This window comes from Methylobacterium sp. J-067 (assembly GCF_022829465.1).
Classification (GTDB): domain Bacteria; phylum Pseudomonadota; class Alphaproteobacteria; order Rhizobiales; family Beijerinckiaceae; genus Methylobacterium; species Methylobacterium litchii.
The window spans coordinates 329,197-384,719 of the sequence record NZ_JAKSXZ010000146.1; the positions used below are offsets into that span (position 1 = coordinate 329,197).

54 protein-coding genes and 1 pseudogene (2 of these 55 only partly in view) are annotated in these 55,523 nt (G+C 71.2%); 21 read left to right on the forward strand and 34 right to left on the reverse strand.

The features are described 5' to 3' along the window. The 3 genes from MKK52_RS25000 to MKK52_RS25010 all read right to left on the reverse strand — a co-directional run. Nucleotides 1-626: the 5' end (the start) of an MFS transporter gene (locus tag MKK52_RS25000; protein WP_243959091.1), read on the reverse strand. The gene continues 757 nt to the left of window position 1, outside the view; 626 of the gene's 1,383 nt are visible here — the first part of the coding sequence; the start codon lies at nt 624-626; its stop codon lies off the left edge, out of view. Between the two features lie 123 nt (nt 627-749). Beyond that, on the reverse strand, nt 750-1,475 hold the full coding sequence (locus tag MKK52_RS25005) for a peptidase inhibitor family I36 protein (protein WP_243959093.1): 726 nt from the start codon (nt 1,473-1,475) through the stop codon (nt 750-752). Between the two features lie 10 nt (nt 1,476-1,485). Further along, nucleotides 1,486-2,118, reverse strand: coding sequence for a 2OG-Fe(II) oxygenase (locus MKK52_RS25010; protein WP_243959095.1), 633 nt, complete (start codon nt 2,116-2,118; stop codon nt 1,486-1,488). A gap of 257 nt (nt 2,119-2,375) precedes the next feature. Here MKK52_RS25010 and MKK52_RS25015 point away from each other — a divergent pair, with 257 nt between their 5' ends. The 3 genes from MKK52_RS25015 (at nt 2,376) to MKK52_RS25025 (ending at nt 4,457) form a co-directional block, all read left to right on the forward strand. Then, nucleotides 2,376-2,696 (forward strand): hypothetical protein, encoded by a 321-nt coding sequence (locus MKK52_RS25015; protein WP_243959097.1) that lies wholly within the window; start codon nt 2,376-2,378, stop codon nt 2,694-2,696. Between the two features lie 108 nt (nt 2,697-2,804). After that, nucleotides 2,805-4,073, forward strand: a complete 1,269-nt coding sequence (locus MKK52_RS25020) for a PQQ-dependent sugar dehydrogenase (RefSeq protein ID WP_243959099.1) — start codon at nt 2,805-2,807, stop codon at nt 4,071-4,073. Between the two features lie 66 nt (nt 4,074-4,139). Further along, nucleotides 4,140-4,457, forward strand: a complete 318-nt coding sequence (locus MKK52_RS25025) for a c-type cytochrome (protein ID WP_243959101.1) — start codon at nt 4,140-4,142, stop codon at nt 4,455-4,457. 6 nt (nt 4,458-4,463) lie between these two features. Here MKK52_RS25025 and lepA read toward each other — a convergent pair whose 3' ends face one another. The 3 genes from lepA to MKK52_RS25040 all read right to left on the reverse strand — a co-directional run bounded on the left by lepA (nt 4,464) and on the right by MKK52_RS25040 (nt 7,523). Then, the gene (lepA, locus tag MKK52_RS25030) at nt 4,464-6,266 is read right to left on the reverse strand and encodes a translation elongation factor 4 (protein ID WP_243959104.1); all 1,803 of its coding nucleotides are present in this window, start codon (nt 6,264-6,266) and stop codon (nt 4,464-4,466) included. 204 nt (nt 6,267-6,470) lie between these two features. Then, nucleotides 6,471-6,671 (reverse strand): hypothetical protein, encoded by a 201-nt coding sequence (locus tag MKK52_RS25035; RefSeq protein WP_238201181.1) that lies wholly within the window; start codon nt 6,669-6,671, stop codon nt 6,471-6,473. 54 nt (nt 6,672-6,725) lie between these two features. Beyond that, the gene (locus tag MKK52_RS25040; protein WP_243959106.1) at nt 6,726-7,523 is read right to left on the reverse strand and encodes a HugZ family protein; all 798 of its coding nucleotides are present in this window, start codon (nt 7,521-7,523) and stop codon (nt 6,726-6,728) included. A 226-nt stretch (nt 7,524-7,749) separates the two neighbouring features. On the opposite strand from MKK52_RS25040, the gene MKK52_RS25045 reads away from it, so the two are divergent. The 4 genes from MKK52_RS25045 to MKK52_RS25060 all read left to right on the forward strand — a co-directional run bounded on the left by MKK52_RS25045 (nt 7,750) and on the right by MKK52_RS25060 (nt 11,319). Beyond that, nucleotides 7,750-8,460, forward strand: a complete 711-nt coding sequence (locus MKK52_RS25045; protein ID WP_238252065.1) for a response regulator transcription factor — start codon at nt 7,750-7,752, stop codon at nt 8,458-8,460. 11 nt (nt 8,461-8,471) lie between these two features. Further along, nucleotides 8,472-10,304 (forward strand): stimulus-sensing domain-containing protein, encoded by a 1,833-nt coding sequence (locus MKK52_RS25050; protein ID WP_409564739.1) that lies wholly within the window; start codon nt 8,472-8,474, stop codon nt 10,302-10,304. Further along, the gene (locus MKK52_RS25055) at nt 10,304-10,744 is read left to right on the forward strand and encodes an HPr kinase/phosphorylase (RefSeq protein WP_243959108.1); all 441 of its coding nucleotides are present in this window, start codon (nt 10,304-10,306) and stop codon (nt 10,742-10,744) included. The genes MKK52_RS25050 and MKK52_RS25055 overlap by 1 nt, the downstream gene beginning before the upstream one ends. A gap of 173 nt (nt 10,745-10,917) precedes the next feature. Further along, nucleotides 10,918-11,319: a PTS sugar transporter subunit IIA gene (locus MKK52_RS25060; protein WP_243929963.1), complete on the forward strand. Its 402-nt coding sequence runs from the start codon at nt 10,918-10,920 to the stop codon at nt 11,317-11,319. Here MKK52_RS25060 and MKK52_RS25065 read toward each other — a convergent pair. Genes MKK52_RS25065 through MKK52_RS25080 form a run of 4 tightly spaced genes read right to left on the reverse strand, consistent with a single transcriptional unit; the run spans nt 11,285 to nt 14,841 of the window. Continuing rightward, on the reverse strand, nt 11,285-12,127 hold the full coding sequence (locus tag MKK52_RS25065) for an EamA family transporter (RefSeq protein ID WP_243959750.1): 843 nt from the start codon (nt 12,125-12,127) through the stop codon (nt 11,285-11,287). The genes MKK52_RS25060 and MKK52_RS25065 overlap by 35 nt on opposite strands. Before the next feature lie 47 nt (nt 12,128-12,174). Next, the gene (gene rpe, locus MKK52_RS25070; protein ID WP_243959110.1) at nt 12,175-12,861 is read right to left on the reverse strand and encodes a ribulose-phosphate 3-epimerase; all 687 of its coding nucleotides are present in this window, start codon (nt 12,859-12,861) and stop codon (nt 12,175-12,177) included. Nucleotides 12,862-12,905: 44 nt separating this feature from the next. Continuing rightward, nucleotides 12,906-13,766 carry a phosphoribulokinase gene (locus MKK52_RS25075; protein ID WP_243959112.1) on the reverse strand — a complete coding sequence of 287 codons (861 nt, stop codon included), beginning with the start codon at nt 13,764-13,766 and terminating at the stop codon, nt 12,906-12,908. Nucleotides 13,767-13,791: 25 nt separating this feature from the next. Continuing rightward, on the reverse strand, nt 13,792-14,841 hold the full coding sequence (locus MKK52_RS25080) for a class 1 fructose-bisphosphatase (RefSeq protein ID WP_243959114.1): 1,050 nt from the start codon (nt 14,839-14,841) through the stop codon (nt 13,792-13,794). A 168-nt stretch (nt 14,842-15,009) separates the two neighbouring features. Between MKK52_RS25080 and MKK52_RS25085 the strand changes: the two genes are divergently transcribed. Both MKK52_RS25085 and MKK52_RS25090 read left to right on the forward strand, forming a co-directional pair. Continuing rightward, a complete protein-coding gene (locus MKK52_RS25085) occupies nt 15,010-15,957 on the forward strand; it encodes a LysR family transcriptional regulator (protein WP_243959118.1) in 948 nt (315 codons plus the stop codon). 2 nt (nt 15,958-15,959) lie between these two features. Beyond that, complete coding sequence (locus MKK52_RS25090; protein ID WP_243959120.1) at nt 15,960-17,198, forward strand: NAD(P)/FAD-dependent oxidoreductase; 1,239 nt, start codon at nt 15,960-15,962, stop codon at nt 17,196-17,198. Here the strand turns inward: MKK52_RS25090 and MKK52_RS25095 are convergent. Both MKK52_RS25095 and MKK52_RS25100 read right to left on the reverse strand, forming a co-directional pair. Continuing rightward, nucleotides 17,170-18,381, reverse strand: coding sequence for an MFS transporter (locus MKK52_RS25095; RefSeq protein WP_243959122.1), 1,212 nt, complete (start codon nt 18,379-18,381; stop codon nt 17,170-17,172). The two genes, MKK52_RS25090 and MKK52_RS25095, sit on opposite strands and share 29 nt — an antisense overlap. A gap of 88 nt (nt 18,382-18,469) precedes the next feature. Then, on the reverse strand, nt 18,470-19,384 hold the full coding sequence (locus MKK52_RS25100; RefSeq protein ID WP_243959124.1) for a LysR family transcriptional regulator: 915 nt from the start codon (nt 19,382-19,384) through the stop codon (nt 18,470-18,472). A 94-nt stretch (nt 19,385-19,478) separates the two neighbouring features. Here MKK52_RS25100 and MKK52_RS25105 point away from each other — a divergent pair, with 94 nt between their 5' ends. From MKK52_RS25105 to MKK52_RS25130, 6 genes and pseudogenes are all read left to right on the forward strand, one after another. After that, a complete protein-coding gene (locus MKK52_RS25105; protein ID WP_409564740.1) occupies nt 19,479-19,697 on the forward strand; it encodes a glutathione S-transferase N-terminal domain-containing protein in 219 nt (72 codons plus the stop codon). A gap of 5 nt (nt 19,698-19,702) precedes the next feature. Next, on the forward strand, nt 19,703-20,629 hold the full coding sequence (locus MKK52_RS25110; RefSeq protein ID WP_243959126.1) for a pyridoxamine 5'-phosphate oxidase family protein: 927 nt from the start codon (nt 19,703-19,705) through the stop codon (nt 20,627-20,629). Between the two features lie 133 nt (nt 20,630-20,762). Next, nucleotides 20,763-21,143, forward strand: a complete 381-nt coding sequence (locus MKK52_RS25115; protein WP_243959128.1) for a response regulator — start codon at nt 20,763-20,765, stop codon at nt 21,141-21,143. A gap of 44 nt (nt 21,144-21,187) precedes the next feature. Then, nucleotides 21,188-23,149: an AI-2E family transporter gene (locus MKK52_RS25120; RefSeq protein ID WP_243959130.1), complete on the forward strand. Its 1,962-nt coding sequence runs from the start codon at nt 21,188-21,190 to the stop codon at nt 23,147-23,149. Nucleotides 23,150-23,268: 119 nt separating this feature from the next. Beyond that, nucleotides 23,269-24,870 (forward strand): hybrid sensor histidine kinase/response regulator, encoded by a 1,602-nt coding sequence (locus MKK52_RS25125; RefSeq protein WP_243959133.1) that lies wholly within the window; start codon nt 23,269-23,271, stop codon nt 24,868-24,870. 29 nt (nt 24,871-24,899) lie between these two features. Then, nucleotides 24,900-25,076 (forward strand): annotated as a pseudogene (locus MKK52_RS25130) (plasmid stabilization protein); the annotation flags it as partial. 27 nt (nt 25,077-25,103) lie between these two features. On the opposite strand, the gene MKK52_RS25135 reads toward MKK52_RS25130, so the two are convergent. Together MKK52_RS25135 and MKK52_RS25140 are read right to left on the reverse strand one after the other, a co-directional pair. Next, a complete protein-coding gene (locus tag MKK52_RS25135; protein ID WP_313898777.1) occupies nt 25,104-26,000 on the reverse strand; it encodes a ketopantoate reductase family protein in 897 nt (298 codons plus the stop codon). Next, complete coding sequence (locus MKK52_RS25140) at nt 25,997-29,047, reverse strand: FAD-binding and (Fe-S)-binding domain-containing protein (protein WP_243959135.1); 3,051 nt, start codon at nt 29,045-29,047, stop codon at nt 25,997-25,999. Before MKK52_RS25140 ends, MKK52_RS25135 begins: the two co-directional genes overlap by 4 nt. Before the next feature lie 96 nt (nt 29,048-29,143). Between MKK52_RS25140 and MKK52_RS25145 the strand changes: the two genes are divergently transcribed. The 6 genes from MKK52_RS25145 to rpmG all read left to right on the forward strand — a co-directional run bounded on the left by MKK52_RS25145 (nt 29,144) and on the right by rpmG (nt 34,597). Beyond that, on the forward strand, nt 29,144-29,482 hold the full coding sequence (locus tag MKK52_RS25145) for a DUF29 domain-containing protein (protein ID WP_243959137.1): 339 nt from the start codon (nt 29,144-29,146) through the stop codon (nt 29,480-29,482). Between the two features lie 145 nt (nt 29,483-29,627). After that, nucleotides 29,628-31,937, forward strand: coding sequence for a ribonuclease R (gene rnr / locus MKK52_RS25150; RefSeq protein ID WP_243959139.1), 2,310 nt, complete (start codon nt 29,628-29,630; stop codon nt 31,935-31,937). Between the two features lie 20 nt (nt 31,938-31,957). Further along, entirely contained in the window at nt 31,958-32,419 is a 462-nt protein-coding gene (locus tag MKK52_RS25155; RefSeq protein ID WP_243959141.1) for a DUF983 domain-containing protein, read from the forward strand. Then, on the forward strand, nt 32,379-33,119 hold the full coding sequence (locus MKK52_RS25160) for an NUDIX hydrolase (protein WP_243959143.1): 741 nt from the start codon (nt 32,379-32,381) through the stop codon (nt 33,117-33,119). The genes MKK52_RS25155 and MKK52_RS25160 overlap by 41 nt, the downstream gene beginning before the upstream one ends. A 53-nt stretch (nt 33,120-33,172) precedes the next feature. Next, nucleotides 33,173-34,321, forward strand: a complete 1,149-nt coding sequence (locus MKK52_RS25165; RefSeq protein WP_243959754.1) for an MFS transporter — start codon at nt 33,173-33,175, stop codon at nt 34,319-34,321. A 108-nt stretch (nt 34,322-34,429) separates the two neighbouring features. Further along, nucleotides 34,430-34,597, forward strand: coding sequence for a 50S ribosomal protein L33 (gene rpmG / locus MKK52_RS25170; protein WP_243959144.1), 168 nt, complete (start codon nt 34,430-34,432; stop codon nt 34,595-34,597). A 60-nt stretch (nt 34,598-34,657) separates the two neighbouring features. Here the strand turns inward: rpmG and MKK52_RS25175 are convergent, their stop codons facing one another. The 20 genes from MKK52_RS25175 to MKK52_RS25270 all read right to left on the reverse strand — a co-directional run. Further along, the gene (locus MKK52_RS25175) at nt 34,658-35,563 is read right to left on the reverse strand and encodes a LysR family transcriptional regulator (RefSeq protein WP_243959146.1); all 906 of its coding nucleotides are present in this window, start codon (nt 35,561-35,563) and stop codon (nt 34,658-34,660) included. A 78-nt stretch (nt 35,564-35,641) separates the two neighbouring features. Continuing rightward, entirely contained in the window at nt 35,642-37,303 is a 1,662-nt protein-coding gene (locus tag MKK52_RS25180; protein WP_243959148.1) for an OFA family MFS transporter, read from the reverse strand. 165 nt (nt 37,304-37,468) lie between these two features. Beyond that, nucleotides 37,469-37,762: a formate dehydrogenase subunit delta gene (locus MKK52_RS25185; protein WP_243959150.1), complete on the reverse strand. Its 294-nt coding sequence runs from the start codon at nt 37,760-37,762 to the stop codon at nt 37,469-37,471. A gap of 5 nt (nt 37,763-37,767) precedes the next feature. Then, a complete protein-coding gene (gene fdhF / locus MKK52_RS25190; RefSeq protein WP_243959153.1) occupies nt 37,768-40,623 on the reverse strand; it encodes a formate dehydrogenase subunit alpha in 2,856 nt (951 codons plus the stop codon). Nucleotides 40,624-40,633: 10 nt separating this feature from the next. Next, a complete protein-coding gene (locus MKK52_RS25195; RefSeq protein ID WP_243959155.1) occupies nt 40,634-42,193 on the reverse strand; it encodes a formate dehydrogenase beta subunit in 1,560 nt (519 codons plus the stop codon). Continuing rightward, a complete protein-coding gene (locus MKK52_RS25200; protein WP_243959157.1) occupies nt 42,190-42,666 on the reverse strand; it encodes a formate dehydrogenase subunit gamma in 477 nt (158 codons plus the stop codon). The genes MKK52_RS25195 and MKK52_RS25200 overlap by 4 nt, the downstream gene beginning before the upstream one ends. A 260-nt stretch (nt 42,667-42,926) precedes the next feature. Further along, complete coding sequence (locus tag MKK52_RS25205; protein WP_243959159.1) at nt 42,927-43,583, reverse strand: glutathione S-transferase family protein; 657 nt, start codon at nt 43,581-43,583, stop codon at nt 42,927-42,929. A 90-nt stretch (nt 43,584-43,673) separates the two neighbouring features. After that, nucleotides 43,674-44,135, reverse strand: a complete 462-nt coding sequence (locus MKK52_RS25210; protein ID WP_243959161.1) for a cytochrome c-type biogenesis protein — start codon at nt 44,133-44,135, stop codon at nt 43,674-43,676. Then, nucleotides 44,132-46,135 carry a heme lyase CcmF/NrfE family subunit gene (locus tag MKK52_RS25215; protein WP_243959163.1) on the reverse strand — a complete coding sequence of 668 codons (2,004 nt, stop codon included), beginning with the start codon at nt 46,133-46,135 and terminating at the stop codon, nt 44,132-44,134. Before MKK52_RS25215 ends, MKK52_RS25210 begins: the two co-directional genes overlap by 4 nt. Before the next feature lie 7 nt (nt 46,136-46,142). Further along, a complete protein-coding gene (ccmE, locus tag MKK52_RS25220; protein WP_243959165.1) occupies nt 46,143-46,646 on the reverse strand; it encodes a cytochrome c maturation protein CcmE in 504 nt (167 codons plus the stop codon). Between the two features lie 81 nt (nt 46,647-46,727). Then, nucleotides 46,728-48,218, reverse strand: a complete 1,491-nt coding sequence (gene ccmI / locus MKK52_RS25225; RefSeq protein WP_243959167.1) for a c-type cytochrome biogenesis protein CcmI — start codon at nt 48,216-48,218, stop codon at nt 46,728-46,730. A gap of 132 nt (nt 48,219-48,350) precedes the next feature. Then, nucleotides 48,351-49,769 (reverse strand): sensor histidine kinase, encoded by a 1,419-nt coding sequence (locus MKK52_RS25230; RefSeq protein ID WP_243959169.1) that lies wholly within the window; start codon nt 49,767-49,769, stop codon nt 48,351-48,353. 88 nt (nt 49,770-49,857) lie between these two features. Next, nucleotides 49,858-50,535 (reverse strand): response regulator transcription factor, encoded by a 678-nt coding sequence (locus tag MKK52_RS25235; protein WP_243959171.1) that lies wholly within the window; start codon nt 50,533-50,535, stop codon nt 49,858-49,860. 42 nt (nt 50,536-50,577) lie between these two features. Beyond that, nucleotides 50,578-50,949, reverse strand: coding sequence for a PepSY domain-containing protein (locus tag MKK52_RS25240; RefSeq protein WP_243959173.1), 372 nt, complete (start codon nt 50,947-50,949; stop codon nt 50,578-50,580). 64 nt (nt 50,950-51,013) lie between these two features. Beyond that, nucleotides 51,014-51,223 (reverse strand): hypothetical protein, encoded by a 210-nt coding sequence (locus tag MKK52_RS25245; protein WP_243959175.1) that lies wholly within the window; start codon nt 51,221-51,223, stop codon nt 51,014-51,016. Next, nucleotides 51,223-51,504, reverse strand: a complete 282-nt coding sequence (locus tag MKK52_RS25250) for a hypothetical protein (protein ID WP_243959177.1) — start codon at nt 51,502-51,504, stop codon at nt 51,223-51,225. The genes MKK52_RS25245 and MKK52_RS25250 overlap by 1 nt, the downstream gene beginning before the upstream one ends. 45 nt (nt 51,505-51,549) lie before the next feature. After that, nucleotides 51,550-52,047 carry a hypothetical protein gene (locus tag MKK52_RS25255; protein ID WP_243959179.1) on the reverse strand — a complete coding sequence of 166 codons (498 nt, stop codon included), beginning with the start codon at nt 52,045-52,047 and terminating at the stop codon, nt 51,550-51,552. Continuing rightward, nucleotides 51,956-52,549, reverse strand: coding sequence for a phage tail tip lysozyme (locus MKK52_RS25260; RefSeq protein ID WP_243959181.1), 594 nt, complete (start codon nt 52,547-52,549; stop codon nt 51,956-51,958). Before MKK52_RS25260 ends, MKK52_RS25255 begins: the two co-directional genes overlap by 92 nt. 2 nt (nt 52,550-52,551) lie before the next feature. Beyond that, a complete protein-coding gene (locus MKK52_RS25265; protein WP_243959183.1) occupies nt 52,552-54,036 on the reverse strand; it encodes a DUF2793 domain-containing protein in 1,485 nt (494 codons plus the stop codon). Nucleotides 54,037-54,052: 16 nt separating this feature from the next. Continuing rightward, nucleotides 54,053-55,523, reverse strand: partial view of a glycoside hydrolase TIM-barrel-like domain-containing protein gene (locus MKK52_RS25270; protein WP_243959185.1) — the 3' portion only. Its footprint extends 2,411 nt past the window's final position; only the last 1,471 of its 3,882 coding nucleotides appear in the window; its start codon lies beyond the right edge, outside the window; its stop codon occupies nt 54,053-54,055.

Sequence of the window (55,523 nt, forward strand, 5' to 3'; positions counted from 1 at the left end):
CTCAAGCCGTCGAAGGGCCGGCGGCTCTCGGGCGTCGCGGGCAGGGTGCGGGTGGCGACGGCGAGCGCCAGCAGCCCCACCGGCACGTTCACGAGGAACAGCCACGGCCAGGTCGCCACGGAGAGGATCGCGGCGGCGACGGTCGGCCCCGCCGCCGAGGCCACCGCCACGACCAGCGCGACGTTCGCCACCCCCGCCCCGATGATCTTGTGCGGGTAGATGAAGCGCACGAAGCCGATGTTGACGCTCATGATCGCGGCGGCGCCCAGCCCCTGCACGATCCGCGCGGCGACGAGCAGGCCGAGGCTCGGCGCCAGGGCGCAGGCCAGCGAGGCGGCGACGAACACCGCGAGCCCCGGCAGGTAGACGCGCCGGAAGCCGAAGATGTCGCCGAGGGCGGCGAAGGGCAGGAGGCTCGCCGTGACGGCGACCTGATACGAGTTGACCACGAAGATCGCGTCGGCCGGCTTCACCGCGAGGTCCTTGGCCAGGACCGGCAGCGCCACGTTGACGATGGCCCCGTCGAGCACGGCCATGGTCATGGCGAGCGCGATGGCGGCCATGGCGAGCCGACGCTCGCGCAGCGGCAACCCGTCCTGCGGTTGCGGCGCGGCGGTCTCGGCCATGCTGGGCGCTCCTGCGGCGCCGCAAGGCGTCCGTGTCGGGGAAGGTGCCTGTCGTCTCGCGCAGGCGCGCGGCAGCGTCGAGGGGTCTCGCGTGTCCTACGTCACCCGGCGGCCGCGATGGGCTCAGCCGGCGCGGCGCCCGCACCGGACATAGGTCGAGGTGCCCTTGCTACTGGTCCAGGTCAGACGGTCGCCCTCCACGAGGAGGCGGACCTGGGACGACCAGCGGCGGCCACGGTCGCTGCACTCGGCCGCCATCACCCACGCGCCGCCGGCGCGGTGGCCGTCATGGAAGCTGCAGAGGGTCTTGCCGGCCCGCGCCTTCTCCATCGAGATCGTCGCCGGCAGGTAGCCGCGCCGCCGCGAGGGGCTGAGGCAGGCGGCCGGGGTCGGCCCCCAGGTGCCGACGAACTCGGCCACCGGCAATCCGGGGCGCTTCGGGGCGACGGCCTGGATCGCGGCCGGGGCGGGCATGGCGGCGGCGACGGCCGGAACCTCTGCAGGCGGCTGCGCGACCGCCGGCATCGCCTCCGGCGGCAGTTCGGGCAGCACAGTGACGCGCTTGGGCGGCTCGTCGGCCCGGCGGGACGCCTCGGCGGAGGGCAGGGGTCGGAAGGGCAGATCCTCGCGCAGGTAGGTGGCGCAATAGGCGAACAGCCCGCCCCAGCCCACGACGAGCAGGGCCGGGATCGCGTAGCGCGCCCCGCCCTTTCGGGCGGCGGCGTCCGGTTCGGGTGGAGGCGGCGGCACGACCAGGGCGTTCATCCCCGGCTCGCTGAGGGCGAGCGGCGTGGGGAAGGCGGCGGCGGTCACGGTGTCGTCCCGCCACTGGGCCCTGTCGAGCGTCATCTCCATGGCATCACCGCCCGAAGATGCCCTTCAGGAACTGGGCGGTGCGGTTGCGCTTGCGCTTGCGCTCCAGTTCCGAGGCGTCCTTGATCCAGGCCACCTGCACCACCCGGCGCTCGCCCTCGAAGGGCTCGTGGCCGTGCCAGGAATTGTCGGCGCGCAGGAAGGCGAACATCGTGCCCATGGTCGGCGGCACCTCGACGGCGAAGGGCTCGAAGTTCTTGCCGTCGTAGAGCACCCGCAGCCGGCCGGCGGCCGGGGCGTCCCAGGCGTCGTTCATGTAGACGAGGAGCGTCAGCACCTTCGACGGGCCATCCGTGTGGATGGCGCCGTACTTGAGCTGGCTGCGCTTCATGATGGTGGTGAGGCGCGGGCAGGAGACGAGATCGATTCCGAACTTCTCGCCGAGGATGCGGGAGAACTCGTCGCTCTCCAGTTCGTCGATCAGTGCCTTGAACCGGCCCTGGAGGGAGACCTCGTCCACGGTGAGGTAGCCGGGCTTGCCGATTTCGGGGAAGTCGCGCCGGATCTCCTCGATCGAGTCGCGGTTCAGGACGTTCGTGCCGAGGGTGTACGGATAGGGCTCCCGCGAGAGCGGCGCGGCGCGAATCGCCTGAACGTCGAGGATCGAGAGAGCCGTCATCGCTGAGTGTCCCTGGGTGTCGCGCTGTGGGGAACGGGAATCACGCAGTGCACGTCCTCGCAAGCGGATCACGTTCACAAATTGTTAGGGCCGCTGTGCCCGCGCCGGCTATTTAGGCGGCGGAATGCGGCGGTCAGACGGCGAAAGCGGTGGGGTGGCGCATTCCGGTGACAGTCGCCGGGCACCCGCCCGTGCAGGATAACCAGACCCGCGACCCTTCGCGGGGCGTGCGTAACCCGGATCCGGTACGACCTGCGATGAGGCCGTTGGTCCTCACCCTGCTTTTGGCCCCCCTCGCCGCGTTCGCGACCGGGCTCTCGGCCCGCGCCGAGCCCCCGCGCACGCCCCGGGGCTCCGTGACGGCCCGGATGACCTGTGCCGAGGCGATGGCGCTGGTGCAGCGCGAGGGCGACATCATGATCGCCGCCGGCGCCGCACCGGAACGCCTCGTCCGCGACCGCAACCAGTGCGAATTGTCGGACATCGCGGAACTGCGATTCGTGCCGACGCGGGACAACCCGCAATGCCCGATCGGCTACCGCTGCCGCGAGCCCGGCTTCGAAGAATGGAACTGGTAGGGATCACGAAGCGCACATCCCGTCACGCAACTCCCTTGTGCCCGATATACGGCGATCTATCCTTTATGCAGCCGCCCGCGTGACAGGGCGGATCGGGAGAGACCGCCCATGCGAACGCTGATCCTCGCCGCGCTGCTGACGGGCGTGGCGATTCCCGCCCTGGCTCAGGGGGCCGCGCCCGCCGAGACCAAGGCCAAGACCGACGACCTCGAGAAGCTGGAGAGCTTCCACAGCACCTCGACGCAGCCCGCGCCGGAGATCCCGCAGACCGGCCGCAAGGCCGACGCGATCGCCAAGAACCTCGCCAAGGTGAAGCTGCCGGACGGGTTCAAGATCGCCCTCTACGCCATCGTGCCGGATGCCCGCGCCCTGGCGGTGGGGCCGAATGCCGGCGTGCTGTTCGTCGGCACCCGCAAGTCGAAGGTCTACACGGTAACCGACCGCGACAAGGACCGTGTCGCCGACGAGGTCCGCGCCTTCGCGCCGGGCATCGACTTCAAGATCCCCAACGGCGTCTGCTTCTCGCGGGACGGCGTGCTGACGGTGGTGGAGCAGAACCGCGTGCTCGCCTTCCCGGCGGCCGAGTTCTTCTACGAGAACCCGGATGTGGCCGCCGGCGTGCTGGTGAAGCAGGGCGAGCTGATCCCCACCTCCGAGGAGAGCTTCAACCACACGGCCCGCGTCTGCCGCGTCGGGCCGGACGGCAAGACCTACATCGCGCTCGGCCAGCCCTACAACGTGCCGCCCGCCGCCAAGATGGACCTGTACCGGAAGCAGGGCATCGGCGGGATCATCCGCATGGATGCCGACGGCAAGAACCGCGAGGTCTACGCCACCGGCATCCGCAACTCGGTGGGCATGGACTTCGCCACCGACAAGAGCCTGTGGTTCACGGACAATCAGGTCGACGGCATGGGCGACGACAAGCCGCCGGGCGAGTTGAACCGCGCCACCAAGGCCGGGGAGAACTTCGGCTTCCCGTGGTTCGGCGGCGGCGCGGTGCGCACCGTCGAGTACAAGGACGAGACCCCGCCCGCCGACGCAGTGCCGCCGATGGCCGAACTGCCGCCCCATGCGGCCGATCTCGGCATGACCTTCTACAACGGGAAGTCGTTTCCCGATTCGTACAAGGGCGGCATCTTCATCGCCGAGCACGGTTCGTGGAACCGCACCCAGCCGATCGGCGCGCGGGTGATGTTCGCCAAGCTCGGCGCTGACGGGAAGGTCGAATCGGTGAAGCCCTTCGCGGAGGGCTGGCTGACCGGCGACGGCGAGTATCTCGGCCGCCCCGTGGACGTGGCGGTGATGCTCGACGGCTCGCTGCTCGTCTCCGACGATTCCGCCGGGGCGGTGTATCGGATCTCCTACGAGAAGTAGGTATTTGGAGTGTCGCTCCCCTCCCTCGCGGAGGGGAGCCGCGTCGCGTCAAACGAGCCGGAACCGATGACCCGCCTGATCCTCATCCTCGCCGCCACGCTGGTGCCGCTGGGCGCGCAGGCGGGCGACGCCGCCCTCGGCAAGAAGCGCGCGACCGCCTGCCAGACCTGCCACGGCATGGACGGCCTCTCGAAGCTGCCGGAGGCGCCGAACCTTGCCGGTCAGGTCGAGCCCTATCTGGTGAAGGCGCTCACCGAGTACCGCGAGGGCAAGCGCCAGAACGAGATCATGAACGTCGTCGCGAAGGAGCTGTCCGACGCGGATATCGCGAACCTCGCGGCGTATTACGCGGGCATCCAGATCGACGTGCTGCCGCCGGGATAGACGACCTCAATCGTCCATCTTCAGGGCGGCGATGAACGCCTCCTGCGGGATCTCCACACGGCCGAACTGGCGCATCTTCTTCTTGCCCTCCTTCTGCTTGTCGAGGAGCTTGCGCTTGCGCGAGATGTCGCCGCCGTAGCACTTGGCGGTCACGTCCTTGGAGAGCGCCCGGATGGTCTCGCGGGCGATGATCTTGCCGCCGATCGCCGCCTGGACGGGGATCTGGAACAGGTGGCGGGGGATCAGGTCCTTCAGCTTCTCGCACATGGCCCGGCCGCGGCTCTCGGCGCGGGTGCGGTGGACCAGCATCGACAGGGCGTCCACCGGCTCGGCGTTGACCAGCAGCGACATCTTCACGAGGTCGCCCTCGCGGTAGTCGGACACATGGTAGTCGAACGAGGCGTAGCCCTTCGAGATCGACTTCAGCCGGTCGTAGAAGTCGAACACCACCTCGTTCAGCGGCAGGTCGTAGATGACCATGGCGCGCTTGCCGACGTAGTTGAGGTCGATCTGGATGCCGCGCCGGTCCTGGCAGAGCTTGAGCACGCCGCCGAGATATTCGTCGGGCGTGAGGATCGTGGCGCGGATCCACGGCTCCTCGATGATCTCGATCTTCATCACGTCCGGCATGTCGGCCGGGTTGTGCAGCTCCTTGGTGGTCCCGTCGCGCATCTGCAGGCGGTAGACCACGGACGGGGCCGTCGAGATCAGGTCGAGGTTGAACTCACGCTCCAGCCGCTCCTGGATGATCTCCAGGTGTAGCAGGCCGAGGAAGCCGCAGCGGAAGCCGAAGCCCAGAGCCGCCGAACTCTCCATCTCGTAGGAGAACGAGGCATCGTTCAGCCGGAGCTTGCCCATCGCCGAGCGCAGGTTCTCGAACTCGGCTGCGTCCACCGGGAACAGGCCGCAGAACACCACCGCCTGGACTTCCTTGAAGCCCGGCAGCATGCCGCTGGTCTGGCGCTTGTCCTCGGTGATCGTGTCGCCGACGCGGGTGTCGGCCACCTCCTTGATCGAGCCGGTGAAGAACCCAACCTCGCCCGGGCCCAGCGCCTCGATCTCGGACATCTTCGGGCGGAACACGCCGATCCGGTCCACGCCGTAGACCGCGTCGGCGCCCATCATGCGGATGGTCATGCCCTTCTTGAGCACGCCGTCCACGATGCGCACCAGCACCACGACGCCGAGATAGGCGTCGTACCAGCTATCCACGAGGAGCGCCTTGAGGGGCGCGGCCGGGTCGCCCTTCGGCGCCGGCAGCTTGGTGACGATGGCTTCCAGCACCGCCTCGATGTTGAGGCCGGTCTTGGCCGAGATCGGCACCGCCTCCGAGGCGTCGAGGCCGATCACCTCCTCGATCTGCTCCTTCACCCGGTCCGGCTCGGCGGCGGGGAGATCGACCTTGTTGAGGACGGGCACGATCTCGTGATTGGCGTCAAGCGCCTGGTAAACGTTCGCCAGCGTCTGCGCCTCGACGCCCTGCGAGGCATCGACCACCAGCAGCGAGCCCTCGCAGGCGGCGAGCGAGCGCGAGACCTCGTAGGCGAAGTCCACGTGGCCGGGCGTGTCCATCAGGTTGAGGATGTAGGTCCGGCCATCCTTGGCCGGGTATTCCAGGCGCACGGTCTGCGCCTTGATGGTGATGCCGCGCTCCTTCTCGATGTCCATCGAGTCGAGCATCTGCTCGCTCATGTCGCGGAGCGCGACGGTGCCGGTGGCCTGGATCAGGCGGTCGGCGAGCGTCGATTTCCCGTGGTCGATATGGGCGACGATCGAGAAGTTGCGGATGGTGTCGATCGGGGCGGTCATCGATGTTCCGTTCGGGCGCACGGCCAAGGCGGGCGCATGCCGGCAAATCGCGATGGTCGGGCCAGGGGCCGACCGGGCGCCTGCGAGATAGCAGCGCCGGGCCACAGCGTCGAGCGCGAGGGAATCGCGGGACTTCCGACCACGCAAACGAAACCGCCCGAAGCGGGCGGCTCCGGGCGGTTTGCGTTTCGTTCGGGTCGAGCGTTACCGGCCGCGGTCGCGGATCAGTCGCTCGATCTCGGCCTCGCCGTGGGAGCGGGCCTTGGCCTCGGTCGGGTGCTTCCGGTCCGACCGCTGGTGAAGCTTGCCGTGCTTGCGGATGCTCCACTGGTAGAGCGCGCCGCTCTCGCCGACCGGATGAACCTCGAGGCTGAAGGGAAAGGTGTCGGAGTGCGTATCGTTCATGCTGCCCATATGGGGCGGATCGCCACCTTTTGCCATCCCGGCAACGCATTCCTCTCACGCGCCGGTTGAACCCTCCGCAGGACTGCCCGACCGTGCGCGCGCGGCCATGGCGACGAGACTCTTGCGCAACCCCCCCATGTCCGAGACCGGCTCGGGGTAGAGAACCCGCGCCGTCCGGTCGCCGGCCATCAGGTCCATGCCCTCGGGATCGAGCCCGCTGAGCCGCCAGGACGCCTCCGTCTCGCCCGCCGCCGTCGCGTAGAGGGCGAGGGCATCCGCGTGGTCGGCGTTCATGTGGGCGACGGCGCCGCCCTCCCCCGCCACGATGGCCTCCCGGCCGGTCAGGTCGAGGAGGAGCTCGGCGGGCGTCAGCGTCGCAGCCTTGGCGAAGCCGCCGTTGAGGTGGCCCGCCTCCGGGGCCAGGGCAAAGAAGGCGAAGTCCGGGAAGTCCGCGTAGAGCTTCGCCTTCGGGTGGCGGGCCAGGAAGCGCTCGCGAGCGCGGGGCTCGGCACTCTGCATCGCGCGGCCGTTCACCGTTAGGCGGGGATGGGCGAGCGGGTCGCCCTTTCCGCCCTGGCTGAACAGCAGCGAGCAGCGCGGATCGGCCAGGAGGTTGCGGGTGTGGGCCGAAAGGCGCGACAACAGCATCAGCGGCGTGCCGTCCACGTCGGTGGCCATCGTGACGAGGGAGGCGAAGGGCATGCCCTCCCCGTCGATGGTCGCCAGAGCCCCCGAGCGGATGGTGCGCAGGAGCATCCGCGCGAGGCCGATCGCGTCGAAGGGCGCCTCCGCCGCCGGCAGGGGCCGGGCGGGGCCTCGCGGTCCCTCGGATACGCCGCCAGTCTCAGCCATGCACACGCCTCCGTGACCCGAGCGATCCAGAAGATTACGGCCAAGCTATGACCGCCGCTCGCTTTTTCCCAGGGAACATATTAAAGCACCCGTCCCCCTCGGCGCGAGCCGGAACCGCTTCCCGCGGCGGAATGCCCTCGCGCCTACAGCCAGCCCCGATGGGGCCGGGATGCGACGCGGCCGTTTGCGCGGCCGCGCCCGACCCCGTTCAGCCAGGGATCCGCGCATGCCGACCATTGCCCTCGTCGACGACGACCGGAACATCCTGACCTCCGTGTCGATCGCCCTGGAGACCGAAGGCTACCGGATCCAGACCTACACCGACGGGGCCTCGGCCCTGGACGGTCTGCGCCACTCGCCCCCCGACCTCGCGATCTTCGACATCAAGATGCCGCGCATGGACGGGATGGAGCTGCTGCGGCGGCTGCGCCAGAAATCGGACCTGCCGGTCATCTTCCTCACCTCGAAGGACGAGGAGATCGACGAACTGTTCGGCCTGAAGATGGGCGCGGACGACTTCATCCATAAGCCGTTCTCGCAGCGGCTTCTGGTGGAGCGGGTGAAGGCGGTGCTGCGCCGCTTCGCGAAGGAAGCCCCCGGCGCCCCGCCGCGCGGCGAGGCCGAGGCCGCCGCCCGCTCCCTGGAGCGCGGCGCCCTGATGATGGACCCCGAGCGGCACACCTGCACCTGGAAGGGCGAGGCGGTGACGCTGACCGTCACCGAATTCCTGATCCTCCAGGCGCTGGCCCACCGGCCCGGCGTCGTGAAGAGCCGCAACGCCCTCATGGACGCGGCCTACGACGATCAGGTCTATGTCGATGACCGCACCATCGACAGCCACATCAAGCGCCTGCGCAAGAAGTTCAAGGCGACCGACCAGAGCTTCGACATGATTGAGACGCTCTACGGCGTCGGCTACCGGTTCAAGGAGGCGTAGGCCGGGCCAGGATGGATCGCTCACCCGTGTCGCCACCGCACGCCTCCCAGGCTCACGACGTTGCCGCCGACGATGTCCCCTCCCGCCCCTGGACGCGCCACGCCCTGTCCTACCCGCTGCGCCTGCCGCGGGCCCTGTGGGACGGGGTGGGGCAGCGCGCCTCGTCGAGCCTCACGCGGCGCATCGTCGTCCTCAACCTCGTCGGGCTGATCGCCCTCCTCGTCGGCTTCCTCTACCTGAACCAGTTCCGGCAGGGCCTGATCCAGGCCCGCGTCCAGAGCCTCGCCATCCAGGGCGAGATCATCGCGGGCGCCATCGCCGCCTCGGCCTCGGTGGACCCGGATACGATCCGCATCGACCCCGACAAGCTGCTCCAGCAGCAGGCCGGCGAGGGCGACGAGGAAGCCCAGTCCCTCGCCTTCTCCCTGAACCCGGAACGGGTGGCGCCGCTGCTCGCACGCCTCGTGACGCCCACCGGCAACCGCGCCCGCGTCTACGATCAGGAAGGCGGGCTGCTGTTCGACACCCGCACCCTGTTCAAGCGCGGCGATGCCGCCCGCTCCGAGCCGGCGGCGGGCCGCCCGCACAAGGCGGGGCTGCTCGAATCGGCCTTCGACACGGTCCACGCCAAGCTCACCGGCCTGTTCGGGCGCGCGACGCCGCAGGAGGAAGCGGGCCCCGTCAACGGCCATTCCCTGCGCGAGGTCCAGGCCGCCCTGAACGGGGCGCGCGGCAGCCTCGTGCGGCGCAACGCCCTCAGCGAGACCACCGTCTCGGTGGCGGTGCCGATCCACAAGGCCGGCGCGGTGCGCGGCGCGCTGCTCATCTCCACGCAAGGCGACGCCATCGACCGGGTGATCGCCTCCGAGCGATTCGGCCTGTTCCAGGTGTTCCTGATCGCCGCCGTGGTGATGGTGGTGCTCTCCTTCCTGCTGGCGGGCGCCATCGCCGGGCCGGTGCGGCGCCTCGCGGAGGCCGCCGAGAAGGTGCGCATGGGCATCAAGACCCGCGAGGAGATCCCCGACTTCACCGAGCGCACCGACGAGATCGGCCACCTCTCCGGTGCCCTGCGGGACATGACCCAGGCGCTCTACCGGCGCATCGACGCCATCGAGAACTTCGCCGCCGACGTCAGCCACGAGTTGAAGAACCCGCTGACCTCGCTGCGCAGCGCCGTCGAGACCCTGCCTCTCGCCAAGACCGAGGATTCGCGCGGGCGGCTGATGGCGATCATCCAGCACGACGTGAAGCGCCTCGACCGGCTGATCAGCGACATCGCGGACGCCTCGCGCCTTGATGCCGAGCTCGCCCGCGCCGAGGCGCGGCGGGTCGATCTCAAGAAGCTCCTCTCCACCGTCGTCTCGGTGGCGAACGAGCGGCGGCGGCCGAAGGATTGCCTGATCCAGCTCGATCTCGACCCCAACGACCCTGAGGGCGCCTACGCGATCATCGGCCACGACAGCCGGCTCGGGCAGGTGGTGAACAACCTCCTCGACAATGCCCGCTCGTTCTCGCCCTCGGACGCGAAGGTGCGCGTCGCCCTGCGCCGGGTGCGCAACGAGATCGAGCTGGTCTGCGAGGACGAGGGGCCGGGCATCCCCGAACACGCCCTGGAGCGAATCTTCGAGCGCTTCTACACCGACCGGCCCGAGCAGGGCTTCGGACAGAATTCCGGCCTCGGCCTCTCGATCTCCCGCCAGATCGTCCAGGCGCATCGCGGCACGATCCGCGCCGAGAACCGGCCCGGCGCCCCCAACGAGGAGGGCGAGCCCACCGTGCGCGGCGCCCGCTTCATTGTCCGCCTGCCGGCCGCATCCAGGCAATTGTCGCAGCACGCGGCCTGATGGAAAGCCTGCACGCCGCCTGCATCGTACTGGGCGAGGCGGGCGTGCTGATTCTCGGGCCCTCGGGGGCGGGCAAGTCGACGCTTGCCCTCATGCTCGCCGATTCGCCCGGCGGGGCGCTGGTGGCCGACGACCGGGTGCGGATCCTGTCGCGGGAGGGGCGCCTCGTCGCCTGTCCCCACCCCGCCGAGGCCGGGCGGGTGGAGATCCGGGGCCAGGGCCTCCTCACCGCCGAGGCGCTCGGCCTCGCGCGCCGGACGGAGGCGGTCCTGAGCCTCGCCATCGACCTCGTGGAGACGCAGCCGCGCCTGCCCGAGCCGCCGGAGGCGTCGCGAATCCTGGGGATAGGCCTGCCCCGCCTGATCCTCGACCGGGGCGCCCGGACGGCAGGGCTCGCGCCGATGCTGGTGAGGGCCGCCCTGCGCGGGAGGGGAGCGTGACTTCGCAGCCGCACACGTCCGGCGTTTTGCTTAATTGCCCTGCAACCCGTAGCGTCGGCCTGCGTACCATGGCATGATTCCATGATTGCGCGGGCAAAGAGTCGCGATCGCCTTGTGAGATACTGTGCGATGCACAACATGGCGGTCCGCACAGGATGTCGGAACACGTGTCGATGATTGGCATGGTGCTCGTCACCCACGGGCTGCTCGCGACCGAGTTCAAGGCCGCACTCGAGCACGTGGTCGGCCCCCAGGATCAGATCGAAACGATCACGATCGGGCCGGAAGACGATATGGAATTGAGACGCCGGGACATCATGTCCGCGGTGTGCCGGGTGAACACCGGCGAAGGCGTCGTCGTGCTGACCGACATGTTCGGCGGCACCCCCTCCAACCTTGCCCTGTCGTGCATGAACGGCGGCTCGGTGGAGGTGGTGGCGGGCATCAACCTGCCGATGCTCATCAAGCTCGCCAGCGTGCGCGACGAGGAAAGCCTCGGCGACGCGGTGCTTCACGCCCAGGAGGCGGGGCGCAAATACATCAACGTCGCGTCGCGGGTTCTGGCGGGGAAGTGAGCAGGGCCGCCGGCTGGGGGCGGCGGGTGGCGGTGATGCCGGCCGAGGCCGCGATCACCAAGCCGATGGCGAGCCACTGCACCGGCGTCAGCGCCTCACCGATCAGGACATAGGCGAGCAGGGCGGCGATCGCCGGCTCCACGCTCATCAGCACGCCGAAGGTCGTCCGGTCGAGGCGGCGCAGGGCGACCATCTCCAGCGAATACGGCAGGGCGCTCGACAGGAGCGCCACCGCCAATCCGAGCAGCAGGGTCGCGGGCGCGAACAAGGCCGTGCCGGCTTCCGCGAGACCCGCCGGCGCTACGACGAGGGCGGCGGCGAGCATCCCCCAGGCGACCGCCTGCCCGCCATCGACGCGGCCCGCCCTTTGCCCGAACAGGATGTAGAGCGCCCAGGCCGCCCCCGCCGCCAGGGCCAGGGCGATGCCGAGGGGATCGAGGCCACCCACACCCCCGAGGGGCAGGAGCAGGCCGAGCCCCAGGACGGCGAGGCCGATCCAGGCGAGATCCGCCGTCCGCCGGGAGCCGGCGATGGCGAGAACGAGGGGGCCGGTGAACTCGATGGCCACCGCCGGGCCGATGGGGAGCCGCGTCAGGGCGAGGTAGAACAGCAGGTTCATCACCCCCAGGGCCGCTCCGTAGAGGGCGATCCACCCGGCATCCCGTCGGGTGAGGCTGCGCCGCCACGGCCGCCAGACGGCGAGCAGGACGAGGGCCGAAAAGCCGACGCGCAGGCTCGCCGTCCCCGCCGCGCCGACGGAGGGGAACAGGGATTTCGCGATGGCCGCCCCGCCCTGAAGCGAGACCATTCCCGTCAGCAGGGCCGCGACGGGCAGGAGGAGCGGTGGGCTTGCCCTCACACCGAGAGAGAGTAGCCGGACGCCCCCTCGGCGCCTGCGCGGATCGCCGCGATGCGCTCGGCATAGGCTGCCTCGCCGCCGCCGAAGACGGCGTTGCCGGCCACGAACGTGTCGGCGCCGGCCCGGCTCGCGAGCCGCACCGTCTCGGCGTCGATGCCGCCATCGACCTCGAGGCGGATGTCGCGGCCCGCGATCATCGCCCGCACCCGCGCGACGGCTTCCATCGAGGATTTCAGGAAGCTCTGGCCGCCGAAGCCGGGATTCACGGTCATCACCAGCACGAGGTCCACGCTGTCGAGAAGCGGCTCGACGGCGGAGGCCGGGGTGCCGGGGTTGATCGCGATGCCGGCGCGCTTGCCGAGGTCGCGGATGGTCTGGAGCGAGCGGTGGATATGCGGCCCGGCCTCGGCGTGGACGGTGATGCCGTCCGCCCCGGCCTGGGCGAAGGCAGCGAGGTAGGGATCGGCCGGGGCGATCATCAGGTGGACGTCGAAGTACTTCTGCGTGTGCGGCCGCAGGGCCTTCACCACCGGAGCGCCGAAGGTGATGTTGGGCACGAAATGCCCGTCCATCACGTCGAGGTGGATCCAGTCGGCGCCGGCGGCCTCGATGGCGCGCACTTCCTCTGCGAGCCGCGAGAAGTCGGCCGAGAGGATCGAGGGGGCGATGACGGGAGGAAGCATGGGGTCGCGTCTTTCGGGGCTGGTCCGGTATCGGGCGGGGGCGCTCAGGCGAGCCGCCGCCGCCGCTCCACGAGTTGCATGATGATCGGCGTGAGGATCAGCTGCATCGCCAGATCGAGCTTGCCGCCGGGGATCACGATGGAGTTCGCCCGGCTCATGAACGAGTCGTGGATCATCGACACGAGATAGGAGAAGTCGATCCCCTTCGGGTTCTTGAAGCGGATCACCACCAGCGATTCGTCGGCGGTGGGAATCCAGCGAGCGATGAACGGGTTCGAGGTGTCCACCGTCGGCACGCGCTGGAAGTTGATGTCCGTCCACGAGAATTGCGGGCAGATGGTCTGCACGTAATCGGGCATCCGCCGCAGGATCACGTCCGTCACCGCCTCGGTGGAATAGCCCCGGAACGAGCGGTCCCGGTGCAGCTTCTGCACCCATTCGAGGTTGATCACCGGCACCACGCCGATCTTCAGGTCGGCGTAGCGGGCGATGTCGACCTGATCGTTCACGACGCAGCCGTGAAGCCCCTCGTAGAACAGAAGGTCCGAGCCCGGCTGGAACTCCTCCCACTCGGAGAAGGTGCCCTCCTGGATGCCGTAGAGCCGCGCGTCGTGGGCGTCGTGGGCGTAGTGGCGGGTGCGCCCGCCGCCCGATTCGGAATAGGCGCGGAACACCTCCTCCAGCTCGGGCAGGAGGTTCGCCTTGGGCGCGAAGTGGGAGAGCGTCGCCTCCCGCGCCATCATCTGGCGCATCGTGTCCCGGTCGAAGGCGTGGAAGCCGTCGCCCTCGATGAAGACGGCGTGCACGTCCTCTCGGCGGAAGATCTGCTCGAACGTGTTGCGGACGGAGGTGGTGCCGGCCCCCGAGGAGCCGGTCACCGAGATGATGGGATGGCGCGCGGACATCGCCTTGGACCGGACGGAGCCGCCCTCAGGGCCGCATCAGGCCGCGCTGGCCGAACAGCGGCGAGCGGCCCGCATCCGGCTTGCCGCCGGCATAGTAGGTTCCGACGCAGGTGACTTCCTCCGTCGAGCCGCAGATGAGCGGAGCGCGCTCGTGGATGCCCGTGGCCACGAGGTCGAGGATGCGCTCCTGACCGTCCGTAGCGGTGCCGCCGGCCTGCTCGATCAGCATGGCCACGGGAGCGACCTCGTAGAGCAGCCGCAGGCGACCGCGGGCGTAGCCCTTCCGGGAATCGCCCGGATAGAGGAACACGCCGCCGCGGGTCAGCACCCGCTGCATGTCGGCCACCATCGAGCCGAGCCAGCGCATGTTGAAGTCCTTGTCGCGCGGGCCCTCCGTCCCCCGCTGGCAATCCTCCACGAACGCCTTGACCGGTGGGTCCCAGAAGCGGGCGTTCGAGGCGTTAATCGCGTATTCCTTGGCCCCCGCCGGGATCTTCATGGCCGCGACGGTGAGGCGGAACTGGCCGACCTCCCGGTCGAGGACGAAGGTCTGCGTGCCCTGGCCGAAGGTGACGATGAGGGTCGTCGCCGGCCCGTAGTTCACGAAGCCCGCTGCGAGTTGCGCCGTGCCCGGCGTGCGGAAGCTCGCCTCGACGTCGTCTCCGGGAACCGCCGGGCGGATGCCGAACACGGTGCCCACCACCATGTTGACGCCGATGTTGGACGAGCCGTCCAGCGGGTCGATGGCGACGGCGAGCGGCGCGGACGGGTTCAGCACCATCACGTCGGCGGCCTCCTCCGAGGCCACGGTGGCGACGGGGGCACCGCGCAGGGCCGCCGTGACGCGCTCGTGGGCGATCACGTCGAGGGCCTTCTGCACGTCGCCGTCGCTATTCTGGTCGCCGGTGGCGGCGAGGTCGCCGCCGAGCGCCCCGCGCCCGATGACGGCGCTGATCTCGATGGAGGCCTCGGCCACGGCCGCGACCACGGCGGCGGTGTCCAGCAGGCCCGCATCGGCCTGCACCACCTGCGCGAGATAGGCGTCGAGGGGTGTCCCGACCGCTAGATCCGCCATCGGCCTGTCCTTCTTCTTACGGCTGTTACGTTCGGGATCGGATCTGTAGCCGTCCGGGGCCGTCCGTCATAGACGGCCCTGTGGGAGGATCGATAAGAACCCTCGGATACACTCGTCAAGAAATGTGCACGGCCTTGCGGCCCGGGTCAAAAAAAACGAGAAGCCCGCATGCGCAACCTGTCCCTGAAACAGCTCCAGGCGGTCGCGGCGGTGGCCAAGCTCGGCACCATGACGCGGGCGGCGCAGGAGCTCAACGTCACCTCGGCCGCGCTCTACGCGCGCATCCGCCAATTGGAGGAGGAGGCCGGGCTCCTCCTGTTCGACCGCACGCCCTCGGGCCTCAAGCCCACGGATGCCGGCCGCGAGATGCTGTGGGCGATCGACAGCATCAACACCATCCTCGAAACCTGCACCGACCGGCTGCGCTCCCTTCGCGGCATCTCCGGCGGGCGCGTCGCGCTCGGCGTGGTGACGACGGCGAAGTACTTCGCGCCGCAAGTCATCGCCGGCTTCTCCAAGTTGCACCCGGGCGTCGAGATCAGTCTCTCGGTGCGCAACCGGGGCCAGACGGTGGAAGCCCTGCGCGGCTACGAGATCGACTTCGCGGTGATGGGCCGCCCGCCGCGCGACTTCCCCATCGAGGCCGCGACCTTCGGCCCGCACCCGCTGGTGCTGGTGGCCGCGCCCGACCATCCCCTCGCCGGCCGCCGGGGCCTCGCCCGCACCGACCTCGCGGATCAGGCCTTCTTCATGCGCGAGGAAGGCTCCGGCACGCGCACCGTGTTCGAAGAGTTCATGAGCGGCGTGCTGGTGAAGCGCGCCCTCCTCGACATCGACACCGGCTCGAACGAGACGATCAAGCAGGCGGTGATCGCCGGGCTCGGCCTCGCCCTGCTTTCGGCCCATTCCGTCGCCGCCGAGGTGGAGAGCAGACGCCTCGCCGTCCTCGACGTGGCGGGCCTGCCGATCCGGCGCGACTGGTACGCCGTGCGCCGCGCCGACAAGGTGCTCGGCCCCGCCGCCTCGGCGGTGTGGAGCTACCTGATGAGCGACGGGGCGCGCTGGCTCCCCGGCCTCGACCTGATCAAGCCGGCCGTGGCGGCGCGGGAGAGCTAGGCGTGGAACCGGGCATCGTCATCGTCGGCGCCGGGCAGGCGGGGTTCCAGGCCGCCGCCTCGCTGCGTGAGGGCGGCTACCACGGCCCCCTGACCCTCGTCGGCGACGAGACCGCCCTGCCCTACCAGCGCCCGCCGCTGTCGAAGGCCTATCTCGCGGGCAAGACCGATGCGGACGGCCTCGCCCTGCGGCCCGCCTCGTTCTTCGCGGACCACCGCATCACCCTCCACGCGGCGAGCCCGGCGAAGGCCATCGACCGGGAGGGGCGCCGCCTCGTCCTCGCGGACGGCACCGCGCTGCCTTTCGCGCACCTCGTCCTCGCCACCGGCTCGCGCAACCGGCCCCTGCCGGTGCCGGGCGCCGATCTCGACGGGGTGCGCCAGTTGCGCGGCCTTGCCGATGCCGACGCCCTCAAGGCGGCGCTCGAAGGGGGCCCACGCATCGTCGTGATCGGCGCGGGCTTCATCGGCCTCGAATTCGCGGCGGTGGCCGCCGGACGGGGGCTCGACGTCACCGTCGTCGAGGCCGCCGAGCGAGCGATGGCGCGGGCCGTCTCCGCCGAGACCGCCGCCTTCTTCCGCACGGCGCACGAAGCGCTCGGCGTGCGCTTCGCCTTCGCGGCGGGGGTGACGGCACTAACCGGAGAAGGGGGCCGCGTCCGCGCCGTCGCCCTGGCGGATGGGCGCGAATTGCCGGCCGATCTCGTCGTCGTCGGCATCGGCGTCCTGCCGAACGCGGACCTCGCGGCCGAGGCGGGCCTGTCCGTCGCTGACGGCGTGCGGGTGGATGCCTTCCTCGCCACTTCCGATCCGGCGATCTCGGCCATCGGCGATTGCGCCCGGTTCCCGAGCCCCTTCGCCCACGGGCTGCACGGAGACGGCACCGTGCGCATCGAATCGGTGCAGAACGCCATCGACCAGGGCCGGTGCCTCGCCGCCCGGCTCACCGGCAAGCCGGCGGCCTATGCCGCGCTGCCGTGGTTCTGGAGCGACCAGGGCCCGCACAAGCTCCAGATCGCCGGGCTCTCGGCACCGGGGGATGCGGCCGTAATCCGGGGCGAAGGCTCTGCCTTCTCCGTGTTCCGCTTCCGGGACGGGCGGCTGAGCGCGGTCGAATCCATCAACCGGGCGGGCGACCACATGATCGCCCGGCGCCTCCTGAGCGCCGGCACGCCCCTCACCCCCGATCAGGCTGCCGACCCGGCCCTCGACCTCAAGGCGCTGGCGATGGGACGGGGCTGACCACCGGCCGCGACAGCAACGCGGCGGAGGTGAAGCCCAGCGCGACGATGGTCGCCGCGCAGGCGGCGAGCGCCCAGAACTGCCCGAAGACCTGCAATCCCTCGCCGACGATGGCGACGCTCACCGCCTGCCCGCAGAAGTAGGAGAAGGCGTGCAGCGCCACCGCCGAGCCGCGCGCCTTGGGCGCGACCTCGGTGACCTGCGTCTGGTAGGTGTTGTGGAGCATGTAGAAGCCGAGCCCCATCACCGTCAGGGCCGCGCAATCGGCCTGCCACGATCCGGCGGCGCCGATGATCAGCAGGGCGATGGCGCAGGTGATCCCGCCGACGATCAGCATCCGCGCCATGCCGAGCAGGCGCACCATCACGCCGACCAGGGCCGCGTAGACCAGCCCCCCGACGGCGAAGCCCGCGAGCGCCAACCCCGCCTCGCGCGGGCCTCCGGCCGCCCGCGCTTCGAGCAGGGGGGCGAGGTGGGGGAACACCCCGAAGATCGCGATGGCCTCCACGAAGACGGCACCGAACAGCACCCGCGCCCGTGGGTTGGCGAGGATCGTCCGGTAATTCGTGAGCGCCGCGCCGAAGGCCGGGCGGCGGGCGGGGACGCGGTCCCCGGCGGGGAAGCCGAACGCCACGGCGGCGCAGGCGAGGCCGGCGACGATGGCCGTCACCCCCGCCACGCCCCGCCAGCCGATCGAGGTCTCGATCAGGCCCGCAACGGTCGAGCCGGAAAGCTGCCCGAGGATCACCGCCACGAGGAACCGCCCGATGGCGACCTGACGGCCCGCCATCGGCACCCGGTCGCCGAGCAGGGCGAGGGAGAGGGGGATGCAGCCGCCGGCCGCCGCCCCGGCGAGCATCCGCAGGCCGAAGAGCGAGGACAGGTCCGGCGCGACGACGCAGAGCGCGAGGGCGACGCACAGCACCGCGAGGCACCCTGTCATCACCCGCGCCTTGCCCAGCGCATCGCCCACCGGGCCGAGGATCGGCTGAATGAGGGCGTAGGGCAGCGCGAAGGCGGTGGAGAGCAGGGCGACCCGGTGGGGATCGCCGCCGAGGTCGCGGGCGATGACGCCGACCAGCGGCTCGAACGACCGGAGCGCGAAGGTGCTGCCGAAGCCGGCGCAGGCGAGGACGACGATGAGCCTCGGGATCGGATCGGCCGAGGCGGAGGGGGCGGACATCGCAGCGGGACCCGGCGAAAGCGCGAGGGCCGCCTTGGCATGCCAGCGCGGGGAGCAAAAGTGTGCTGCGGCACACATCGCCCGGGAGTCAGGACATCCCCGCCCCGCTGTTCCCACCGTCGCTGTGCAGCACGGGGAGCGCCCGCAGGGCTGCGCTCGCGTGGTCGAGGAAGGCGTTCACCCGCGCCGGGCGGTGGTCGGCACCGGGGGTGACGAGTTGCACCGGCACCGGTGGCGGCTCGTGGCCGGGGAGAAGGCGCACCAGCCGCCCTGCCGCGATGTCCTCGGCGGCCTGATAGGACAGGACGCGGGCGATGCCCCGCCCGGCCCGCGCCGCCGTGAGTGCGGCCTCGACCTCGTTGACGATCAGGCGCGGCGCAAGGCGGACGCGGGTACGGCCGAACAGCCATTCGAGAGGACCGGAGCGGGTCTGGCCGAGGATCGTGTCGTGGGTGGCCAGATCGCCCGGACTCTGCGGGGCGCCACGGGCGGCGATGTAAGCCGGGCTCGCCACGAGGATCCGGCGGACCTGGCCCACCCGGCGGGCGACGAGGCGCGATTCGGCGGGCGCCCCGATGCGGAGGGCCACGTCGAGCCGTTCCTCCACGAGATCGACGTTGCGGTCGGCCAGAACGAGCTCGACCTGCGTCTCGGGGTAGGCGTCGAGGAAGGAGGCGACGACCGGCGCGATGTGCCGCCGCCCGAACAGGACCGGGGCCGTGATGCGCACGAGGCCCCGCACCAGCCCCTCGCCCGCCCCGAGGATCGCTCCTTCGTAGCCCGAGACGAGCCCCCGCGCCTGCTCGGCCAGCGCCAGCCCCGCCGGGGTGGGCGCGAGGCGGCGGGTGGTGCGCGCCACGAGCCGCGCCCCGACCCGCGCCTCCAGCGCGGCGAGCGCCCGCGTCGTGGCCGCAGCGGAGCGGTTCAGGCGTCGCGCCGCGCCGGCGAGGCTGCCGGCGTCGATGATCGCGACGAAGAGGGCCAATTCGTCCAGGCGGTCCATGATCGTTGCGGCATCTGAAATGCTGAATGCCGAGGAGACCCGGTTTCGCGCATCGCGTGCAAGAGCGATCTTTCCGGTGGAAGGAGATTCCACCATGTCCGAACCCGATATCACCCTCTACAGCCTGCGCCTCTCGGGTCACTCGCACCGCGCCGAGCTGTTCCGGTCGCTGCTTAACCCGCGTGGGCAGGTGCCGGTGCTCACGGATGGCGAGGTGGTCGTCCCCGACAGCGACGCCATCCTCGTCGGTCTGGCGGCCCGCTCCGCTCACGGCGGCGACTGGATTGCGGCCTCGCCCATCCCGGAGGAGTGAGCGCCATGGCCACGTTCCACGACGACGAGCGCGCGGCGCAGGCGCTGGCCGGGCACGTCCTCGGCGACATCCCGGCGATCCGGCCGTTCATGCCGGATCAGCACCGGAGCTTCTTCGCCGGGCTCCCCTACCTGTTCGTCGGCGCGGTGGACGAGACGGGTTGGCCCGTCGCCACGGTGGCGACCGGCGCGCCGGGCTTCATCCGCTCGTCCGACGCGACGCATCTGCACATCGCCGATACCCCGGCCCCGGACGACCCCGCCGGCCGCCATCTGGTGGCGGGACGCCCCGTCGGCCTGCTGGGGCTCGACCTGTCGAACCGCCGCCGCAACCGCGCCAACGGCACGATCGTCGCCCGCGACGAGGACGGCTTCACCGTCGAAGTCGCGGAGAGCTTCGGCAACTGCCCGAAATACATCCAGCGCCGGGAGGCGAGCCCGCTCCTGCGGCGGACGGGCCGGAGCGTGCCGCTCACCGGCCTCGACGCCGCCGCCCGCGCGATCATCGGGGCCGCCGACACGCTGTTCGTCGCCAGCCGGTCCCGCGCGGAGTTGGGCGGGGGCGTGGACATCTCCCACCGGGGCGGGCGGCCGGGCTTCGTCCGCGTGGAGGGTGACGGGCTGAGCGTGCCGGACTTCTCCGGCAACCGCTTCTTCAACACGTTCGGCAACCTGCTGGGCGATTCGCGCGCCTCCCTGCTGATCCCGGATTTCGAGACCGGCGACCTCCTCGTCCTCCAAGGCCGCGCCGAGATCGATTGGAGCGGGGACGCGGCCGCGCGCTTCGCGGGGGCCGAGCGCTCCTGGCGATTCGCGGTCGCGCGGGGCTGGCACCGGCCCGGCGCCCTGCCCTTCCGCTGGAGCGTGCCGGAGCCGGGCCCCCAGACCGCCGCGACGGGTTCCTGGGAGGCGCCGGACGCCCCTGACCGCTGAATAATCAATTCAGACGCACGGAAGCGTCAGGGTCGGAGGGACCGGATCGGCTCGGCGGACGTTGGAGGAAGTCGGAGCATTGTGCATCGCCGCGCGATGGCGCAGAGCAGGATCGGGGCGATGGGGGTTGGGGATGGCGAAGATACTGCTCGTCGAGGACCATGAGGAGATCTGGGACTTCCTGTCCCGGCGCCTCAAGCGGCGGGGCTACGAGGTGATCCTGGCCCATGACGGCGAGGCCGGCGTGCGGCAGGCCCGCGCCGGGCAACCGGACGTGATCCTCCTCGACATGAACCTGCCCGTCCTCGACGGCTGGTCCGCCGCCCGCGCCCTGAAGGCCGGGGCGGACACCCGCACCATCCCGATCATCGCGCTGACCGCCCACGCCATGTCCGGCGACCGGGACAAGGCGATCCAGGCGGGCTGCGACGACTACCATCCGAAGCCGGTCGATTTCTCGAAGCTGCTCAGCCAGATCAGCACGGCGCTCGGGGAGACGGCGCAGACCGGCTGAGGCCGGCTTCGCGCCAGAGGCATTGTGATAGGGGAAGCGTATCAGTGAGCGAGGATCCCGTCACGGCGCAGCGCCTGAGGCAGGGCCTGCCGATCATGGTGGCGCTCGCCTCCTTCCTCCTCGTCGTGGGGGTGATGGCCGCGCTCTATTTCGGGCGCGAGATCCTCGTGCCCGTCACCCTGGCGATCCTCCTGAGCTTCGTGCTGGCGCCCTTCGTGCGGATCCTGCGCCGGGTGCGGGTGCCGCGGGCGCCCGCCGTCATGCTCGTCGTGGTGATCGTGTTCGGCGCGCTGTTCGGCATTGGCAGCCTCATCGCCAGCGAGGCGTCGCAACTCGCCTCCGACCTGCCCCGCTACACCCTGACGATGCGCGACAAGATCCGCGACCTGCGCGGGGCCACCGACGGGTCGAGTTCCCTGTCGCGCCTCGTGGACATGGTGCAGGACCTCGGCGCGGCGATCTCGCCGCCGCCGGCCGCCGAGTACAAGGGCGAGCCCGGCACCCCCACCCATCCGCTGACCGTGGAATTGAGCCCCGCCCGGGCGAGCGTCCTCGACACGCTCCAGACTTTCGCCGGCCCGGTGCTACATCCGCTGGCCACGACCGGCCTGATCCTGATCTTCACGATCTTCATCCTGATGCAGCGCGAGGACCTGCGGAACCGCGCCATCCGCCTCATCGGCCCCGGCGACCTGCGGCGGACGACCGCCGCCATCGACGACGCCACGAGCCGGCTCTCGAAGTTCTTCCTGGCGCAGCTTGCCCTGAACATCGCCTTCGGCCTCGTGATCGGCCTCGGGCTGGGCTTCATCGGCGTGCCGAGCCCGACCCTGTTCGGCGTGCTCGCGGCGATCCTGCGCTTCGTGCCGTATATCGGCGCGGCGATCAGCGCCCTGCTGCCGGTGATCCTGGCGGCGGCGGTGGATCCCGGCTGGTCGATGGTGATCTCCACCGTGGCCCTGTTCCTCGTGGTCGAGCCCCTGTGCGGCCACGTGATCGAGCCGCTGCTCTACGGCCATTCCACCGGCATCTCGCCCGTGGCGGTGATCCTCTCGGCGACGATCTGGACCTTCCTGTGGGGGCCCATCGGCCTCGTCCTGGCGACGCCGCTCACCGTCTGCCTCGTGGTGCTCGGCCGCCATGTCGACCGGCTCTGGTACCTCGACGTGCTGCTCGGCGACCGGCCGGCGCTGGCGCCCTCCGAGATCTTCTACCAGCGGATGCTGGCGAACGACCCCGCCGAGGCCATCGAGCAGGGGCGGCAGTTCCTGAAAGAACGCGCCCTCGTCACCTATTACGATCAGGTGGTGCAGGCGGGGCTGCTGCTGGCGCAGGAAGACCTGTCGCGCGGGACCCTGGTGCGCGAGCGGCAGGAGGAGGTCGGCACGGCGATCCGCGCCGTGGTCGCGCGGCTCGGCACGCTGCCCGTCACCCGGCGTGTGCGGCGCAAGACCAGCCGGGGCGCCGACACCGAGACGGCGGCGGCCCTCGCCGCGGTCGGCCCCGACCGGCAGGAGGCGGCCATCGTGCTCGGACGCGAAGACCTTGCCCCCGCATGGCGCGGCGCCAAGCCGGTCCTTTGCGTGTCGAGCCGGGGCCCGTTCGACGAGGCGGCGACGCTGATGCTGAGCCAGGTCCTCGCCCGGCACGGCCTCGCCTCGCAGACCCTGTCCATGGCCGCGATCCGCGCGGGCGAGCGGCCGGAGGAGCAGGAGGGCATCGCGCTGGTGTGCTTCTCCTACCTCGAACCCGTCAGCCTCTCGCAGGTGCGCTTCTCCGTGCGGCAGGCCCGCGCCGCCATTCCCGGCGTGAAGGTGCTCGTGGGCTTCTGGCGGGAGCGCGACCCGGCGAGCCTCGCCCGCCTGCGCCGGGCGACCTCGGCGGACTATCTCGTCACCTCGCTGAGCGACGCCCTGTCCGCTGCCCTGGCGGCGAGCCGGGCACCGCAGCCCGCACCCGCCCTGGCCAAGCCGGCGACGCAGGAGCCCGCGCTGGCCCTCGCGTAAGGGCCGGCATCCCCTTTCGCACTTGCGCAGATTTCCGCCCAAGCTAGGGGGAACCGTTGGCGTCGGCGGAGCGATTCCCACCGTCGCCGGCGACCGGCGGGATGCGCGAGACCGAACAGATGTCCGAGTCCCAAGGGACCCGCGTCCACGACGACGCCCCGGCCGAGGTGTCCGACCCCAAGAGCGAGATCTTCTTCGCCGCCGTCGAGACGACGCGGATGCCGATGATCGTGACCGACCCGCGCCAGCCCGACAACCCGATCATCTTCGCCAACCGCGCCTTCCTGGCGATGACCGGCTACACGCCGGAAGAACTGATCGGCCGAAACTGCCGCTTCCTCCAGGGGCCCGAGACCGACCAGGAGACCATCGCCCAGGTGCGCGCCGCCATCGCGGAGCGGCGGGAATTCGCCACCGAGATCCTGAACTACCGCAAGAACGGCTCGACCTTCTGGAACGCCCTGTTCGTCTCGCCCGTGCACAACACGGAAGGCGAGCTCGTCTACTATTTCGGCTCGCAGCTCGACGTCTCCCGCCGCCGCGACGCGGAGGAGGCGCTGGGGCAGGCGCAGAAGATGGAAGCCCTCGGGCAGCTGACCGGCGGCATCGCCCACGACTTCAACAACCTGCTGCAGGTGATCGTCGGCTACGTCGACATCCTCGCCGCCGGGCTGGAGAAGCCGGACGCCGACCGGGCGCGGCTCGGCCGGGCCACAGACAACATCCGGCAGGCGGCGGAGCGCGCCACCACCCTCACGCAGCAGCTCCTGGCCTTCGCCCGCAAGCAGCGCTTGGAAGGCCGCTCGGTGAACCTGAACACCCTCGTCGAGGGGATGCGGGACATGATCGACCGCTCGGTCGGCGACGCGGTGCAGGTGGAGTTCGCCCTCGCGGACGACCTCTGGAACTGCCGCGTGGACCCGACCCAGGCCGAAGTCGCGCTCCTCAACGTGCTCATCAACGCCCGCGACGCGATGCCGGGCGGCGGCACCGTGCGCATCGCCACCGCCAACCGCACCGTGACGGTGACCGCCGACCACGAGGTCGGCCCCCTGCGCGAGGGGCGCTACACCTCCATCGCCGTCACCGACACCGGCACCGGCATGCCCCCCGCCGTGCTGGCGCGGGTGATGGACCCGTTCTTCACCACCAAGGAGGAGGGCAAGGGCACCGGGCTCGGCCTCTCCATGGTCTACGGCTTCGCCAAGCAATCCGGTGGGGCGGCGCAGATCGAATCCGCCGTCGGGTCCGGCACGACGGTGAAGCTGTCCTTCCCGGCGGTCGAGGGCGAGCAGGCCATGCCCGCCAAGGTCGCCCTGCGCACCGTCGACCGGCCGGGCACCGAGACGGTCCTCGTGGTGGACGACCGCCAGGACGTGGCCGAACTCGCCCGCACCATCCTGCGAGACTTCGGCTACACGGTGCTGATGGCCGGCAGCGGCAAGGAGGCGTTGGAAATCCTCGATTCCAGCGAGCGCATCGACCTGCTCTTCACCGACATGATCATGCCCGGCGGCATGAACGGCGTGGTGCTCGCCCGCGAGGCCCGCCGCCGCCAGCCGCGCCTGAAGGTGCTGCTCGCCACCGGCTACGCGGAGGCGAGCCTGGAGCGAACCGATGTGGGGGGTTCGGAATTCGACATCCTGAACAAGCCCTATCGCCGTACGGAGCTGATCCGGCGGGTGCGGGCGATCCTCGACGGCCCCACCGGAGTCTCGTGAGGCCGCCGCTTCCGTCGGGAGGACGTGTCATGTCCCAGGGCGACAAGTCGAAATACACGGACAAGCAGAAGCGCAAGGCCGAGCACATCGCCGAGTCCTATGAGGACCGGGGCGTTCCGGAGAAGGAAGCCGAGGCCCGCGCCTGGGCCACCGTCAACAAGGACGACGGCGGCGGCAAGCATCCCGGCGGATCGGGCCGAGCTAAGGCCGGGACCGCGAAGGGGTAGCGCCCCTCAGGGCTCCACCAGCCTCACCAGCGTGTGCAGCACGCGGTTCGCCGGGGTCGGGATGCCCAACCGCTCGCCCTCGCGGACGACGAGGCCGTTGAGATGGTCGATCTCCGTCCGGCGGCCCCGGGCGAGGTCCTGGGCCGTGGAGGAGCGCTGCTCCGCCATGGTCGCCGCGATGGCGCGGACCTGATCCAGCATGTCCTCCGGCAGGCGCACGCCGCTGGCCTGCGCCACCGCGCGGCATTCGGCGGTGACGTCCGCCAGCACGGCCGCGACGCCCTCGCCGGCGAAGAGCCGCCCGTAGGGCTGGCCGCCCAGCGCCGAGAGGGCGTTCCAGGCGCAGTTGATCGTGAGCTTCGCCCAGAGGGCGTCCCGCACCCGCTCGGAGACGGTGGCCGGGATGCCGGCCGCGTTCAGATGGTCCGCGACCGCCTCGCCGCCCGGCCCGAGGATCAGGTCGCCCCGCCCGTGGTGGCGGACATGGCCCGCGCCCTCCATGGCGGTGGCGACGTAGACCGCCACCGGCACGACCGGCCGCCCGAGGATCGAGGCCAGCCGCTCGCCGTTGTCGACGCCGTTCTGCAGGCTGAGGATCACGGCGCCGGGCGCCAGATGCGGCCGCATGGACCGTCCGGCCTCCTCCGTATCTCCCGACTTCACGCAGACAAGGACGCAATCCGCCCCGGCCACGCCCTCCGGCCCGGTGACGGCGTTGAGCGCGACGGTTTCGCGTCCCTGCGCGGTGTCGAGAACGAGACCGCGTTCGGCCACGGCCTCCGCCAGCGCCGGTCGACCGATCAGCGTGACCGGATGCCCGGCCTTGGCCAGCACGGCGCCGTAATAGCAGCCGACCGCCCCCGCCCCCATCACGGCGACGCGCATCGTGCGGGCCTCGCTCACGCCGCCGCCTTGCGGGGCGCCGCGACGGCGCTCGTCCGCACATGGTCGAGGAGCGCCCGCACCGGATGGCGCAGGCGGATGCCGTCCACGAGCTTCGCCTGGGAGCGGCAGGAATAGCCATCTGCCAGGAGATCCCCCGCCGACGCGGCGACGTGGTGCGCCCAGCTCTGCCGATAGATCGTCTCGGAGGTCGCCCGGTGGCTCGCCTCGTGGCCGTAGGTGCCGGCCATCCCGCAGCAGCCGGAGGCCGGCACGTCGAGGCTCAGCCCGAGATGGGTGAACACCTCCTGCCAATCCTTCACCGCGCCGGGGGCGTTGGTGCGCTCGGTGCAATGGGGCAGCAGCCGGAAGCGCTGGCCGCCCTCCCGCCGGGCGATTTCCCCGAGCCGGCCGGAGAGCCATTCCTGCACCATCTCGACCTTCGGCACCGCTCCGGCCGGCAGCGCGGCGGCGTATTCCGAACGGTAGGTGAGCGTCATCGACGGATCGAGGCCGACGAGGGGCACGCCCTCCGCCGCGAGCGCCCGCAGGGAGGCCGCGCCCTCGGCGGCGACCTGACCGAACCGGGCGAGGAAGCCGTGGACATGGAGCGGCTTGCCGTTCGGCCGGTAGGGCGCCAGCCAGGGCCGGAAGCCGAGTTCGACCAGCAGGGCGCAGAGGTCGGCGACGAGTTCCGCCTCGAAATGCGTGGTGAAGGCATCCTGCACGATCACCACGGACTTCTTGCGCTCCTCCACGCCGAGACCGCGCAGGGCCAGCGGGGTCGCGGTGGCGACGCCGAGACGGCCGAGAGCCCCCGCGAGGTCGAAGGTCGAGAAGGCGGGGATCGCCACCAGCCCGAGCTGGGCCATCACCGCACGGGCGAGGGGGTTGGCGGCGAGCAGGTTGCCGAGCCGCGGCGCCCGCCCCGCCAGGGGCAGCAGCGGTTCGAGGGCCGCGATCACATGGTCCTTCAGGGGGCGCGGGTAGCGCTGGTGGTAGAGCGCCAGGAACTTCGCCCGGAAGGTCGGAACGTCCACCTTGATCGGGCAGGAGCCCGTGCAGGACTTGCAGGCGAGACAGCCGTCCATCGCCTCCTTCACCGCGTGGGAGAAGTCGTCCCGGTTGCCGGCGGGGCGCAGGCTGCGCAGCAGGTCGCCGAGCCAGTTCGGGCGCTCGGCCCTCAAGGCGGCGGCAGGGTCCGCCCCGGCCGCCGTGGCGAGCCGCAGCCATTCCCGCATCAGCGAGGCGCGGCCCTTCGGCGAATGGCGCCGCTCGCGGGTCGCCTTCCAGGACGGGCACATCGCCTCGTCGGTGTCGTAGGAGAAGCAGGCGCCGTTGCCGTTGCAATGGAGCGCGGCATCGAACGCGGCACGGACGGGGGTGGGAATCGTCCGGTCGGCCTCACCCCGGCGGGGCACGCCGTCGATCCGCGTGAGCGGCTGGCCGGCGGCGGAGGCGATCTTGCCGGGGTTCATCCGGTCGCCGGGGTCGAAGGCGCGCTTCACGATCTCCAGCACGGGCATCAGCGGCCCGAAGGTCTCCGGCACGAATTCCGAGCGGAAGCCCTTGCCGTGCTCGCCCCAGAGCAGCCCGCCGTAGCGCTTGGTGAGCGCCACGACGCCCTCCGTCACCTCGCGGATCAGCGGGCCCTGGCGCTCGTCTTTCAGGTCGAGGGCCGGACGGACATGGAGCACGCCGGCATCGACGTGCCCGAACATGCCGTAGCGCAGGCCCTTGGCATCGAGGAGGGCGCGGAACTCGGCGATGTAATCGGCCAGCACCTCGGGCGGCACCGCCGTGTCCTCCACGAAGGGGATCGGCCGTGCCTCGCCCTTCGCCGCGCCGAGCAGGCCCACCGCCTTCTTGCGCATGGTCCACAGCCGCTCGATCGCCTCGCCCCGGGCGATGGTGTAGCCGACGCGCTTGCCGTGGCTCTCGCGCTCCGCGTCGAGGACGCTCGTGAGCCGGCTCAACGCCGCCGCGACGGCCCCTTCGTCGTCGCCGACGAACTCCACGAGGTTGATGCCCTCGACGGTGCGGCCCGCCGGGTCGTCGGGGAAGAAGGCCCGCACCTCGGCCCAGATCGGGTCCTTGCGGGCGAGGCCGAGCACCGTCGAATCGATGGTCTCGACGGAGGCCGCGCCGAAGGGCATCAGCGCCTGCGCATCCCGGAGCGCCGCGTCGAAATCGACGTAGGAGAGGGCGACCAGGGCCGCCGCCTTCGGGATCGGCAGGACGTTGAGCCGCGCCTCGGCGATGAGGGCCAGCGTCCCCTCGGAGCCGCAGATCAGGCTCTTCAGGTCGAACCGCCCCTCCCCATCGCGCACATGGGCGAGGTCGTAGCCGGTGAGGCAGCGGTTGAGCTTGGGGAAGCGTTCCGCGATGAGCGCGGTGTTCGCGGTGATGGCCTCGTCCACCGTCCGGTGGATCTCCCCGACCCGGCCCGGCTGCGCCTTGGCGGCGGCAAGGCCCTCGGCGTCGAGGGGTTCGGCGGTCCAGACCGTGCCGTCGGTGAGCACGCAGGTCAGCGCCAGCACATGGTCGCGGGTCTTGCCGTAGAGGCAGGAGCCTTGGCCGCAGGCATCGGTGGAGATCATGCCGCCCAGGGTGGCGCGGTTCGAGGTCGAGAGTTCGGGGGCGAAGAACAGGCCGTGCTTGGCGAGTTCCCGGTTGAGCTGGTCCTTCACCACGCCGGGCTCGACGCGAACTGTCCTATTCGCGACATCGATCTCCAGGATCCGGTTCATGTGCCGGGAGGTGTCGACCACGAGGCCATGGCCCAGCGACTGGCCGTTGGTCCCCGTCGCGCCGCCGCGCGGGCGGATGACGATCTCCGTGAAGCGCGGATCGTCCAGCAGGCGGGCGATCCGCACGAGGTCGTCGCGGGTTCTGGGGAAGGCGACGGCGCCGGGCTCGACCTGATAGATCGAGTTGTCGGTGGAAAAGACCGTCCGGTCGGCCGGCGTCAGCGACAGGTCGCCCGCGAAGCCGCGCGCGAGGAGTTCGGCGCAGGCGGCCTCGTAGAGGGGAACCGCGTCGGCGGTGCGGGTGAGAACCGGGATCATGCCACGCGTTCTACACCCGGCGGCCCGCGAGGGAAGCCAAGCGGGCTGGCACTGCCCTTGCCAGTCCGTCGCAGGAGTCACTCACCGGGACAAGGCATGAACGCGGATGTGAAGCGGGTCAGGGACGCCCTGGCCGAATTGATCAAGGCGGCGCTGCTCTCGGACGACGCCAAGAGCCTCGCCTGCCGGGAGGAAGGGGCCGCGCGGTTGAAGGCGCTGGCCGCGAGCCCGCCGGACCCGGCCCATGTCCGGATCGACGGCGCCTGGACGCTCGCCATTCAAGAGGCCGAGACGCCGGAGCTCGCCGACGAGGAGGGACAGGTGAACCTGACGCTGCCGCGCCAGTGCCCGTTCGCCCTCGAAGAGCTGCTGGCACCCGGCTTCGACATCGACGGGGCGGTGGAGACCATCCGCAAGTCGGCCTCGACCGGCTGACGCGGCGACTTGACCGGAGCCAACCTGCGGCATCTGTTGACGAACACGGATGAGTCGTTGCCGTGCGCCGTCTGCGCCACCACCTTCGGGGAGAAGCGCAGGCCGCACGGCCTGCTCGTCCTTTCTCCAGATACGGCACGGATCTTTGGCACCCCGCACCCGCGCGAAGGCGGACACCGCCCTCCCCCAGACGCTCCCCACGCGCGAGCAGATCCTCGCCTTCGTCGCCGAATCGAAGGAACGCGTCGGCAAGCGCGAGATCGCCAAGGCCTTCGGTGTGAAGGGCGGCGCGGCGAAGATCGAGCTGAAGGCGATCCTCAAGGAGATCGAGGGCGAAGGTGCCCTAGAGCGCGGGCGCGGCGGCCTCGCGGAAGCCGGGCGCCTGCCGCCGGTCGTGCTCGCCGACATCCGCTCCCGCGACCGCCACGGCGATTTCCTCGCGGTGCCGGTGGAGTGGACCGGCGAGGGCAAGCCGCCCTCCATCGTGCTCATGCCGGTGCGCGGCGGGCGGGGCGCCAAGCGCCCGGCGCCGGGCATCGGTGATCGCGCCCTGATCCGCGTCGAGCGTGACGCGGAGGGCGGCTATTCCGGCCGGATCGTCAAGGTCATCGGGAAGAACAAGGCCGAGATCATCGGCGTCTACCGGGCGGGCGCCCAGGGCGGGCGGATCGTGCCCGTCGAGAAGAAGGGCCAGGGCAAGGAGATCCTGATCCCGCCGGGCGAGGAAGGCGAGGCCCGCGACGGCGACCTCGTGAGCGTTACGTTCGAACGCGAGACCCGCTTCGGCTTGCCCAAGGGCCGGGTGAAGGAGCGGCTGGGCTCGCTGGGCTCCGAGAAGGCGGTGAGCCTCATCGCCCTGCACATCCACGGCATCCCGCACGTCTTCGCGGACGCGACGCTGGCCGAGGCCGACGCGGTGAAGGCCGCCACGCTGAAGGGCCGCGAGGATTGGCGCGACCGCCCGCTCCTGACCATCGACCCGCCCGACGCCAAGGACCACGACGACGCGGTAATGGCCGAGCCCGACGAGGACCCGGCCAATGCCGGCGGCTTCGTCGTGACGGTCGCCATCGCGGATGTGGCGGCCTATGTCCGCCCCGGCACCAGCCTCGACCGGGAGGCTTTGGAGCGGGGCAACTCGGTCTACTTCCCCGACCGCGTCGTGCCGATGCTGCCGGAGCGCATCTCGAACGACCTGTGTTCGCTGCGCGAGGGCGAGGACCGGCCGGCGCTCGCCGTGCGCATGGTGATCGCCGCCGACGGGACGAAGCGCAAGCACACGTTCCACCGGGTGATGATGCGCTCGGCGGCGAAGCTCTCCTACGCGCAGGCCCAGGCCGCCATTGACGGCCACGGCGACGAGAAGACCGGGCCGCTCCTCGACAAGGCCCTCAAGCCCCTCTGGGCCGCCTACGCGGCCCTGCGGACGGCGCGCGACCGGCGTGGGCCGCTGGCCCTCGACCTGCCCGAGCGCAAGGTGCTGCTGACGCCGGAGGGCGGCGTCGACCGGGTGATCGTGCCCCAACGCCTCGACGCCCACCGGCTGATCGAGGAGTTCATGATCCAGGCCAACGTCGCCGCTGCCGAGACTTTGGAAGCGGCCAAGCACCCGCTGATCTATCGGGTCCACGACGAGCCGGCCGTGGAGAAGGTGCGGGCGCTGGGTGAGGTGCTGGCCTCCGTCGGCATCAAGCTGCCGAAGGAGGGCGCCCTGCGCCCCGACCTGTTCAACCGCATCCTGCGCTCGGTGGCCGAGACGGAGCATGCGGTGTTCATCAACGAGGTCGTGTTGCGTTCGCAGGCGCAGGCCGTCTACGCCTCCGAGAACCTCGGCCATTTCGGCCTGAACCTGCGCCGCTACGCGCATTTCACCTCGCCGATCCGGCGCTACGCCGACCTCATCGTCCACCGGGCGCTGATCTCGGCCTGCAGGCTCGGATCGGGCGGCCTCTCGCCGGACGTGTCGGCGGGCGACCTCGCCGCCATCGGCGAGAGCATCTCCGCCACGGAGCGCCGGGCCATGGCCGCCGAGCGCGAGACTATCGACCGGCTCATCGCGGGCCATCTCGCGGACCGGGTCGGCGCGACCTTCGCCGGGCAGATCTCCGGCGTGACCCGCGCCGGCCTGTTCATCAAGCTCGACGAGACCGGGGCGGACGGCTTCGTGCCGATCTCGCAGCTCGGCGCCGATTACTTCCGCCACGAGGAGGGCCGCCACGCCCTCGTCGGCGAGCGCACGGGCGAGACCTTCCGCCTGGGTGACCGGGTGGAGGTGCGCCTCGTGGAGGCCGCGCCGGTGGCCGGGGCGCTGCGCTTCGAGTTGCTGAGCGAGGGCAGGAAGAGGGGCGGCGGCGGGACGAGCAAGGCTCCCGGACGGCCGTTCAAGGCGGCCCCGCCCGGACGCCCCTCCGGCATCCGCAACACCGGCACGCGCCATCGTGGCTCGCGCCGCTGAGTTCGTTGGGGAAGGGAAGAATGCCCACGACGCAGACGCCCACCCGCACGGGGCTGATCCGCTCCCTGGCGCGCGGCTTCATCGGCCGCTGCCCCCATTGCGGGGAGGGCAAGCTGTTCGGCCGCTTCCTGAAGGTGCGGCCGCATTGCGAGGCGTGCGGCCTCGAACTGCACCACCACCGCGCCGACGACCTGCCGCCCTACGTGGTGATCTTCATCGTCGCCCACATCGTGGGCTACCTGATCCTGGAGACGGAGAGCGCCTACGACGTGCCCCTGTGGGTGGAGATGGGCGTCTGGCCGGTCTTCACCCTGATGCTCGCCCTCGGCCTGTTGCAGCCGGTGAAGGGGGCGGTCGTCGGCCTGCAATACGCCCTTGGCATGCACGGCTTCGCCGCGCTACCGCAGGCCCGCCCCGCACCGGGGCCGGAGGAGACACGCCTTGCCCCAGCCGGACCCGGCGCCCCCGCAAGCCGCACCTGAGGCCCCCCGTCCGTCCGCGAGCCTGCGCCCCCGCGACGCCGCGACGATGATCGTCCTCGACCGCCGGGGGCGGGGCGGGCCGAAGGTGCTGATGGGCCGGCGCAACGCCCGGCTCGCCTTCATGCCCGGCAAGTTCGTCTTCCCCGGCGGCCGCATCGAACTAGGCGACCGCTCCATGGCCGTGGCCGGCGCCCTGCCCGATTACGCCGAGGCCGCCCTGGCCCGCCGCATCTCCCGCCCGCCGCACCATCTCGGCCGCGCCCTGGCGCTCGCCGCGATCCGCGAGACCTACGAGGAGACCGGCCTGATGCTCGGCACCGCCGAGTACGGCCCGCCGGAGGACGTGCCGGAGGGCTGGGAGGCCTTCCAGCGGCACGGGGTGCTGCCGGACCTCGAAGCCCTGCACCTCGTCGCCCGCGCGATCACGCCGCCCAAGCGCGTGCGGAGGTTCGACACGCGCTTCTTCGCCGTGGACCGCACGGGCGTCGCCGCCGAGGAGCCCGGCCGGGTGAGCGAGGACAGCGAGTTCACCGAACTCGCCTGGGTGCGCCTCGATGCGGCGCGCAAGCTCGACCTGCCCTTCATCACCCGTGCCATCCTCGACGAGTTGGAGGCGCAGATCGCCGTGGACTTCGCGCCCCACCGGCAGATCCCCTTCCATTACGAGCGCTACGGCCGCCGCGAGCGGGAGTTTTTGTGACAGAGTTCAACGGATCCGGCCCCGTCGCGGCGGCCGGAGGACGCGGCGGCTGGATGCCGACCGAGCGGGAGCGCGTCGCCGCCATCGCGGCGGCCATCGCCTGCGTCGCGGTGGTGGGCATCGGCCTCAGCCTGTCGATCCCGCTCCTCTCCCTGGAGATGGAGCGGCGGGGGGCGTCGAGCACGCTGATCGGCCTCAACACGGCGATGGCCGGCATCAGCAGCATCCTGGTCGTGCCCTTCGTGCCGCGCGTGGCGTCCCGGATCGGCGTCGTGCCCCTGCTGACCCTGTCGCTGATCGTCTCGGCGGCGAGCCTCGTCGCCTTCCCGCTCCTGCCCGGCCTGTGGCCGTGGTTCCCCCTGCGCTTCGTGTTCTCGGCGGGGCTCGGGGTGCTGTTCGTCCTGTCGGAATATTGGATCAACGCGGCGGCGCCCCCGGAGCGGCGGGGCCTCGTCCTCGGCATCTACACCACCGTGCTGGCGCTGGGCTTCGCCACCGGGCCGGTGCTGATCACCCTCGTCGGCACGACGGGGCTCTGGCCCTACCTGACCGGCGCGCTCCTCGTGCTTGCCGGCCTCCTGCCCGTGCTCCTCGCACGCGGCCTGTCGCCCGCCGTCGAGGGCGGGACCGGACGCGGGGTGTTCGGCTATGTCCGCTTCGCCCCCGCTGCCCTTTTCGCGGCCCTCCTCTACGGCGCCGTCGAGACCGGCATCTTCGCGATCCTGCCCCTCTACGGATTGCGCCTCGGCTACGACGCGCAGGGGGCGGCGGGGCTCGTGAGCCTGATCGCGCTCGGCAACGTGCTGTTCCAGATCCCCTTCGGCTGGCTCGCCGACCGGTTCGACCGGACCCTCGTCCTCCTCGGCACCAGCCTCGGCTGCGCCGTGGGCTCGGCGCTGATCCCGGCGGCGTCCGGGTCCGCGACCGCCTTCGCGATCCTGCTGTTCCTCTGGGGCGGGCTCGCGGGCACGCTCTACACGGTGGGGCTCGCCGCCCTCGGGGCGCGGGTCTCGGCGGTGGATCTCGCGGGTGCCAACGCGACCTTCGTGGTGCTCTACAATGTCGGCCTGATCCTCGGGCCGCCGGTCATCGGCGGCGGGCTCGACCTGATCCCGCCGGACGGTTTCGCCTATGCCCTGCTCGGCCTGTTCCTCGCCTACGCCCTGCCCCTGGCGGGGACGCTGAGGCGCCGCTCCCCTTGACCTGACCGCCCCGATCGGGCATGCCACCCGCCGTATTCGGCCGGGCCTCCCCGGCCCTTTTGCGTTTCGCTCACGCGGCGGAATGCCACCCGCCCAGGAGCAACCGCCATGGCCAAGGCCGTCACCGTCAAGATCAAGCTCGTCTCCACCGCCGACACGGGCTACTTCTACGTCACCAAGAAGAACTCGCGGACGCAGACCGAGAAGCTCACGGCGCGCAAGTACGACCCGGTCGCGCGCAAGCACGTCGAGTTCAAGGAAAGCAAGATCAAGTAAGCACGCTTCACCGCGCTGCTAGACGGGCCGTCCCTCTGGGGCGGCCCTTTTTGTTTGGCCTTAGGCGTCCGCCTCCTGCGCCATGGTCTGCGCGAGCTGCCGCGCCACCGAAACCAACGCCGTCACCATCGGCGTGGAGGGCTCCCGCCGGGGCGCCACGAGGCCGATCGTGTGCACGACGTCGGGGGCGGTGATCGGGATCGCCTGCAGCCCTTCGATGGAGCCCAGCGCGTTGACCAGCACCGCCGGCATGATCGACGCCCAGCGCAGCGTGCGCACATGGCTCATCAGCACGATCATCGAGTTCGATTCGAGGGTCGCGGCCGGCTCGCCCCCGGCGGCGCGGATCTGCTGGTCGATGATCCGCCGGTTCTGCATGTTCGGCGTCAGCAGGCAGAGGGGCACTTGGCCGGTCTCGGCCCAGGTCACCGAGTCGCGCCCGTCATAGGGCCCGCCTGCCGCCGTCACGAAGCGGTAGCGCTCCTGATAGAGCGGCACCGAGACGACGCGGCCCAGGGGCTCGTTGTCGAGATAGGTGAGGCCGGCATCCGCCTCGAGGTTCTCGATGAGGGAGAAGATGTCGGTTGAGGTCGCGGACTCGATCGTCAGGCGCACGTCCGGGTGGCGCTCCCGATAGGGCGTCGTCAGCCGCGCGACCATCGGCAGGGCGGTGGGGATGGCGGCGATGCGCAGGTGGCCCGTGAGGCCCCGCCGCAGGCCGGTGACCTCCTCGTGCATGGCGCGGGCATCGGCCACGATCCGCCGCGCCCAGGCCAGCACCCGCTCGCCCTCCGGCGTGAAGCCCTGGAAGCGCGAACCGCGCAGCACCAGTTGCACGCCGAACCGGTTCTCCAGCTGCTTCACCCCGGCCGAGAGCGTCTGCTGCGTGACGCCGCAGGCCTCGGCCGCGTGGCCGAAATGCTGCTCGCGGGCCAGCGCGAGCAGGAAGTCGAGCTTGTCGATCACGTCGTCATTCCCGGCCCCCGTTCCCCAGGGAGGTAAGCGCCCGCCCGCCCCGGCACAATGCGGCGGGCGCCGGACCCCTTACCGGAACAGGATCAATGCCTTGGAGAGCGTGATGCCGATGCCCCAGAGGATCGGGATACCGACTACCGCCCAGGCGAGCAGCGCCCCGAGGCTGAACCCGCCCCGGCCGATGCCGAACGAGCCCGAGGGCACCTGCCGCGTGCCGGGGGCGGCGCCGAGTGCGGCGACCTCGGAATCCGCCATGAACCAGCGCCGGGCCAGGGGCCGGACGGCGAGGTTGCAGACGAAGCCGACCACGAGGAAGCCGGCCAGCACGTACATGGTGCGCCCGTAGAGGTCGGCGCCCTGCACGCCGGAGGCCGCCTGGATCTCGCGGATCTTCGTCACCACGAACGGCCCGACGATGCCCGCCGTCGACCACGCGGTGAGCAGCCGCCCGTGGATGGCCCCCACGAACTGCGTGCCGAAGATGTCGGCGAGGTAGGCCGGGATGGTGGCGAAGCCGCCGCCATACATCGAGAGGATGACGCAGAAGATCGCCACGAACAGCGCCTGCGAGCCGGCCGTCGCGGCGGAGGGCGCGGCGGCGTAGAGCAGCGCGCCCAGGAGGAAGAACGTGGCGTAGGTGACCTTCCGGCCGATCCGGTCGGAGAGGGAGGCCCAGAAGAACCGGCCCAGGATGTTGAACAGGGACAGGAGCCCGACGAAGCCCGCCGCGATGGCCGCGACCTGCGCCTTCTGGCCGCCGTCCAGCGCGGAGAGCGCCGTGCCCGGCTGGCCGATGAGCGCGCCGCCGAAGATCTCCTGCAGCATCGGGGAGGCCAGCGCCAGCACGCCGATGCCGGCCGAGACGTTGAGACAGAGCACCAGCCAGATCATCCAGAACTGGAACGTCTTGTGCGCGTCCCGCAGGTGGACGTGCCCGGCGGCGATCATCGCGTTGGTAGAGGCGGCGGGCGGCGTCCAGCCCTCCGGCTTCCAGCCGGCCGGCGGCACGCGGTAGCCGAACGCGCCGGCCATCATGAACAGCAGGTAGCCCACCCCCATCACCGCCAGCGTCTGCCAGACGCCGGCCGTGTCGGGGGTGCGGAAGGTCTTGATGAGCAGGTCGGCGAGGGGCGAGCCGATCATCGCGCCGCCGCCGAAGCCCATGATCGCCATGCCGGTGGCCATGCCGCGCCGGTCGGGAAACCATTTGATGAGCGTCGAGACCGGGGAGATGTAGCCCAGGCCGAGGCCGATGCCGCCGATCAGGCCCATGCCGAGCCAGACCAGCCAGAGCTGGTGGATGTAGACGCCGAGCGAGCCGAGCAGGAAGCCGCCGCCCCAGCACAGGGCCGCCACGAGCCCGGCGTTGCGCGGGCCCGCCCGCTCCAGCCAGCCACCGAACAGCGCCGCCGAGAGGCCGAGCACCACGATGCCGATGGAGAAGACGGTGACGAGGTCGCTCACCCGCCAGTCGCAGGTGGTGGTGAAGAGGGCGGTCATCACGCCCATGTCGGGGCAGGCGGCCGCCGCCGGCTTGCCCACCGAGAGCGCGCGGCTCAGGGGCAGCCAGAACACCGAGAGGCCGTAGGCCATGCCGATGCAGAGATGGATGGCGAGGGCGGCGGGGGGAACGAGCCAGCGGTTGAAACCGGGCTTGGCGACGATGCGCTCTCGCGACAGGACGCCATGCGTCTCACCGGGCGCAACTGCACCCGCAAACCCAGTCGTCATGCGTAGCCTCCCGTAACGGCCTCGTTCAACGGGCCGTAATACGAAATGCACTTAGCGCACAGGCCAAGACGAGGCTAGCTCACGGATGACATCCCGAGGCTAATCCCACGGGGAAACCCGATCTTTGTCATCGCGCCGCCATCCATTGCATGGCGGCGCGTCCTTTCAACCGGCGTCGCTGGCGCCGTCACCGAGCTTCTGCGGATCGCGGGTGGCCGCGCGGATCGGGCTCTCGGCCACCGGCTCGTCGATCTGCATCGCCCGGCGGACGAGGATGTCCGCCTTCTCGCCGAAGCCCGGCAGGGCCGCTTCGAGCTTGTGGACCATCTTCGGCGTCCAGAACGCCTCGATGTGCTTGTGGACGCCCGCCACCGCCTCGTCGTCCGGGTAGGACCGGAAGAACGAGGCGATCTGGTTCGCCATGCGCAGGAGCTTGTCTTCCTGGGTGACCGCCGCCATCGGGCCTACTCCGCCGCTTCCTGAGCGATCCGCGTGAGGGAGAAGTCCTCCTCGTAGAACTTCGCCTGCCAGTCGGAGGGCCGGTTGGTCCGCCGCACCTGCACCGCCGTCACCTTGTATTCGGGGCAGTTGGTCGCCCAATCCGAATAGTCGGTGGTGATGACGTTGGCGCCGGTCTTGGCGTGGTGGAAGGTCGTGTAGACCACCCCCGGCTGCATCCGCTCGGACACGCTGGCCTTCAGGGCGATGTCGCCCGAACGGCTCTCCAGGGAGACGAGATCGCCGTCCACGATGCCGCGCAGTTCGGCATCGAAGGGGTGGATCTCCAGCACGTCCTCCTCGTGCCAGCGCGAGTTCTCGGTGCGCCGGGTCTGCGCGCCGACATTGTACTGGGACAGGATGCGGCCCGTGGTGAGGATCAGCGGGAACTTCGCCCCCGTCCGCTCCTCGGTCGGCACGAACTCGGTGATCATGAACCGGCCCTTGCCGCGCACGAAGCGGTCCACGTGCATCATCGGGGTGCCGAGCGGCGCCCTCTCGTTGCACGGCCACTGGATCGAGCCCAGCTCATCGAGCTTGGCGTAGGACACGCCGGTGAAGCTCGGGGTGAGGCTCGCGATCTCGTCCATGATCTGGGACGGGTGATCGTAGTGCATTTCGTAGCCGAGCGCCTTGGCGAGCAGGATCGTGCCCTCCCAGTCGCCGTAGCCGCCCATCGGCGGCATCACCTTGCGCACGCGGCTGATGCGCCGCTCGGCGTTCGTGAAGGTGCCGTCCTTCTCGAGGAACGACGCGCCCGGCAGGAAGACGTGGGCGTATTTCGCCGTCTCGTTCAGGAAGATGTCCTGGATGACGATGCATTCCATCGCCATCAGGCCGGCGGTGACATGGTGCGTGTCGGGGTCCGACTGCGCGATGTCCTCGCCCTGGATGTACATGCCCTTGAACGCGCCCTCGACGGCCTCGTCCAGCATGTTGGTGATGCGCAGGCCCGGTGCGTTGTCGAGCTTGGCCCCCCAGAGGGCCTCGAAGCTCTCGCGGGTGGCGTCGTCCGAGACGTGGCGGTAGCCGGTGAGCTCGTGCGGGAACGAGCCCATGTCGCAGGAGCCCTGCACGTTGTTCTGGCCGCGGAGCGGGTTCACGCCCGCGCCGAGCTTGCCGATGTTGCCGGTGGCCATGGCGATGTTGGCCATGCCCATGACCATCGTCGAGCCCTGGCTGTGCTCGGTGACGCCCAGCCCGTAATAGATGCCGGCCGCGCCGCCCTTGGCGTAGAGGCGGGCCGCGCCGCGCACGGCCTGCGGGTCGAGGCCGGTGAACTGCTCCTGGCTCTCCGGCGAGTGCCGCTCCTCGGCGACGAAGCGCGCCCAGGATTCGAACTCCGGCAGGTCACAGCGCTCGCGGACGTAGGCCTCGTCGATCAGGCCCTCGGTCACGATGACATGGGCCATCGAGTTGATGAAGGCGACGTTGGAGCCGGGCTTCAGCGGCAGGTGGAAGTCCGCCTTGATGTGGGGCGACTTCACGAGGTCGATCTTGCGGGGATCGGCGACGATCAGCTTCGCGCCCTGGCGCAGGCGCTTCTTCATCCGCGAGCCGAAGACCGGGTGGCCGTCGGTCGGGTTGGCGCCGATCACGAGGATCACGTCGGAATGCTCGACGGACTTGAAGTCCTGCGTGCCGGCCGAGGTGCCGAGCGTGGACATCAGGCCGTAGCCGGTCGGCGAGTGGCAGACGCGGGCGCAGGTGTCGACGTTGTTGTTGCCGAAGGCGGCGCGGACCAGCTTCTGGACGAGGTAGGCTTCCTCGTTCGTGCAACGCGACGAGGTGATGCCGCCGACCGAGTCCTTACCGTAGGTCGCCTGGATGCGCTTGAACTCGGAAGCCGCCCGGCCGATCGCCTCCTCCCAGGAGACCTCGCGCCACGGATCCGTGATCTTCTCGCGGATCATCGGCTTGGTGATGCGGTCCTTGTGGGTGGCGTAGCCGTAGGCGAAGCGGCCCTTCACACAGCTATGGCCCTCGTTGGCCTTGCCGCCCTTGTAGGGGACCATGCGCACCACGCGGGTGCCCTGCATCTCCGCCTTGAACGAGCAGCCGACGCCGCAATAAGCGCAGGTCGTCACCTCCGCGTGCTCGGGCTGGCCGAACTCGTGGATCGTCTTCTCCTGGAGCGTCGCGGTCGGGCAGGCCTGGACGCAGGCGCCGCAGGACACGCACTCCGATTCCATGAAGTTCGTCGGCCCGGCGGCGACGCGGCTGTCGAAGCCCCGGCCGGCGATGGTCAGCGCGAAGGTGCCCTGCACCTCCTCACAGGCGCGGACGCAGCGGTTGCAGACGATGCACTTCGACGGATCGTAGGTGAAGTACGGGTTGGACTCGTCCTTCGGGAGGTACTTCTCGGCGGTCGGCACGACGTGGTTGTCGCCCTCGTAGCCGTAGCGCACGTCGCGCAGGCCCACGACGCCGGCCATGTCCTGCAACTCGCAATCGCCGTTGGCGGCGCAGGTGAGGCAGGTCAGCGGGTGGTCGGAGATGTAGAGCTCCATCACCCCCTTGCGCATCTTGGCGAGCTTGTCGGTCTGTGTGCGCACGACCATGCCGTTCTCGGCCGGCGTGGTGCAGGAGGCCGGCGTGCCGCGGCGGCCCTCGATCTCCACGAGACAGAGGCGGCAGGAGCCGAACGGCTCCAAGCTGTCGGTGGCGCAGAGCTTGGGGATCTGCGTGCCGGCGGTCATGGCGGCGGCCATGACGGAGGTGCCGGCCGGGACCGTGACCTCCATCCCGTCGATGGTCAGGGTGACCGTCTGCTCGGCGACCCGGATCGGGGTGCCGTAGTCGATCTCTTTGATGAGGGCCATGGAAGCCTCCTCACTCAGCCGCCGCAGGCAGCGAGCCCGCGCGGCGAAAATCCTCGGGGAAGTGGGTGATGGCGCTCATCACGGGCATCGGCGTCAGGCCGCCCATGGCGCAGAGCGAGCCGTCGGTCATGACCTCGCAAAGGTCCTCGACGAGCTTGAGATTCGCCTCGGGCCGGATGCCGGCGATCACCTTGTCCATCGTCTCGACGCCGCGCGTCGCGCCGATGCGGCAGGGGGTGCACTTGCCGCACGACTCGGTGGCGCAGAACTCAAAGGCGAAGCGGGCCTGGGAGGCCATGTCGACGGTGTCGTCGAACACGACGATGCCGCCATGGCCGACGAGGCCCTTCTTGGCCGCCATCGCCTCGTAATCGAGGGGCGTGTCGAGCAGGTGATCGGGGAAGTACGCCCCGAGCGGCCCGCCGACCTGCACGGCCCGCACCGGACGGCCCGAGCGGGTGCCGCCGCCATACTCCTGGATCACCTCGCGCAGGGTGATGCCGAAGGCGAGCTCGATCAGGCCGCCATGCTTGATGTTGCCGGCGAGCTGGATCGGCAGGGTGCCGAGCGAGCGGCCCATGCCGTAATCGGCATAGGCCTTGGCGCCGTTATCCAGGATCCACGGCACGGCCGTAAAGGTCATCACGTTGTTGACCAGCGTCGGCTTGCCGAGGAAGCCCTTGAGCGCCGGGATCGGGGGCTTGGCCCGCACGATGCCGCGCTTGCCCTCCAGGCTCTCCAGCAGCGAGGTCTCTTCGCCGCAGATATAGGCGCCGGCGCCGAGGCGGACTTCCAGATGGAAGGCCTTGCCCGAGCCGAGGATGTTCTCGCCGAGCACCCCCGCCTTCACGCCGTTGGCGATGGCCTCCTTCAGGGTCTCGAAGGCCTGCGGATATTCGGAGCGCAGGTAGATGTAGCCCCGCGTCGCGCCCGTGGCGACGGCGGCGATGGTCATGCCCTCGATGAGGTTGAAGGGGTCGCCCTCCATCATCATCCGGTCGGCGAAGGTGCCGGAATCGCCCTCGTCGGCATTGCAGACCACGTATTTCTGGTCCGCCTTGGCCAGCATCACCGTGTTCCACTTGATGCCCGCCGGGAAGCCGGCGCCGCCGCGCCCGCGCAGGCCCGACTCGCGCACCGCCGTCACGATGCCCTCGGCATCGAGCTTCAGCGCCGCCTCAAGGCCGCGATAGCCGCCATGAGCCCGGTAATCCTCGACGGAGACCGGATCGATGACGCCGCAGCGGTGGAAGGTCAGGCGCTGCTGCTTGGCGAGGAACGGGATTTTCTCCGGGTCGCCCAGGCGTAGGGCATGCTCGCCGCCGGTCGGGAGACCGCCATCGAGGAGGGCGTCGATGTCCTTGAGCGTCACCGGCCCGTAGGCGACGCGGCCCTCGGGCGTGGCCACCTCGACCATCGGCTCCAGCCAGAACAGGCCGCGCGAGCCCGTGCGGACGATGATGACGTCGAGGCCGCGCCGCTCGGCGCCCGCGAACAGCGCGCGGGCGACCTTGTTGGCGCCGAGCCCGAGGGCCACGGCATCGCGGGGGACGTAAAGCGTGACGCTCACTGGCGTACCTCCGTCAGGGCGGCTTCCAGGGCGTCGGCGGTGAGATGCGCGACGGGTTCGCCATCGACCAGGGCGGCCGGGCCGTTGGCGCAGAGGCCGAGGCAATAGACCGGCTCCACCGTGGCGGAGCCGTCGGTGGCCGTGCCGTGCCAATCGCAGCCGAGGCGGCCGAGGATTTCGCGGTGCAGGGAATCCGAGCCCATCGCCTGACAGGCCTCGGCCCGGCAGAGCTTCACCTCGTGGCGGCCGGCGGCCGGCGCCTTGCGGAAGTCGTGGTAGAAGCTGACGCAGCCGAACACCTCGGCGTTCGACACGTTCAGGGCATCGGCGATCAGGGGGATCGCGCCGTGATCCACGTAGCCGAAGGTTTCCTGCAGCGCGTGCAGAATCGGCAGCGTGGCGCCTTCGAGATGGCTGTGCTCGGCGATGATGCCCGAGGCCCGCTCGTGGCTCCAGGGCTCGTGACGCGGCATAGGTTTCCTGCCCAGTCTGTTCCTGTTCTAAGTCGAAGTGGAACAGAATTGCAGGCGCGCTTCAATCGCGCTGTCCGGTGGGCCGACAAAGGACGTCTGTTGAACTGTTACCTTGCGGGCGACCGATCGACCCGTCCGCCCTCAGCGTAAGGCCGTGCTACCGAAACCTTTCACCAGCGTTTGCAGCGGGCTGACGACATCCTCGGCCACGGCGAACGGCTGTCGAGCTTGCCGCGCGACATGCAGAAAAGTGCCGGCCGTCAGAACTCCATGTCGAGTTCTTCGATCTCCTCCGGCTCCTGGGCGGCCGCCTCGGCCCACTCGATCATGAGCGGCCAGTGCAGGATCGTGTCGCGGTAGGCGGCGGCGCCCGGCGGCAGCGCCACGTCGTAGGTGCGGAAGCGGGTGCAGACGGGGGCGAACATCGCGTCCGCGAGGGAGGGCGTCTTCCCGAACAGATACGGGCCCTCGTAGCGGTCGAGGCAATCGTCGAAGATCGTGACGATGCGCTCGATGTCGGCCTTGGCGCCGTTGAACACCCGGAAGCCGGGGTGGAACGCCTTCAGGTTCATCGGCAGGGCGGAGCGCAGGTTCACGAAGCCCCCGTGCATCTCGCCCGCGATGGAGAAGCAATGCGCCCGCTCGGCCCGACCCTCCGGCAGCAGGCCGGCCCTCGGGAAGGTCTCGTGCAGGTAGGCGGTGATGGCGAGGGTGTCCCACACGACGATGTCGCCGTGGCGCAGCCGGGGCACGAGGAAGGAGGGCGAAAGGTGCAGCAGCTCCGCCCGGCTGGTCGTGTCCTCGCCGGACAGGAGTTCGGTGGAGAAATCGAGCCCCGCCATCCGGCAGATCAGCCAGCCCCGCAGGGACCAGGAGGAATAGTTGCGGCTGGAGATGGTCAGCGTCGCAGCGGTCATCGTCCCCTCCCGGCTTCGTATGATCCGCTGCCAGATCCAAGACTCGTGCCGAACGGTCCGGAGGGGCGAATCAGGCCGATGGGAACGAGCCTACTCCCGTCGCAGCAGCGCGGCGACCTCCGCCTCCTCGGCGGCCGAGAGGTGCCGTACGGGGGCGGTAGGGCGGCGGCGCGCGAGGCGCCACAGGCCGAACAGGCCGAGCACCACGGCGAGCGCGGGCGTCAGCCACAGGATCAGGGTGTGAAGGGCGAAGACCGGGCGCAGCAGGACGAACTCGCCGTAGCGGGCGACGATGTAGTCCCGCACCGCCTCGTTGCTGTCGCCCTTCGCCAAGCGGTCGCGCACCAGCAGGCGGAGGTCCTTGGCGAGCGGCGCGTCGGAATCGTCGATGGACTGGTTCTGGCAGACGAGGCAGCGCAGCCCCTCGGAGATCTCCCGCGCCCGGTGTTCCAGGGCGGGGTCCTTCATCACCTCGCCCGGCTGCACGGCAAGCGCCGGCAGCGGGGCGAGGAGGAGCGCGGCGGCGAGCGCGCAGCGGGCCGTCACGCTCATTCCGCAGGCACCGCGCTGGCGGGAAGGGCACGGCCCTTCGCCTTGGCGGGGGCGCCGACGCGCATCCGCCGGTCGGTGAGCGAGAGGCCGCCGCCCAACGCCATCACCACGGCGCCGAGCCAGATCAGCAGCACCAGCGGCTTGTAGTAGAGCCGCAGGCCGATGGCGCCGTCCTTCCCGACCTCGCCGAGGCTCGCGTAGACTTGGCTGGCGCCGATGGTGAGCAGGCCGGACTCGGTCACGGTCATCTGCCGGCTCGGGTAGAAGCGGCGGCCGGTCTCGACCTTGCCGATCTCGTTGCCCTCGCGGTTGCGGATGGTGAGGAAGGCGCCCGCCTCCTCGTAGTTCGGGCCCTTGCGCGGAGCGACCGAGTCGAGCGTCGCCACGTAGGGGCCGACCGTGAGCGTGCCTCCGGGATTGAGGCTTGCCAGCCCCTCGCTCGCCCAGCCCTGGGCGGCGATGCCGATCACCACCACGCCGACGCCCGCATGGGCGAAGGCTGTGCCCCAGGCCGAGCGCGGCAGGCCGATGGCCCGGCGGGCGATCTCCCCGGCCGCGCGGGTGCGCCGCGCGCCGTAGCCGCGGGCGCGGCCGACGATCTCCAGCACGGAGCCGATGATCAGGTAGGCGCCGAGCCCGATGCCGACCGGCGCCATCCAGGGCCCACCCGAATGGAAGGCCAGCACCGCGAGACCGGCGGCGAGCGCCAGGGCGAGGGCGAAGAACAGGCGCTGCGTCGCGGCGTGCAGGTCCCCGCGCTTCCAGGCCAGGGCCTGACCGAACGGCACGATGAGCAGCAGCGGGATCGCCAGGGGCACGAAGGTGGAATTGAAGAAGGGCGGGCCGACGGTGATCTTGTCGCCGGTCAGCATCTCCAGAAGCAGCGGGTAGAGGGTGCCCACGAACACCGTCGCGCAGGCCGCGACGAGGAACAGGTTGTTGAGGACGAGCGACCCCTCGCGGGAGATCGGCGCGAACAACCCTCCCTGCCGCAGCAGCGGCGCCCGCCACGCGAACAGCGCGAGCGACCCGCCGATGAACAGGACGAGGATGGCGAGGATGAACACGCCGCGCGTCGGATCGGTGGCGAAGGAATGCACCGAGGTCAGCACGCCCGAGCGGACGATGAAGGTGCCCACCAGCGAGAGCGAGAAGGTGAGGATGGCAAGCAGCACCGTCCAGACCTTCAGGGCATCGCGCTTCTCCATCACCACGGTGGAATGGAGCAGCGCCGTGCCCGCGATCCACGGCATCAGGGAGGCGTTCTCCACCGGATCCCAGAACCACCAGCCGCCCCAGCCGAGCTCGTAATAGGCCCAGTAGGAGCCCATCGCGATGCCAAGCGTCAGGAAGCACCACGCGGAGAGGGTCCAGGGCCGCACGGCCCGCGCCCAGACGGCGTCGATCCGGCCCTCGATCAGCGCGGCGGCGGCGAAGGCGAAGGAGATCGAGAACCCGACATAGCCAAGGTAGAGGAGCGGCGGGTGGATCGCGAGGCCGGGATCCTGCAGCAGCGGGTTCAGGTCGCGGCCCTCGAGCGGCGCCGGCACCACGCGGGTGAACGGGTTCGAGGTCGTGATGATGAACAATAGGAAGACGAAGCTGATCAGCCCCTGCACGCCCAGCGTGTTCGCCCTGAGCTTCGGCGGCACCGAATTGCGCGCGGCGGCGACGCAGGCGCCGAACAGGGTGAGGATGAGCACCCAGAGGAGCATCGAGCCCTCGTGGTTCCCCCACACGCCGGAGATCTTGTAGATCAGCGGCTTCTGCGTGTGCGAGTTCTCGACCACGTTCTGGACCGAGAAGTCCGACGTGACATGCGCCCAGGTGAGGGCCGCGAAGGCGAAGAGCACGCAGGCGAAGGCGCCGAGCGCCGCCTGGAAGGTGGCCTGCCGCAGGGTCGGGTCGCCCGAGCGCGCCGCCCAGACCGGCATCGCCGTCTGGACGAGGGACAGGGCGAGCGCCAGGGCGAGGGCGAAATGTCCGGTCTCGACGATCACGTGAGCCTCACCGTTCGCTGCGCGGCCCGAGCGTGCCGCCGGCCGAGGCCGAGGCGGCGGGCGCCTGACCCTGCGGCCCACCCTCTTGCCACCGGCCCTGCTTCTTGAGGGCGTCGGCGACTTCGCGGGGCATGTAGGATTCGTCGTGCTTGGCGAGCACGGTATCGGCACGGAAGCGGTTGCCCGGCTCCAACACACCCTCGGCCACCACGCCCTGCCCCTCGCGGAACAGGTCCGGCAGGAGGCCCTTGTACTGCACGGCGATGGTGGCACCGTGGTCGGTGACCGCGAAGTCGATGGTCTGGTCCGGCCCGCGCTTCAGCGAGCCGTCCTGCACCAGGCCGCCGAGCCGCAGCCGCGTGCCGGAGGGGATCGCCTGCGCCTCGATCTCCGAGGGCGACTTGAAGAAGACGATGGAGCCGCTCATCGCGAACAGGATCAGCCCCACGGCCAGCGCGAGCACGCTGCCGCAGGCGGCGATCAGGATCAGGCGGCGCTTCTTGCGCGTCACGACGGACCGTTCCCCCTTTTTGTGACCTAGGGGTGTCGGACGCGGCGGCCGCCCGGTCAAGGGCGGAAGGCCGTCCGGCCCTCAGGGGCGACCTTTGGCGACAGGGGTCGCGAGGTCGAGGTCGCGGGCGAGGCCGTCGATCCGGGCCACCGCCTCCGGGTTCGCGGCGAGCGCCATGCGGGCGCGGTCGAGAGCCTTCACCGCCTGATCGCGCTCGCCCAGCACGCTGTAGGAGCGCACGAGCCGCATCCACTCGTCGGGGCTGCCGCCCTTGGCCGCGAGGCGCCGGTCCAGGGCCTCGACCATGCCGCGCACCGCCGCGTCCCGCTCGGCCGGGGGCATCGCCCGCACCGCCGCCATGGCGGCTTCGGTGTCGGCCTTGGCCGTGGGGTTGGGGGTGGGGACGGTGGGAGGCTGGCTCTGCGGATTGGCCTGGGCCTGCGCGAGGCCGAGTTCGCCGGCCGCCGCCTCGACATGGGCGAGGCCCTGCGGATCGGAGGCCAGCGCCGTGCGAGCGCGGGCCAGGGCCGCCATCGCCTGATCGCGCTCGCCCAGCACGGTGCGCGAGCGGATGAGCCGCACCCACTCGTCCGGCGTGCCGGTGCCCGCCTTCAGCCGCGCGTCGAGCCCATCGACCATGCCGCGGATGGCGGCCTGCTGCTCGGCGGGGATCGTCGGCGGGCCCTCGGGCACGACGGGGGGCGGGGCGGGCTCGCCCTTCAGCCGGGCGAGCGTCGAGCGGACGACGCCGAGCCAGGGGGCGTCGGGGGCGCTCAGGCCTTCGAGGGTGGTGAGCTGGCGGATCGCCTCGCCGGTGTCGCCGGCCTGCTCGGCGGCGCGAGCGACGTAGAAGCGGGCCTTGGCGGCCTTCGGATCCTTGGCGAGCGACCGCTCGAACAGGCCCTTGGCCTCGGGGGAGACGGTGCCGTCGCCCGCCGCCGTCAGGGCCTCGCCCCAATCGGCCAGGATCTCGGGCGGGTCGCCCTTCAGCCGGGCGAGCTGCCCGAAGGCGCGGGCCGCGTCGTCGAAGCGGCCGGTGCGCATGTAGACCGGGGCGAGGACCTGCCAGCCGCGCGCGTCGTCGGGATCGCGGGACAGCCGCGCCTCGATCTGGCCGACGGCCTTGGCGAGTTCGTCGGTGCCGCCGCGCGCCGCAGTCCGGTCGGCCTCGGTCTGCGCGGGCAGTTCCGGGGAGCCGTAGAGCCCGTAGGCGATGAGCGCGACCAGCGGGATGGTCGAGAGGGCGAAGGCGGAGGCCGCCCGGCGGCGGCGCAGGCGCGGCTCGGCCAGAGTCGGCGCGTCCTCGCCCTTGCTGTCGGCCTCGCGGCTCGCGCGCAGCAGGCGGCGGGCGGCCTCGGCGCGGGCGGCCTCGGCCTCCTCCGGCGCCATGAGGCCGCGCTCCACGTCGCGCGAAATCTCGGCGAGCTGGTCCTCGTAGAAGGCCGTCTCGGTGGCCACAAGCGAGTCCGGCTCCTCGCCGCGCGGGTCCGTCACGCGTCGCGACATCGGCCAGAGCAGGCTGAGCACGGCCAGGGCTGTCATGCCCGCCAGGATGAACCAGATCGCCGTCATCAGATCCCGCGTGCGGACCGGACGGGTCCGGTCTTCATATGGAGGCGGCTCCGACCCGACGTCATGCCTCGGACGGGCGGCACGGTGTCACTCAACTCGTGCCCGGTAGCAACCCTTACCTTGGCCGCACGCTCAATGGGCCGCCACCCCGGCCGGCGCGTCGCCCGGCACTTCGAGCACGGCGCGCAAGCCGCCGAGCGTCGCCTCCTCCAGCCCGAACCGGCCGCGATAGAGCGCGGCGAGGTCGGCCACGATGGAGAGGCCGAGCCCCGAGCCCGGCTTCGATTCGTCGAGGCGCCGCCCGCGCCCGAGCACCGCCTGCCGGGCCTCCGGCGGCAGTCCCGGGCCGTCGTCCTCGATGGCGACGACCAGGAGGGGATAGCCGTCCCGGGCGGTCACCTCGGCCCGGATCGCCACCCGGCCGTGCGCCCACTTGGAGGCGTTGTCGACGAGGTTTCCGACCATCTCCTCGAAGTCCTGGCGCTCGCCCCGGAAGCGCACGCCCGGCGGCACGTGGACCTCGTAGGCGATGTCCTTGTCGCGGTAGATCTTGCCGAAGGTGCGCACGAGGCCCGCCAGCGCCGGCTCGATCTCCGTGGAGGTGCCCAGCGTGCCCGCGAGCGCCGCCGCCCGCGCCCGGTCGAGGTGATAGTTCACCTGATCGCGCATCACCGCCGCCTGCTCGCGGATCTTCAGGGCGAGGTCCTCCGGCGCGTCGGACGAGCCGACCTCGTTGACGATGATCGAGAGCGGCGTCTTCAAAGCGTGGGCGAGGTTGCCGACCTGGGTGCGGGCGCGCTCCAGGATCTCGCGGTTGGTCTCGATGAGCAGGTTCACCTCGCCGGTCAGCGGCGCGATGTCGCGGGGATAAGTCCCGGTGATGCGGTCGGCCTCGCCTTGGCGGACGGCGCCGAGCGCCGCGCGCATCTTCTTCAAGGGCGCGAGGCCGAAGCGGATCTGCAGCAGCGTGGTCAAGGCCAGCGACGCCCCGAGGAGCGCGAAGGTCATGTAGAGGCTGTTGCGGAAGCGATCGACGTCATTGACGATCTCGTCCGCCGGCCCGGCCACGCGCACGGTGTAGCGGCCCTCCTCGCCGAGATCGACGTCGCGCTCCATGATGCGCAGGAGCCGTCCGTCCTGGCCCTTGCCGTAGCCCTGGCGGATCTGCCCGACGCCGACCTTGCCGTCCGCGTCGGTGGCCGGCGGCAGGGGCACGCCGACGAGGGAGCGCGAGGTGCGGACGTCGCGCGGCTTCGCATCGGGCTTGCCGACCTGCCAGTACCAGCCCGACAGGGGCAGGTCGAAGCGCGGATCGCCCAGGGAGAAGGTGCGGCTCTCGGGATCGTTGGGGGTGACGAGGTCGGTGGCGAGGTTGTTCGTGAAGACGAGGAGCCGGCTGTCGAAGGCGCGCTCGGTGTTCTCGCGGTAGAGGGTCGTGAGGATCCAGGCCGCGATCAGCAGGATCGCCGAACTCGACAGGAACGCCGAGACGGCGAGGCGCACGGCGATGGAGCGCCGCCGCAGGGCGAAAAGGTCGAGAACGCGGCGCATCGGGGAATCGTCGGGCTCGGCTTCGCTCACGACGGAGCGGCGGCGGCGTAGGCCACCTCGTCCCGCATCCGCAACCGCCCCTCGCCCCTCACACCCGCGCCGCCGGCTGGTTCGGGTCCACGAGATAGCCGAGGCCGCGCACGGTCTGGATGAGATCCACCGCCAGCTTCTTGCGCAGGCGGCCGACGAAGACCTCGATCGTGTTCGAGTCGCGGTCGAAATCCTGGTCGTACAGGTGTTCGGTCAGTTCGGCGCGAGAGACGACCCGGCCGGTGTGGTGCATCAGGTAGGAGAGCAGCCGGTATTCGTGGCTCGTCAGCTTCACCTGGGCGCCGTCCACGAAGACCTTGCCGGAGCGGGTGTCGAGGGTCACGGGCCCGCAGGTGATCTGGCTGGAGGCGTGGCCGGCGGCCCGGCGCAGCAGGGCGCGGACCCGAGCCATCAGCTCCTCCATGTGGAAGGGCTTGGTCACGTAGTCGTCGGCGCCGGCATCGAAGCCGTCGACCTTGTCCGACCAGCGGTCGCGGGCGGTGAGGATGATGACCGGCGTCTTCACCCCGGCCCGGCGCCACTTCTGCAGCACGCTCACGCCGTCCGCCTTGGGCAGGCCCATGTCGAGGATGATGGCGTCATAGGGCTCGCTCTCGCCGAGATAGCCCCCCTCCTCGCCGTCATACGCCTTGTCGGCGACGTAGCCCGCCTCCTCCAGCGCGGCCACGACCTGCCGGTTGATGTCCTTGTCATCCTCGACGACGAGCAGTCGCACGTCACATCTCCCTTGGGGTCCCCTGGGGCGGGCGGGACCCCGTCAGTATTGACCCGCGACCTTGCCAGTGCGCGCATCCACAATGACGTGCACGAAATGTCCGTCCCGGCGCAAGGCCGTCAGCATGTACACGAGCCCGTCCTCGACCTTGCAGAGGCTGGCCCGCTGGATCTCGGCCCGCGGGATCACCGTGCGCGCGGCGCGGATGGCGGCGATGGGCTCGATCACCCGGCGCTCGCCCACCTCCTCGCGCATGTCGGCGGGGGAGAGGCAGGTCTCGACCCGGGGGGACGGCGAGAGGGCGGCCTGGGCGGTCTGCGTCGCCGGGGCGTCCTCGGCCATGGAGCCAATCCCGCCCGCGACGAAGGCCACGACGGTCAGGCAGATGGCAGCAAGGGCGATGGCGTGGCGCATTGGGCCGAGCTTTGTGCCCCAGGCACTGAATGCCCCCTGAATACCGGAGTTCGCCCGGCGGGTCTCAGTTCTCGGCGGGGAAGGGGCAAAGCTTCTCATATGTTGATCGTCGGTTGCAGACCATGACGGCCGAGCCCGCCCCCGGTTCCATCACCGGTTGGGGACGGAGCCCCGCGCCGAACAGCGCCCCGAGATGCAGGCTCACCCCCAGGGCGAGCGGCGCCGCGACGGCGAGCCAGAGGCGGGTGAGGATGCGGTCGGCGTTGTGCGGCATCAGTGCCCTCCCGTGACGAGGCGCCAGAGCAGCCGCAGCGCCGGCAGCCGCTCGGCGATCCAGGCCGCCTGATCCGAGAACCAGTGGGCCACCGCCGCCGCCCCGAGGAAGGCGGCGACGACGGCGTGTTTCAGGCGGCACAGGAACGCGCGTAGGGCCCGCCGCGCGATGCGCTCGTCCACGATCTCGTCGAGGAGGGCGAGCCGCTGCGCGCTCTGGCGGGCGATCCAGGCCTGCCAGGGGGGCGGGGCGTCGGGGATATCGGGGGGACGGGCCGTCATCGCACCTCCTCCGGCCACGCGGCCGTCCCCCCCCTGCCCCGACCCTCAGCCCCGGCGGGGCGGATCGGCCTTCAGGAGGCGCAGGGCCGGTTCGAGGACCGTCTCGGCGCTGCCCTGCGCGTCGAGGGGCAGCGCGCGGAAGATCCGCGCCGCCACGCCCTCCGCCCCGCCCGCGCCGCGCACGACGCGGGCGGGCGCGGTCGCGAGGACGTGCCGTGTGCCCTCGGCCACCACCGCCGGGGCCACGCTCACGGCGACGCTGCGCCCGCGCATGGCGCCGGACACGGCGTTCTGGCCGTAATCGACGCCTGCGCGGATCGCCGCCTCGACCCGCTCGCGGGTGAGGATCGAGCTGGCCCAGGGGGCGGTGCGGGCGATGCCGGCCGTCACCGCTGCCGCCGCGACGGGGACGAGGGCCGAGGAGGAGGCGGACAGGGCCGCCGAGAGCCAGTCACCCCAGGGAAGGGCGGCGGTCTCCGGCGAGGCCGCGACGGCGGGGCCGGCGGCGGAGAGCAGGGCGAGGACGAGCGGGACGCGGGTCATGGGGACCTCCTGGCGGGTGGGGAACGGGGGTGGGGCGGATCGCCCGCAGGGCCCGCCGCGCGTAGGCGAGGCGGTGCGGCAGGGCGGGGATGGCCGGGCGTTCGAACAGGCGGCAGACGGTCTCCGTCGCCCGGTCGAGGGTCGCGCAGCGGCGCAGGGCGTCGAGGGCGGCGGATTCCGGCCCGCGCAACTCGGCGATCAGGTAGCCCTCGTTGGCGGCGTCGGAGGCGGGATCGAGACCGCGCGCCCGGCTCCAGGCCTCCATCGCCATCCGGCGCGGGCCGGTCCATTGCGCGAGGCCCCAGCCGCCGCGCGAGCCCGGCACGAGGGGCGCGATCTCCTGGAGATGGCGGAAGCCGCCGGTCTCGTAGCCGAGATTGCCGAGGAGGCCGGCGGCCTGGACGTCGGTGAGCGCGAGCTCGCGCATCAGCACCGGCCCGAGGCGGGCGCAGCGGGCCGCGAACAGATCGGCTGCCGCGCCGGAGGAGGAAGGCGCCGCCATGGCTAGGCCGCGTCGGCGACGAGGCAGATCTGCAGGCCGGCGGCGCTCACGTACACGCCCTGGTCCGAGTAGCTGAACATCCGCAGCCGGTCCCCGGCGCTCTGCAGCGACAGCCGGCTGTACGGGTAGGTCGAGCGCGTCGCCGGGGTCGGGCCGACGCCGCACCACAGGAACCACGGGCCGTCCACCTCGGCGGTGTAGACCCCGATCCCGTATTGCGTGCCGGCGCTGCTCTGGTCCTTCACCCGCAGGGACGCCGTGATCTGGTAGATGCCCCGGCGCGGGCAGGTGTACCAGCTCTCCGTCGCGTTCCAGTTGCCGCCGGGATCGCTGTTCACGCTCCGCATCGTGATCCGGGGGAAGCCGCCCTGGACGACCTGCGTCGAGGCCGGCTCCGCCACGTCCACGAAGGTGCGCTCGTTGAAGCTGAGCCCCCGGTCGTTCACCGTCCACTTGTTGTCGCCGTTGCTCTGCAGCGCGAGGCTGCCGTAGGGCGTCACCAGGGCGGTGGCGGCGAGCCCGTTGATCCGGTCGTTGCCCTGCGCGGCGATGGTGACGGTGCAGGTCCCGGAGCAGGCGCCGCTCTCGTCCATCACGGTGAGCACCGTGCCCTGCGGGAAGGCCGAGGCCGCCGGTTGGGTGAGGGTGCGCGCCGCCGTCAGCGCGATCACCGCCACCGTGCGGTCGCTGGCCCGGATCGTGTAGGCGGCGTCGGACACCTGCACCCGCGCCGTGGCCGCCGCCGCGCTCGCCGCGACGAAGGCGGTGGTGGCGAGCCGCGTGGTGGCGTCGCCCGCATCGGGGGTCGGGGCGGTGGGGCTCGCCTCGAAGGCGACCACGCCCGTCGCGGCTTTTGCCGTGAGCGCCGTGTGGAAGCTCTGGCCGTCCGGCGAGGTCTTGAGCACAAAGTCGTCCCCGCCGAGCGTGCCGAACAGGGCGCGGCTGGACCATCCGGTCTGGAAGACGAAGCCGGCATCCTTGGCCGCCGCCTTCTTGTTGACGGTCACGCGCAGGTCGCCGGAGCCCGGCGTGACGTCGTCCCACGACAGGAACGCCGCGTCCGTCTTCACCGCCAGCCGGTTCGTGGCGTCGGCCTGGGCGTTCACCCCCAGGCGGTCGGTGGCGGCGGGGGCGGAGCCCGCCGTGGTCAGGGACGCCCACACGCTCCCGTCGAAGGCGTAGACCAGCTTCTCGTCGGCGACGTAGGCCAGCCAGCCCGCCGCCGGCACGGCGCCGACCCAGACCCCGTCCGTGAAGCGGACCACCTGCCCCGAGAGCCCCGCCCAGGCGCCGGTCGGCGCCGCGGCGGTGACGAGGTAGCGGTCGCCCTCGGCGGGGTTCGCGGGGGGCGAGGCGAGGTCCTTGTCGCGGCAGGCGAGCTGCACGAGGCCGTCGAGCAGGGTCAGCGCCTCGTTGTGGGTGACGTGCTTCTGTGCCTGCCCCGCCGCGAGGAGCGGGAGGCCGAGATGGGGCGTGACGTCGGGCATGGAAGCTCCTTCGCGTTCAGGCGGTGCGGATGGGGACGAGGGCGCGGGTCGCCGGCCCGAGCCCGGCGGCGGCCCCGGCCTGGGCCACCGCCACGTCGAGGGCGCGCTGCGGCCCGCCGAAATCGGCGGTCTCGTCGGCGGCCGGGTAAACCAGGGCGGGGCCGGTCGCCGTGAGCGAGCGGATCGCCGCGCCGTTGGCGTGGAGCGTGACCGCGTAGCGCTCGGCGGCCTCGTCCAGGGGGATATCGGCCGGCTCCCAGGCGTCGGCCGAGCGCCGCGCCCGGCGGATCCAGGTGAGGTTCACGTCGCCGCCGACCCGCCGCGCCCGCAGATGCACCGGCCGCAGGGGCCGCAACGCCGCGAGCCCGGCCGTCGCCGAGAGCGGGGCCATGGCCGGATCGGCCGGATCGAGCCCCGCCGCGCCGATCCGGTAGCGGAAGGCGCGGCCCGCCTCGTCGAGCCGGTCCACGAGGGGGATCGCCGCACCGTCGTCGAGGCGCACGATGAGGCTCCCCGTGGGTGCGCCCCGGCCCGCCGCCGCCTCGCTGCCGGCAAGGCCGCGCAGCAGGCCCGTCAGCCGGAACGTGTCGGCGCCGGTCGCCTCGGCCCCGGCGGCGGACAGGATCTCCACCGTCCCGTCCGGTGCGACGACGGCGAAGAGGTTGCCGCCGGCCAGCATCGCGGGGAGCGGCACCGAGGCGAGCGCCCCCGCCCGCCGCAGCATCACCGGCAGGCGCGTGCCCCGGTCGAGGCGCCAGAGCGGCCCCGGCGGCAGGGGCGCGAGGAGGCGGCCGAGGCAGGCGGGGAAGTCGACGCTGCCCTGGACCGCGAAGGCGCCCTCGGCTTCCGCGCGCCACACGACCATCGGCCCCGGCCAGGGCTCGGCGGCCACCGCGAGGTATTGCAGGGCGGTCGGGCTGCCGCGATCCACCGGCAGGTCCAGGGCGACGGGGAACGGCGCCCCCGGCGCGGGGGAGGCCACCGGCAGCGGCGCGGACCGGCCCCGCGCCACGGCGCGGGCGGGGCCGGCGCGGGGCGGCACCCGGCTCGCCTCGATCCGCCGCCCGGCCGGGCTGTCGTCGATGCGCTCGACGCGCACGACCATCCCGTCCCCCGGCAGGGCGAGGACATCGCCGGGCTCCACCTCCTGCCGCCTCGGGCTGAGCGTCAGGACCGCGCTGTCGCGGGCGGCGATCAGCCGGTCGAGCCATTCCTCCGCGAGGGAATCGCCCACCTCCCGGCGGGTGACGAGGGCGGTGTCGAGCTTGGTCTGGCCGCGCCGCCCGCCCACGGGCCGGGTCGCGGCGGCGCCGGCCCGGCGGTAATCGAGGCTGTCCGCATCGGTGATGGCGAGGGCGACGCCGAGGGGCAGCGCGCTCTCCTCGGCGCGGACCCGGCGCAGGAGCGGCGCCTCCTCCGAGACCCGCACGAGGTCGGATTCGGCCAGGGCGAGGGGCGCGTCGCGACGGGGGCCACGCAGGCGCAGG

What these genes read in the sequence shown, in the direction of transcription:
- MKK52_RS25185 (WP_243959150.1), bottom strand. Translation starts at nt 37,762, where the DNA reads ATGGCGGCGGTCACCCAGGAAGACAAGCTCCTGCGCATGGCGAACCAG.
- MKK52_RS25080 (WP_243959114.1), bottom strand. Translation starts at nt 14,841, where the DNA reads ATGGCGGATCTAGCGGTCGGGACACCCCTCGACGCCTATCTCGCGCAG.
- MKK52_RS25200 (WP_243959157.1), bottom strand. Translation starts at nt 42,666, where the DNA reads ATGCCGCGTCACGAGCCCTGGAGCCACGAGCGGGCCTCGGGCATCATC.
- MKK52_RS25165 (WP_243959754.1), top strand. Translation starts at nt 33,173, where the DNA reads ATGCCGACCGAGCGGGAGCGCGTCGCCGCCATCGCGGCGGCCATCGCC.
- MKK52_RS25125 (WP_243959133.1), top strand. Translation starts at nt 23,269, where the DNA reads ATGTCCGAGTCCCAAGGGACCCGCGTCCACGACGACGCCCCGGCCGAG.
- MKK52_RS25085 (WP_243959118.1), top strand. Translation starts at nt 15,010, where the DNA reads ATGCGCAACCTGTCCCTGAAACAGCTCCAGGCGGTCGCGGCGGTGGCC.
- MKK52_RS25005 (WP_243959093.1), bottom strand. Translation starts at nt 1,475, where the DNA reads ATGACGCTCGACAGGGCCCAGTGGCGGGACGACACCGTGACCGCCGCC.
- MKK52_RS25240 (WP_243959173.1), bottom strand. Translation starts at nt 50,949, where the DNA reads ATGCGCCACGCCATCGCCCTTGCTGCCATCTGCCTGACCGTCGTGGCC.
- MKK52_RS25250 (WP_243959177.1), bottom strand. Translation starts at nt 51,504, where the DNA reads ATGACGGCCCGTCCCCCCGATATCCCCGACGCCCCGCCCCCCTGGCAG.
- MKK52_RS25255 (WP_243959179.1), bottom strand. Translation starts at nt 52,047, where the DNA reads ATGACCCGCGTCCCGCTCGTCCTCGCCCTGCTCTCCGCCGCCGGCCCC.
- MKK52_RS25065 (WP_243959750.1), bottom strand. Translation starts at nt 12,127, where the DNA reads ATGGTCTCGCTTCAGGGCGGGGCGGCCATCGCGAAATCCCTGTTCCCC.
- MKK52_RS25075 (WP_243959112.1), bottom strand. Translation starts at nt 13,766, where the DNA reads ATGTCCGCGCGCCATCCCATCATCTCGGTGACCGGCTCCTCGGGGGCC.
- MKK52_RS25145 (WP_243959137.1), top strand. Translation starts at nt 29,144, where the DNA reads ATGAACGCGGATGTGAAGCGGGTCAGGGACGCCCTGGCCGAATTGATC.
- fdhF (WP_243959153.1), bottom strand. Translation starts at nt 40,623, where the DNA reads ATGGCCCTCATCAAAGAGATCGACTACGGCACCCCGATCCGGGTCGCC.
- MKK52_RS25100 (WP_243959124.1), bottom strand. Translation starts at nt 19,384, where the DNA reads ATGGACCGCCTGGACGAATTGGCCCTCTTCGTCGCGATCATCGACGCC.
- MKK52_RS25050 (WP_409564739.1), top strand. Translation starts at nt 8,472, where the DNA reads ATGGATCGCTCACCCGTGTCGCCACCGCACGCCTCCCAGGCTCACGAC.
- rpe (WP_243959110.1), bottom strand. Translation starts at nt 12,861, where the DNA reads ATGCTTCCTCCCGTCATCGCCCCCTCGATCCTCTCGGCCGACTTCTCG.
- MKK52_RS25095 (WP_243959122.1), bottom strand. Translation starts at nt 18,381, where the DNA reads ATGTCCGCCCCCTCCGCCTCGGCCGATCCGATCCCGAGGCTCATCGTC.
- MKK52_RS25260 (WP_243959181.1), bottom strand. Translation starts at nt 52,549, where the DNA reads ATGGCGGCGCCTTCCTCCTCCGGCGCGGCAGCCGATCTGTTCGCGGCC.
- MKK52_RS25025 (WP_243959101.1), top strand. Translation starts at nt 4,140, where the DNA reads ATGACCCGCCTGATCCTCATCCTCGCCGCCACGCTGGTGCCGCTGGGC.
- MKK52_RS25035 (WP_238201181.1), bottom strand. Translation starts at nt 6,671, where the DNA reads ATGAACGATACGCACTCCGACACCTTTCCCTTCAGCCTCGAGGTTCAT.
- MKK52_RS25045 (WP_238252065.1), top strand. Translation starts at nt 7,750, where the DNA reads ATGCCGACCATTGCCCTCGTCGACGACGACCGGAACATCCTGACCTCC.
- MKK52_RS25055 (WP_243959108.1), top strand. Translation starts at nt 10,304, where the DNA reads ATGGAAAGCCTGCACGCCGCCTGCATCGTACTGGGCGAGGCGGGCGTG.
- rpmG (WP_243959144.1), top strand. Translation starts at nt 34,430, where the DNA reads ATGGCCAAGGCCGTCACCGTCAAGATCAAGCTCGTCTCCACCGCCGAC.
- MKK52_RS25015 (WP_243959097.1), top strand. Translation starts at nt 2,376, where the DNA reads ATGAGGCCGTTGGTCCTCACCCTGCTTTTGGCCCCCCTCGCCGCGTTC.
- MKK52_RS25010 (WP_243959095.1), bottom strand. Translation starts at nt 2,118, where the DNA reads ATGACGGCTCTCTCGATCCTCGACGTTCAGGCGATTCGCGCCGCGCCG.
- MKK52_RS25140 (WP_243959135.1), bottom strand. Translation starts at nt 29,047, where the DNA reads ATGATCCCGGTTCTCACCCGCACCGCCGACGCGGTTCCCCTCTACGAG.
- MKK52_RS25180 (WP_243959148.1), bottom strand. Translation starts at nt 37,303, where the DNA reads ATGACGACTGGGTTTGCGGGTGCAGTTGCGCCCGGTGAGACGCATGGC.
- MKK52_RS25040 (WP_243959106.1), bottom strand. Translation starts at nt 7,523, where the DNA reads ATGGCTGAGACTGGCGGCGTATCCGAGGGACCGCGAGGCCCCGCCCGG.
- MKK52_RS25105 (WP_409564740.1), top strand. Translation starts at nt 19,479, where the DNA reads ATGTCCGAACCCGATATCACCCTCTACAGCCTGCGCCTCTCGGGTCAC.
- MKK52_RS25230 (WP_243959169.1), bottom strand. Translation starts at nt 49,769, where the DNA reads ATGCGCCGCGTTCTCGACCTTTTCGCCCTGCGGCGGCGCTCCATCGCC.
- MKK52_RS25245 (WP_243959175.1), bottom strand. Translation starts at nt 51,223, where the DNA reads ATGCCGCACAACGCCGACCGCATCCTCACCCGCCTCTGGCTCGCCGTC.
- lepA (WP_243959104.1), bottom strand. Translation starts at nt 6,266, where the DNA reads ATGACCGCCCCGATCGACACCATCCGCAACTTCTCGATCGTCGCCCAT.
- MKK52_RS25155 (WP_243959141.1), top strand. Translation starts at nt 31,958, where the DNA reads ATGCCCACGACGCAGACGCCCACCCGCACGGGGCTGATCCGCTCCCTG.
- ccmI (WP_243959167.1), bottom strand. Translation starts at nt 48,218, where the DNA reads ATGACGGCGATCTGGTTCATCCTGGCGGGCATGACAGCCCTGGCCGTG.
- MKK52_RS25060 (WP_243929963.1), top strand. Translation starts at nt 10,918, where the DNA reads ATGATTGGCATGGTGCTCGTCACCCACGGGCTGCTCGCGACCGAGTTC.
- MKK52_RS25210 (WP_243959161.1), bottom strand. Translation starts at nt 44,135, where the DNA reads ATGAGCGTGACGGCCCGCTGCGCGCTCGCCGCCGCGCTCCTCCTCGCC.
- MKK52_RS25265 (WP_243959183.1), bottom strand. Translation starts at nt 54,036, where the DNA reads ATGCCCGACGTCACGCCCCATCTCGGCCTCCCGCTCCTCGCGGCGGGG.
- MKK52_RS25115 (WP_243959128.1), top strand. Translation starts at nt 20,763, where the DNA reads ATGGCGAAGATACTGCTCGTCGAGGACCATGAGGAGATCTGGGACTTC.
- MKK52_RS25110 (WP_243959126.1), top strand. Translation starts at nt 19,703, where the DNA reads ATGGCCACGTTCCACGACGACGAGCGCGCGGCGCAGGCGCTGGCCGGG.
- MKK52_RS25020 (WP_243959099.1), top strand. Translation starts at nt 2,805, where the DNA reads ATGCGAACGCTGATCCTCGCCGCGCTGCTGACGGGCGTGGCGATTCCC.
- MKK52_RS25205 (WP_243959159.1), bottom strand. Translation starts at nt 43,583, where the DNA reads ATGACCGCTGCGACGCTGACCATCTCCAGCCGCAACTATTCCTCCTGG.